This is a genomic window from Caballeronia sp. LZ024 (genome assembly GCF_031451455.1).
GTDB classification, from domain to species: domain Bacteria; phylum Pseudomonadota; class Gammaproteobacteria; order Burkholderiales; family Burkholderiaceae; genus Caballeronia; species Caballeronia telluris.
On sequence record NZ_JARUXL010000004.1, the window covers coordinates 1 to 54900 of the forward strand.

The following is a 54900-nucleotide window of genomic DNA, read 5'->3' on the forward strand; positions in this document are numbered from 1 at the left end:
CGCGCAGCGCTCGTCGGCGGCGGCGAAGGAAATCAAGGAACTGATCGACACGTCGGTGTCGCGCGTGCAGTCGGGCACGACGCTCGTCGACGAAGCAGGTCGCACGATGAACGAGATCATCGGCGCGGTGCAGCGCGTGACGGACATCATGGGCGAGATCGCGGCGGCATCGGAAGAACAGAGCAGCGGCATCGATCAGGTAGCGCGCGCCGTCACGCAGATGGACGAAGTGACGCAGCAGAACGCGGCGCTCGTCGAGGAAGCGGCAGCGGCGGCGCAATCGCTGGAAGATCAGGCGGGCAGTCTGCGAACGGCGGTTGCGACGTTCCAGTTGAACGACGAAGAGCCGGCACTTCGCTCGAGTCCCGTGGCAACGCCGAAGGCGAAGGCACGTGGACCGGTCGCCAAACGCATGGAACCGGCCACGCCGGCCACGACGAAGACGCCGGTGCGCAAGCCGGCCGATGCACCGAAGCTGGCCGCGACGGGCGGCGATTGGGAAACCTTCTGAACAGGCCGTGCGGCAGCGGAGTCGCGACCGAACGCGAGGGACCCGGCGTGAGCCGCATAACGGACGTGCCGTCGCCGCTGCACGGCACGATCCGGACTCAGGACTTCGTGCCCGGCTGCTGCTCCCGAAACGCCTTCTCGCCCGCGTCCGATACCTCGACCCACTTCTTGTCGGGCGGTGCATCCGCGACGTAGCGGTCGTGCCAGTTCCACCACTTGTAGGCCGGCGTCTGGGGATATCCCTCGGGCGAATCCTCCCAGACTTCCTGTCGGCCGAGCGGCGTGATGTCGAGGTAGTTCCAGGTGCCACCCATCTGTTCGTCGCCGCGATTGTTCACGAAGTACGTGCGGAACACGCGCTCGCCGTCACGGTAGAACACGTTCGTGCCGTGCCACTCGTCCACGCCGAAGTCTTTGTCGAAGCTGTCCGTGACGGTGAACCACGGCATCTCCCAGCCCATGTGCGCCTTCAGCCGCGCGATGTCCGCCTGAGGCGCGCGCGAGACGAAGACGAGCGTGGTGTCGCGGGCATTCAGGTGGGCGACGTGAGCGACCTGGTCTGCCACCATCGAGCAGCCGCGGCACGCATGATCGGGCCAGCCGAACACGCCCGGCTCGAAGAACGCGCGGTAGACGATCAACTGTCGACGGCCGTCGAACAGATCGAGCAGGGTGAGCTTGCCCGCCGGTCCGTCAAAGGAATAGGTCGTGTCGACCGCCGTCCACGGCATGCGCCGGCGTTCGGCGGCGAGTGCATCGCGGGCGCGGGAGTGGGCCTTCTCCTTCACGAGCAATTGCTCGCGCGCCGCCTCCCATTCCTTCTGCGATATGACCGGCGGCGTCTGCATGGCGGGCTGTCCATCCGTTTGTCCCTTCATGGCTGATTCAGTCATGGCTTTCGACATCTCCTGATTGGGGCGATTCGCATGCCTCGTGTGGAAGCGCGATTCGACTCGTTGCTCATCGCTCGTGGTGGGCCGTGAGACAGTTTCGCACCGCGCCCCGCTTGCCGGGAGTAACAAGTGTGGCGGGTTTTCGATGGAGTCGCTGACGACAGCCGCGTCCCGCCGGCTCTGGGGCAGCCGCCTCTCACCGAAGATGAACGGAGAAAAGTGGCGGAGTCCGCCACCGACATGTTTCTCGCCCGCTACGCATGCGCGGTGCCGCTTCATGGCGGATCAGGCCCTGCATGCCCTAAAGCTTCAGCCGGATCGTCCGATAAGACGTTAAACAACGATCCGGAGATTGCCATGCAGCGCGGAACCATCGGCATTCTGTGTGTCTCGGCGGCAATTGGCCTTGGGACAGCGGTCGCGCCGCCCATCATCAATGACCGCGACTGCCACGCGCGGCTCGCAACCTGGGCGAGCGAGCACGGCGCGGGTCGCGAGCAGCTCGACGGGCAGTCCGGCGGCGCACCAACGCCGTTCATGAAAGGACCGCAGGACGCGCCGCAGTGGAAGCCCGTTTGCCGCAGAAGCGAGGACACGTTCAACTTCGGGATGCTCGGGCTTTCCCTGTTCTTGACGTTATTCACCGGAAGCTACGCCTGCTGGCTTTTGAGTCGAGTCTGCACGATGACGATGCGCCGCCTGACGGGTCGCTCGACGCGAGTCGACGTGCCGGACGATCGCGCTGTGATCGTATGGAGCGTGCGCGATGCCGACATGCTTCGCATCTACAGCGCGCGTGATCGCCGCTGAAGCTTCCTCTTCCATGCCGCAAGGGTATGGAGCGAGACTCGATCGGTATTGGACGGCGTGCATGGGGTTCCCCTATTCTGGCCCGGCAATGAACTGCCAGACCCACCAGAACAGAGTGCCAATCGCACGGAGACACCATGAGCACGCCACTCGACGTTTCGTCGCTGATCGACCGGGAGCCCATTCGCCCCTTCCAATGGATGATTTTCATTCTGTGCTTCGCGACCGCGCTATTCGACGGTTTCGATACGCAGGCGATCGCCTATACCGGGCCCGCGATCATCGCAGCGTTCGGCCTGCGCCCCGGCGATCTCGCGCCGATTCTCATCGCAGGCACGCTCGGCATGACGATAGGCGCGATGACGCTGGGCCTCTTCGGTGACCGGGCGGGAAGGCGTCCGGCGCTGCTCGGCGGCGTCGCGATCTTCAGCGCGGCGTCCCTGCTGACGGCGTTCGCCGGCAACACCGGCCAGATCCTGGCCCTTCGTTTTATCGCGGGCTTAGGGATGGGCGGCTGCACGCCCGTGCTGCTCGCGCTCGCCGCCGAATTCGGTCCCGCGCGGCATCGTGGCGCGATCATGACGGGCGTGCTGCTCGGTCTTCCCGCCGGCGCGATGCTCGGCGGGTTGCTTGCGGCGCGCATGATGCCCGTCATCGGCTGGCAGGGCGTGTTCGTCGTCGGCGGGGCGGTGCCGCTGGTGTTGCTCGCCGTGCTTTATTTCCTGCTGCCCGAGTCGCTCAACTACCCGATCAGCCGGTCGCGCGGCAACGCCAGCGAGTCCGTGCGCAAGACGCTTGGCCGCATCGTCCCGGCCGCGCTTCCCGCCGACGTCGTGTTCAAGACACCCGAGACGGCCGCTCGCGCAAGCGTCGCCGCATTGTTCGCCGACGGCAACGCGCGCAACACCATCGCCATCTGGGGCGTGTATCTGTTCAACTGGATCGCCTGGTTCATGCTGCTCTCGTGGTTGCCGACCGTGCTCAAGACAGCTGGGCTGCCCGCGACGCAGGCGCCGATGGGCACGGTCGTCGTCAACGCGGTCTTCATCGTCTGCGCGATACCGCTTTCCATCCTGCTTCCCAAAGTGAACACGCGGCGCCTTCTGATCGCTCTGCTCGCGCTCGGCATTGCGATCGCGGTCGGACTCGCTTACGCGGGCACGTCGTGGGGACTCGTGTTCGTGCTGGCGGGCGCGGCGGGACTCGGCATCGGCGGCCAGCAGATCGCGCTCAACTATCTCGTCGTCGGTGCCTATCCGACGACCCTGCGCGCCACCGCGACCGGATGGGCCATCGGCATGGGCCGCGTCGGCGCGATCGCGGGTTCGGCGGTCGGCGGCAGCGTGCTGTCCATGAGCGGTCCGTCCGGCTTTTACATGGCTTTGGCATTGCCGCTGGCTGCCGCATTGCTCGCGGTCACCGCGATCCGCACGAAGCATCGTGCCGTCGATGCCGGGCTTGCCGCCGCGCACTGACATCACAAGCAGACCGGGCGCGCGCGACATCGAAAGCCCGGCGACTATAAAAAGAAACGGCTCGCGCCGTCCACCGACCGCGCAGTAAAGAAGCCGGACCTACCTACCTCGACAGCACCTCTTTTGCGATCGGACGCGAGCATCGATGCTCGCGGTCCGTCGCATCGTCGCGTGCATGGGGCTTGCGCCCAAGGGCGCATCAGAACGACAGCGAAGGAGATATCGCATGCGTCAAATCGATGTTCATCAACTGGCCGACGACGCCCGCTTCGGAGGCTTTCACGCACTCGTGCTGTTCTGGTGCGCGCTCATCATCATTTTCGACGGCTACGATCTTGCCGTGGCCGGCATCGCGTTGCCATCGATCATGAAGGACATGAACGTCAATCCGACGAGCGCGGGCTTCATGGTCAGCTCGGCGCTCTTCGGCATGATGTTCGGTGCCGTGTTCCTTGGAACGATAGCGGACCGCATCGGCCGCCGGCGCGCCATCGCCATCTGCATCGTGCTCTTTAGCGTGTTCACCGCCGCAGCGGGCCTAACGCGCGATCCGGTGATGTTCGGCATCACGCGGTTCCTCGCGGGCCTTGGCATCGGCGGGGTCATGCCGAACGTCGTGGCGCAGATGACCGAATATTCGCCGCGCAGAATGCGCAGCACGATGGTGACGCTGATGTTCAGCGGCTACTCGGTCGGCGGGATGCTGGCGGCCCTGCTCGGCAAGGGCTTGATCGAACGCTTCGGATGGCAGTCGGTGTTCGTCGCCGCAGGCTTGCCGATCCTGCTCGTGCCCGCCATCCTCAAGTGGATGCCCGAGTCGATGCCCTATCTCATCAGGACGGGCCGCATCCCGGCGCTCAAGCAGATCGTTGCGCGCATCGAACCGGGCTATGTGCCCGAGGAAAGCGACCGGTTCGCGCTGCCCGGCGAGGACGTCGCGCACGCGCCGCCCATCGGCAAGCTGTTCACGGATGGCCGCGGCTTCAGCACGGCGATGCTGTGGATCGCGTTCTTCATGTGCCTCTTCATGGTGTATGCGTTGAGTTCGTGGCTGACGAAGCTGATGGCAAGCGCAGGTCACAGCCTCGGCTCGGCGCTGACCTTCGTGCTCGTGCTCAACTTCGGCGCGATGATCGGCGCGATAGGCGGCGGATGGCTGGCCGATCGCTTCAACATCAAGTACGTGCTGATCGCGATGTACGCACTCGCCGCGGTCTCGATCAGTCTGCTCGGGTTCAAGGTGCCTGCGTGGACGCTATTCGTGCTCGTCGGACTGGCGGGCGCATCGACCATCGGGACGCAGATCGTGACGTATGCGTTCGCCGGTCAGTTCTATCCGATGGCGGTTCGCGCGACGGGCATCGGCTGGGCGTCGGGCGTCGGGCGCAGCGGGGCGATCCTCGCGCCGATCGTGATCGGCGTATTGGTCAGCATGACGTTGCCGCTTCAGCAGAATTTCATGGCGATCGCGGTGCCGGGCGTGATCGCGGTGCTTGCCGTGTCGCTCATCAACCAGCGCCGCTCGGATGCCGCCGTCGGATGCGCTAGCGCAGACCGCGCGCTGGCCGAGACCGTCTGAATCGACGCTGCGCGCGCGGGTCGATGCGCGCCGACGGAAACTATGGCAATCTCGTCGGGCTTTTGCATTGCCAGATTGTCGAATGTCCGTCGCATCAGATCCAATGGGAGGAATCATGCAAGGAACGCGAATCACAGTGGTCGCAATGGCTGCCGCTCTTGGTGTTGCCCTCAGCTTCGCGCCGGTTGCGATGGCGCAGACGGCCGACGCCGCCGCATCGGGTACGGGCCAGGCGGCCAAGGCCGAGAAGAAGGCGCAGAAACACGCCTCTCATCAGGCGACTAAAGCAAAACGAACGGCCGATCTAAAGGAAGCCGAGAAGAGCGGCTACAAGCCGACCGGCGAAGAAGCGAATTATCCGCAGAACGTTCAGGGCAAACCGGGGCAGAAAGCGCCCTAAGACGTGCTTACAGGCGCGTGCGCCTGAGCCTGTCGCCGTCGCGTTCACCAGGACACGCGACGGCGAACGATCGTTTTACCATCGTCGTCACCTTTTTCGTTTGCGGACCTTGCCCGCTTCCTTGGCTTTAGGCGTAGAAAACATCGGCATGCGTTCCTGAATCCACTTGAGCAATTCAAGCGGACCGGCGGCGAGCGGCCTGTCGATCTTGACCAGCACTCTTGCCTGCGCGCCTTCGAACAGAGGATGTGCAATGGGGATCGTCGTCAGCTCGCCGGACGCGAGTTCCTTATAAGCGGCGAATTCTCCGATCAGCGTCACGAAGTTCTCCGCCGACACGAAGCGCTTGAGCGCGCGTAGCGAGTTGGTCGTCAGCGTCGGGCGAATCGTCGTGTTCTCGGCAAGCTCCAGCATCTTCACGACATGACCGATCCCGAACGTCGGCGGCATCAGCGCGAGCGGATACGCGCGCAGATCGTCGATGCTCGCGGGTCCTTTTCGCCGCGCGAGCGGATGATCGCTGCGCAATAACAGCACGACGGGCTGAGGCGAACTCGCAAGATATTCGATGCGCGGATGCGGCGGCGGATTGTACGCAAGGCCGATATGCGCCCGGCTTTCGGCGACTTCGTCGAGTATCGCGTCGACTGCGAGCGTCTCCATGCCGATCTCCAGATTCGGATACTGCGCGCAGAACGGCGCGAGCACGTCGTCGACGAGCATGTCCACGTAACCCTCGCTGACGGCGAGCCGGATATGCCCTCGCTGAAGGCCTTTCAACGCCTGAAGCTGGTCTTCGAGCTTTTCCTGCTGCGAACGATAGCCCTGCCAGAACTCAAGTAAGTGCGCCGCCGCTTCCGTGGGCCGGACGCCACGCGCCTGTCGTTCGAACAGCGTCGCGCCGAGTTCGTCTTCGAGCAGCCTGATCTGCCGCGTGATGACGGAGGGCGACGTGTTGATGTTGTCGGCGGCGCCGCGAATGGAGCCGTGCGTGAGCACCTCGTGGAAATATCGAAGGCGCTGCTGATTGATCTCTCGCATTTCGTGGCTCCAGGACAGATAAGTGTTGCTCGCAAGGCAACGATACGTGAACTTAGTTGCTCTTGCTACCCCGGTGTGGCGCTGCCACCATGCACTCAACCCCAGCGACGGGCCGAGTGAAGGAAACCGGGAGACACCCATGTCAGCAATCCATCCATCGAAGGCCGGCGATGCCGCCTCGACGCTCTATAGCAAGCTCAACTGGCGGCTCTTGCCGTTTCTGGTCGTCTGCTACATGTTCGCGTATCTGGACCGCGTGAACGTCGGCTTCGCGAAACTCCAGATGCAACACGATCTCGGCTTCTCCGATGCGGCCTACGGCGTCGGTGCCGGCATCTTCTTTCTCGGCTATGTGTTGTTCGAATTGCCGAGCAACCTGATGTTGCCGAAGATCGGCGCACGCCGGACGTTCAGCCGCATTCTCGTGCTATGGGGCATCACATCAGCTTGCATGCTGTTCGTGCGCAACGTGCCGGCCTTCTATGCGATGCGATTCCTGCTCGGCGTCTTCGAAGCGGGATTCGCGCCGGGGATGATCTATTACCTGTCGTGCTGGTACGGGCCGGCGCGTATGGCACGCGCCATTGCACTCGTATTCGTTGCCGGGCCGCTGGGTGGCATCGTCGGCGGACCGGTGTCGGCGTGGCTCATTACGACGCTGTCCGGCGTCGGCGGCCTGAGCGGCTGGCAATGGATGTTCCTCGTCGAAGGGCTGCCATGCATCGCGCTCGGTCTGCTCACGCTGCGTGTCCTGTCCGATCGTCCCGCCGATGCTCGCTGGCTGAACGACGACGAGAAGCGCCTGCTCGATCGCGAGACGGCACCCAGCCTGCATCGCGCGGATTCGTTCAAAGAGGTGCTGAAAAGCCCGAGAGTCTATGTGCTCGCGATCGCCTACTTCAGCATCATCTTCCCGATCTATGCACTCAGCTTCTGGCTGCCGACCTTGCTGAAGGATCAGGGCGTAAACGACACGATCCGCCTTGGCTGGTACGCGGCGATTCCTTATGTGGCAGCCGCGATCGGCATGTACCTCGCGGGACGACGCTCCGACCGGCTGGGCGAAAGACGCTATCACTGCGCGATTCCGGCGCTTGCCGGGGCGGCCTGCCTGATTGCCACCATCTTCGCCGACGGGCATCTCACGCTGACACTCGTCGCCCTGACGTGTGCAACCGCCGGTCTCTGGATGGCTTACACGGTGTTCTGGGCGATCCCATCGGAGCTTGTCGAGGGCAGCGCGGCGGCGGGCGGCATCGCGCTCATCAATACGGTCGGATTGTCGGGCGGATTCTGGGGCCCCGCTGTGTTCGGCTGGACCAAGACCTGGACGGGGAGCGTGCACGCGGGACTGCTCGTCATGGCTTGCGTAGCGGCGGCCGCGGCGATCCTGATCCTGACGGCCAGGTTCACGCTCAGAAAAGACTGCACCTTCGAACCCGTTGCCACCAGCAATTCCGTCGTCTGATCGAAACCAATCGCTTTGGAGCGTAAAAACATGAACATCCTGATCGCCGGTTTTCAGCATGAAACCAACACGTTCGCGCCGACTAAGGCCTCCTATACGAGCTTCATTCAAGGCGAAGGCTTTCCGCCGATGGTACGCGGCGCCGATGTGCTCGCGCTTCGCAACGTCAACGTTCCGATCGGTGGATTCATCAAGGCCGCTGAGGCTTACAGTCACGACCTGACGCCGGTGATCTGGGCCGGGGCGAGCGCTTCGGCGCACGTCACGACCGATGCGTTCGAGCGGATCTGCGGCGAGATCGTCGCGGCCGTCAGCGAAGGCGGATTCGATGCGGTCTATCTCGACCTGCACGGCGCGATGGTGACCGAGCAGATCGACGACGGCGAAGGCGAGATCCTGAAGCGCGTGCGGCGGATCGTCGGCGATCGCATGCCGGTGGTGGTCTCGCTGGACCTTCATGCGAACGTGACCGAGCGAATGATCCGGCACGCGAGCGCGCTGGTGGCATACAGGACCTATCCTCACGTCGATATGGCGGAGACCGGCGAGCGCGCCGCGCGGATTCTCGAACGCCTCGTGTCCGAGCAACGGCCGTTGCACTGCGCGTTTCGTCGCGTTCCGTTCCTCATCCCGGTGAATGGCATGTGCACGCTCGTCGCGCCGGCGAACGACATGTACCGTCTGGTGTCTGCACTGGAAGACGAGTCCGTGGTATCGGTGTCGTTCGCGCCGGGTTTTCCTGCCGCCGATTTCGCCGAGTGCGGACCCACGATCTGGGCCTCTTCATTCAGCAAGGAAGCGGCGGAACGCGCGGCGGATGCGCTGTATGCGAAGCTCGTCGATGAAGAGTCTCGCTGGGACGTGCCTTTCCTCACGCCCGATGAAGCTGCGCTCGAAGCGATCAGCTTGAGCCGCGCGGCGAGCAAGCCCGTCATCATCGCGGATACGCAGGATAACCCGGGCGTCGGAGGCGATTCGAACACGATGGGCATGGTGCGGGCGTTGCTGCGACACGGCGCGAACGATGCGGCCGTCGGCGTGATCTGGGACGCAGATGCCGCGGCCGCCGCGCATCGGGCGGGCGTGGGCGCGCGCATCCGGATCGCGCTGGGAGGCCGCTCGGGCGTGCAAGGCGATGCGCCGCTCGAAGCCGTGTTCGAAGTCGAGCATCTTTCAGATGGACGCTTCCGTTTCGATGGCCCGATGCTCAACGGAATGCGCGGGGAACTGGGACCGGTTGCGTGCTTGCGGATCGAAGGCGTGAGGATCGCGGTGAGCTCGGTGAAGATGCAGGTCTTCGATCGCAACCTGTTCCGCGTTGCAGGCATCGAACCCGAGCGAATGAAGATTCTCGTGAACAAGAGTTCGGTGCATTTCCGGGCGGACTTCGAGGCGATTGCCGAAGCGATCCTCGTCGCGAAGGCGCCCGGACCGATGGCCGCCGACCCGGCTGATTTGCCGTGGAAACATCTCGACGCGGACATGCGCGTGCGGCCGATGGGTCAGCCGTTCCGTTCAATGTGCCCCGTCACTGCCTGAGCCAACCTACCGTTACCGACACATCGAAAAGGAGAAGAACCATGCCGGATCAAGTCAACGCTCGGCGTCGTCGCTTGCTGCAGACGACCGTCGCGGGTATCAGCATGATGGAACTGGGGTTGAGCGGTCTCGTTCAGGCGCAATCGAAGGAGGGCACGAGCGGCACGAAGTCGGGCACGCCTCGCGCCGGGTTTGCCGCGATCCGCCAGGTCAAGGCCGGCACGCTCGATATCGGCTACGCGCAAGCGGGTCCCTCGAATGGCCCGGTCGTGATCCTGTTGCACGGATGGCCCTACGACATCTATAGCTTCGCCGAAGTCACGCCGTTGCTCGCGGCCGCTGGATATCGCGTCATCGTGCCGTACTTGCGGGGCTACGGATCGACGCGCTTTCTCTCCGCCGATACGCCTCGCAACGGACAGCAGGCGGTCGTCGCCGTCGACAGCATCGCGCTGATGGATGCGCTGAAGATCGACCAGGCCGTGCTCGGCGCCTTCGACTGGGGCGCGCGCACGGCGAACATCATGGCCGCGCTGTGGCCGGAACGATGCAAGGCGATGGTGTCGGTGAGCGGGTATCTGATCGGCAGTCAGCAGGGCAACAAGGCGCCGCTGCCGCCGCAGGCCGAGCTCGCGTGGTGGTATCAGTTCTATTTCGCCACCGAGCGCGGCCGTGCGGGTTATGAGGCCAATCGCCACGACTTCAACAAGCTGATCTGGCGTCTCGCCTCGCCGAAATGGAACTTCGATGACGCGACTTACGACCGCTCGGCTGAATCGTTCAACAATCCGGACCACGTAGCGGTCGTGATCCACAACTATCGCTGGCGGCTGGGGCTCGTCGAGGGCGAGGCGCAATACGACGCGCTGGAACAGCGTCTGGCGATGGCACCCACCATCTCCGTTCCGACCATCACGATGGAAGGCGATGCCAACGGCGCGCCGCATCCCGATCCTGCGGTGTACGCAAAAAAGTTTACGGGCAAGTATCTGCATCGGACCATCGGCGGCGGTATTGGGCACAACCTGCCGCAGGAGGCGCCGAAAGCCTTCGCCGATGCGGTGGTCGACGCTTCGCGCCTTGCGTGACCGATAGCGTCGCGAGCCGCGCATTCGTCAGAGGGAAAAGCCTTCGGCGAACGCCTGGCGCAGATAGGCGACGAAGACCGCGACGGCACGCGGCACGTGCGGCGCATAGGGCCGCACCACATAGAGCTGGTCCGCGAATCCGCCGACCGGGCGCCATTCCGGCAGCAGCGCGATCAGCCGGCCCGAGCGTATCGCGGTCTGCGCTGTGAAATCGGGCAGCAGCGCGATGCCCAGGTCGTCGAGTGCGGCATCCCTCAGTACCTCGCTGTTGTTGGCCGAGAACGGGCCGTTCACCGTCACCGTGACGGGACCCGTGCTCGGCTTGCGGCCCGCCTTGCGCTCGAACGACCAGATGCCCGCGTTCATGCCGCGCGGATAGAACAGGCAGTCGTGCGCGGCGAGATCGGCGGGGGTCTGTGGCATGCCGCGCCGCCTGATGTACGCGCGCGTTGCCGCGATCACCGAACGTGTTTCGCACAGCTTCCACGCGACGTGCGTCTCGGGCACCTGCGCGCTATGCCGAAGCGCCAGATCGAAGCCTTCGGTCGCGATGGAACTGAGGCGGTCCGATGCTTCCAACTGCACGCTGACTTCCGGATTCGCGCGCAGGAATTCGGCCATTCTCGGGATGAGTTGCTGCCGCGCGAACGCCACCGGAGCCGTGACGCGCACGAGGCCGCGCGCGACGCCCGCCAACTCGCGGACGGTCGCGAAGCTCGTCGCGATCTGGTCGTACTGCGGCCGCGTGTTCTCGACGAGACGCTGGCCCGCCTCGGTGAAGCGCACACTGCGCGTGGTGCGCTGAACCAGTTGAACGCCCGCGACACGCTCCAGTTCCGCGATGCGCTGGCTCATCGCCGCCTTGCTGACGCCCAGACGCGCGGCGGCGGCGGTATACGTGCCTTGCTCGGCGAGCACCGTCAGCCAATGGAGATGCGTCCACAGTCCCTCGATATTTTGCGTATCCATGTTCGATTGTTCGCTATGGAAAACAATGATTTCAATCATAGCGTCTTTGCAGGAAGCGGGGAGCTTCCTACACTTGCGTCACGCCAATCATACGTAGAGGAGTCGACATGCAAGCCTTCAGCGACAACGCCGACGTCACCCATTTCATCCACGGGGAACCTGTCCGCGGATCGGGGACGCGCACGCAGCCGGTATTCAACCCGGCGACGGGCCAGCGCGCGCGCCAGCTTCTGCTGGGCGAGGCGGCCGACGTGGATGCGGCGGTTGCGAGCGCAAAGGCTGCGTTTCCCCAGTGGAGCGACACGCCTCCCATTCGCCGTGCGCGCGTCATGCTGCGCTTCCTCGAACTGATGAACCGCCATCGCGATGAACTCGCCGCCATCATCACGGCCGAGCACGGCAAGGTCTTTTCCGACGCGCAGGGCGAAGTCTCGCGCGGCATCGACATCATCGAATTCGCTTGCGGCATTCCGCAGTTGCTCAAGGGCGACTACACGGAGCAGGTCTCGACCGGCATGGACAACTGGACGGTGCGGCAGGCGCTCGGCGTCGTGGCCGGCATCACGCCGTTCAACTTCCCGTGCATGGTGCCGTGCTGGATGTTCCCGATCGCGATCGCGGCGGGCAACACGTTCATTCTCAAGCCGAGCGAGCGCGATCCGTCGGCGTCGCTCTTCATGGCGCGCCTGCTGAAGGAAGCCGGGCTGCCCGACGGCGTGTTCAACGTGGTTCAGGGCGACAAGACGGTCGTCGACGCAATCCTCACGCATCCGGTCATCAAGGCGGTGAGCTTCGTGGGCTCGACGCCGATCGCCAACTACATCTATGAAACCGGCGCCAAGCACGGCAAGCGCGTGCAGGCGCTCGGCGGCGCAAAGAACCACATGGTCGTGATGCCGGATGCGGACCTCGATCAGGCCATCGACGCGCTGATCGGCGCGGGCTACGGCTCGGCGGGCGAGCGTTGCATGGCGATCTCGGTGGCCGTGCTGGTCGGCGATGTCGCGGACAAGATCGTGCCTCGCCTCGCCGAACGCGCGCGCAGCCTGGTCGTCGGCAACGGCATGGAAGACACGGCGGAGATGGGGCCGATCGTCACGCGGCAGGCGCTGGAGCGCATCGAAGGCTACATCGCGATGGGTGTCGACGAAGGGGCGTCGCTGGTCGTGGACGGTCGCGGGTTGAAGGTGGCGGGTCACGAAGACGGCTTCTTCACGGGCGGCACGCTGTTCGATCATGTCACGCCGGAGATGCGCATCTACAAGGAAGAGATCTTCGGGCCGGTGCTGGCGTGCGTGCGCGTGAAGGACTTCACGGAAGCGGTCGATCTCGTGAATGCGCATGAATTCGGCAACGGCGTAGCGTGCTATACGCGCGACGGCCACGTGGCGCGCGAATTCGGACGCCGCATCGAAGTAGGGATGGTCGGCATCAACGTGCCCATTCCGGTCCCGATGGCGTGGCACGGATTCGGCGGCTGGAAGCGCAGCCTGTTCGGCGATACGCACGCCTATGGCGAGGAAGGCGTGCGCTTCTACACGAAGCAAAAGTCGATCATGCAGCGCTGGCCGGAGAGCACGGAGAAGGGCGCGGAGTTCGCAATGCCGACGTCGAAATAACGCTGCTGCGGTTTGAGTCGATGAAGGGCGTCGGGCGAGGAATCGCGTGGCGCCCTTTTTGCATTTGCCGCGCCCGCCGTTCAAATTGCCTATCCTTCGGTGTATCAGTCTCGAGTGAGAAGGGAACACCTAAGCATGCAGCGACAATTCGACGATCTGGTCCTCGGTAGCATCGAACTGTTTTGCCTTGCAGCCGAACTAGGCAGCTTTACGCTTGCCGCAACCTCGGCAAGCGTGACGCCCGCGGCCGTGAGCCGCGCGGTTGCGCGCCTCGAGGAGCGGCTTGGCGTGAGGCTCTTCGTGCGAACGACGCGCCAGATACGCTTGACCGACGCCGGACGCAGCTACTTCGAGCATTGCCGCCAGGCACTGGCCCAGCTCGTGGACGCCGAGCGGGAAGCGACGGGCCAGCAGACGACACCGGCCGGCGTCCTGCGCATCAGCATGCCCACACCCTACGGCCACGGTCGCGTGCTGCCGCTGATCGCCGAATACCGCACACGATACCCGGACGTGACCGTCCAAGTGCATCTAAGCAACCGGAATATCGATTTCGCCGAGGAAGGTTTCGATCTCGCGATTCGCGGGCGCGCGCCCAGGGACTCGGGCCTGATCGCGCGCAAGCTGGAAGACGCCGAACTCGTCGTCGTCGCGTCGCCGGCGTATCTGAAGCGAGCCGGCACGCCCGCAACGCCCGGCGATCTCGCGAGGCACGATTGCATCCAATACGAATTGCCGAGTAACGGCCGGAACATCGCGTGGTCGTTCATGATGGACGGCGAGAGCGTCGAGGTGATGACGGGCGGCGGCTATGGCTCGTCGGGCGACGTGCTCGCGGGCGTAACGCTGGCTCGCCACGGCGCCGGGCTGTTTCAGACCTACCGCTTCACCGCCGCGCAGGATCTGGACAATGGCACGCTGGTGGAAGTCCTTGGCGAGTTCGGTGGCTGCACGCGGCCGTTCATCCTGCTGTATCCGCATGCGCGACACGTGTCGTCGAGAGTGAGAACGTTTGTGGATTTCCTCATAGAAGAGCTGCATGCATGAACGCAACGCGCGATTCACGCATGTTCGATCAACCCCAATGAAGAGACGTGACATGAACAGTCGTACTGAACACAACCCGCTGTTGCAACTGCTCGGCATCGCCAAGCCGATCATTCAGGCGCCAATGGCGGGCGTGAGCACGCCGGCGCTTGCCGCAGCGGTTTCTAACGCGGGTGGACTGGGCTCGCTCGGCGTGGGCGCGATGAACGCCGAAGGCGCGCGCAAGGTGATTCGCGAGACGCGTGCGCTTACGGACAAGCCCTTCAACATTAATGTCTTCTGCCACGAACCGGCGGTCCTCGATGAGACGACCGAGCGCGAATGGCTCAACTGGCTCAAGCCGCATTTCGACCGCTTCGGCGTTGCCCCGCCCGCTACGCTCGGCGAGATCTATACGAGCTTCAAACGCGACGAGGCGATGGTGAATGTGTTTCTCGAAGAGAAGCCGCCCATCGTCAGCTTTCACTTCGGGCTGCCTTCGCCGCAAGTGATTTCGTCGCTGAAGGCTGCGGGAATCAAGTTGCTTGCGTCCGCGACGAACGTTGCTGAAGCCACTCAGGTGGCCGATGCCGGAGTCGATGCGATCGTCGCGCAAGGCATCGAAGCGGGCGGCCATCGCGGCATGTTCGATCTTCAGGCATTCGATGACGGCTTGGGCACGTTCGCCTTGACGCGTTTGCTCGCGCGCAGCGTCGATCTGCCGGTGATCGCCGCCGGCGGCATCATGGATGGTGCGGGCATCGCGGCGGCGCTCGCGCTCGGTGCGCAGGCGGCGCAACTCGGGACCGCGTTCGTCGCGTGTCCGGAGACGTCGATAGACGATGGATACCGGCGCGCGATTCTGAGCGATGCCGCGCGTCATACCATCCTGACGTCGGCCATCTCGGGCCGGCCTGCACGCAGCATGGTGAACCGTTTCACCGACCTGGGGCATTCGGAGGGAGCCCCGAAAGCGCCGGACTATCCCGTGACCTACGATGCGGGAAAAGCGCTGCACGCTGCCGCCAAGGCGCAGGGTGAATTCGGCTATGGCGCGCAATGGGCGGGGCAGGCTGCCTCGCTTGCGCGCCACTTGCCAGCCGTCGAATTGATGGCGCAACTCGAAGCGGAGTTCGACGAGTGCGTGAAGGGACTGCAACGCTTCGGCGCGTGATGTCTTTCGGGTGACATTGCTAAAGGAGCGAATTATTTGCTCCCGGCAATGTGTCACCTGAAACGAGCCAAAGGCAAATTCTCCGGCATTTCCTGCCATTGGCGGGAATGAACGACCGCACGAATACGCCGTAATTCTTATTCGTCTGACTTAATTCCGGAATGGCGCTCTGAAATTCCGGAAACGGCGTTTCGCGAACGACGCAAACGATTTTATGCCGAAATTATTTCCGATGGAATATATATTTAATAAAAAATAGCTATTTTTACCGAGTAATTTATGCCGTTTCAGGTCTGATCAGTAATATGATTAGGAATATCTGCCAAAGATTTAGCGCATAGTTAGGAGTATTTTCCGTCATACGATATTAGTTAAAGCTGTTCTTTTCTTTCTTCTAAGAGTTACATTGTGTTACGTCTCGGGTAGTTATTGCCAAATATACTCATGCCTTCTGAGTACTAACGCACATACTACCGATGCGACCTGCCATTTCTCCTGCCGCCAAAGTCGAAACTGCCGAATCGAACCGCTTTCAACTCAATAAGTCTTCCGTATCACGTCGAAATTTCCTGTCCATGCTGATGGCCGGTGCGGGAAGCGCAGCGCTCGCCGCTTGCGGCGGAGGAGGCGATATTGCCGATTCCGGTGCGGATGTAGCGGGTGTTGCCAAGGCTGCGACCACGGCATCGCCGGATGGAACGGTCATTCCGTCGGCGACGTCGATCATCGATTCGTCCGGCAATAAGTGGACGCTCGTCAGCAGCCGCGTAACGAAGAACGGTGCGGGCGTGGCGACGGGTTCGCCCGCCGCGTTGACCACGATTCTCTGGTACGGCGGCGTGATCTACGCCAAGAACTCGGCGGGCACATGGTACAAGAACGGCAGTTCGTGGACCTCCATCGGAACGGTCGACCCGCGCACGAAGACGACAACGGCGGCGGCCGCAGCAGCACCGCTCTTCTACGGCATCAACGGCCACATGGCCTACGGCACCGGCATCTACAAGACGCTGGGTCCGGCTGCCCAGCTCGCGATGCTTAAGGACCTCGGCGTCACCAACTATCGTGCGGACGTCGCAAGCGACGGCATGGCGCAAGTGATCGCCGACGCGCTGCGCGGACCGTTCGCGAACAGCGGCGTGTCGATCCTGCCTGTGCTCAATCCGCTCTCGTGCGGCTGGAGTCCCAATGCCTCAGAATCGGCGTCCTATACGCTCGGCTACAACCTGGCTGTCGGTTGCACGAAGGTGCTGAAGGGGCTCGTCAAGTTCATCGAGTGCGGTAACGAACTCGACGTCGCGCTCAAGATCAGCGGTAACGGCAGCAACTTCAACAACTGGAGTCCGACGATGTGGCCGTCGTTCCGTGGCGTGATCCGCGGCATGATCGACGGCGTGAAGGCGATCGACCCCACCATCAATTGCGGCGTGAACGTCGGCATCCCGATGGCGTATGGCGCGTTGCAGATGCTCTGGCGAGGCATCACGCCGAATGGCACGACGGCAGGTCTCGCGAACGCGGCCGCCGTTCGCTGGGACTTCACGACCTATCACTGGTATCACAGCTCGGGCGACATCCTGTGCGGCTGGAACAACAACGCGTGCCAGGACGTTCTGCAGGTGCTCAAGGACTCGTTTGGCAAGCCGATCTGGCTGACGGAATGGGGCTGGACCGGCGGCGTCGATTCCGGCCAGGCGGCCGCGGATTACGTCACGAAGACGCTCACCGAATATCGCTCGATCAAGGACAAGTACAACATCCAGTCCGTGATGATGTACTGCCTCGTCGATGCGAACTATGGATTGATCCAGGCGAACGGCACGACCAAGAACCCGGCTTACGCCGCGTTCAAGAACTTCGTCGCTGCAAACCCGGTGTCGTGATCGACCGCATCACGTAACACCCACACGTAACACCCTCACGCAACACAATCACGCACCGTCCGCCGTGCTGGTGACGCCGCGCCTCTCATCGCAGGCGGGCGTACCGCACGGATCGGTTTTCGACTTCCCATCGCATGCGCGATGGGGTGCTCTTCACAGACCGAGCAACCATCGAAGGACCGGTTCGCCATAACCCGGCGGCAAGGCCCAGGTGCCGGTCGCGCTGAAGTCCCATCGCGATCCGTAGCTTGCCGGGTCGCTCATTTGCGCGGTCGTCATCCGGCTCGAAGCCGGGGCAGCCGTGCCGGCTCCGGCGCCGACGAGCGCGCCGGATGTATCGGCGTTCCAGTAGACATCGCCGGCGATCGTGCCGGTGTTGTTGCCGGCAATGCCGCCCGGCCGCTGCGTTCCCGCACCGGCAGGCGTCACCGATGACGTGGTGAACGACTGCCCGATCGTGCCGCCGTTGTTGCCCACCAGCCCGCCACGATAGTTGCCTCCGTCGACGGAGCCGCTCGAATAGGACTGTGTGATCGTGCCGCGATTGGCGCCCGCCAGTCCGCCGACCTGGCTGCGCGCGTCGCCGCTCGCGTTGCCGAGCGAATACGACTGCACGATGGTCCCGTCGTTCTCGCCGACGAGGCCGCCCGTCGCGCCCTGCCCGGACGTCGCCCCACCGCTCCAGCCGCGTTCGATCGAGCCGCGGTTCACGCCGACGAGCCCGCCGGCCGCCGAGCCCGTTGCGGCGCTCGTCGAGACGGAGCCCGTGGCGCCGACGTTGACCACCCGCCCGTCGTTCACTCCCGCGAGTAGGCCAACCGGTCCTTGCGAGGACGATGCGGTGCTGCCGGCGATCACGAAATTACGCACGACCCCCGTCTTGCCGATGTCTGCGAACAGTCCCGTGCCTTGTGACGACGTGCCGGACACGTTCATGCTGCTGAGCAGATGTCCCATGCCGTCGAACTGTCCGGTGAAAGGCTTCGCCGCACTGCCGATTGCGTGCACTGCGTTCGGCGCGTAGCCGAGATCGAAACTCGTGCCGAGCGCATAGTTGCCGCCCAGGTTGTTGTTGACCGCGTTCAGATCGGCCGCCGAGTTGACGAGCCGGTAGCCTGTGACCTGCGTGACGAGCCCGCTGAAGGGCGCCGGACTCCATGACGGGTTCGTGATGACGGTGCCCGGCTTGTAGCTGCCGTTCATGTCGTAAAGCGCTGTCACGATACCGGTGCTGCGCGACCAGTCGAACGTGCCGTTGTTGGTTACGCTGCCGTGGTTGTCGATCGAGTTGCTGTCGGCACGAAGGGTCAGGCTGCCTGCGCCCGCGTTGGCGATCGTCGTGCCCGGCGCGACGCTCACCGAGCGAGTGGCATCGAGCGTGAGCGACGATGCGCCTTGCCATCGAATATCCGATCCCACGCCAATATCGCCGCTCGCCTCATTGGCGCCGGTCGCGTTGAGCACAACCGACGTCCCGCCCGAGAGGCTATCGGCGAGCGTGTTCGCAGTCGGCTTGTCGATCGTGAACTCGGGCGACGTCAGGTTCCATTGCGCCGCGCGGACCTTCGCGCCGGCCACCTTCAACGTATCGGCGTTCATGTCGACCGCGCCGCCGCTGCCGTCTGCATTGCGCGCAGCGATGTTCGCACCGCGCGCATCGACGGTGCCGCCATCGGCGACGAGCCACACGTGACCTTCGCGCGTCTCGGTGCCCGTCGCGCGCAACGCACTGTTCTTTCCCGCGAGCGCGTAGACGTTGCCGTCGGCGGCCTGCAGGTTGATCTGCGCGGCTTGCACCGTGCCGGAGTTGATAGCCCGGCCGTGGCTCGGCATCTCCACCGTCACTTGCGGCCCATAGGCATAGTCGGACAGCAAGACCTTGCTGCCGGCGACGAGTTCGGCGGAGCCCTTGGGCGCATCGATGGTGCCCGCGTTCACGACATCGCGACGCGCGATGAGGAACACATCGCCGCCGCTCGAACTGATCTTGCCGAGGTTGACCACTGCGCTGTTGGACGTGCCCTCTAGCGACAGCGAGTCGAAGCCGTTCATGAAGGCGTTGTTGTCCGCGTCGAGCGTCGACGCGACGAAGCGTCCGCCGGTTGTGATCACGCCGCTTTTACCGACGACCACGCCATGCGGGTTGATGAGATAGACGCTGCCGGTGGCTTTAAGCGTGCCGTCGATCGTCGACATCGCGTTGCCGGTGACGCGATTGAGCGTCGCGCCCGATCCATTGTTGATCGAGACCGTGCTTCCCGCGCCGATCGAAAAACTGTTCCAGTTGATGATGCCGCGCGCGCCCGACTGCGTGATGTCGAGGTTGGCGCCATTGCGCGCGATCGTGCCCGTGCCGCCGACGAACTGGCCGTTCTGCGGCAAGGGCGGCGCGGCAAACACATCGGCGACGTCGATGCCGAAACCCATGCTTAAGGCGACGAGCGCCGCTAAGGGTCGAAGCCTTAAGGGCCGCGTGCGACCCGCGGCAAAGCCGAGCGGCTTGGCGCTCTCAGGACGGTAATTGGAATGCCGCATGTGCTCCTCCAGTGCGCGGATGTCCCCGTTTGATAATTTTTTCAAATTGTTATCCATCACCGTCCAAGGCAGTGTAACAGAGCGAATTTGAATTTCTAGAGGGGAAAAGGAGGGTGCGAACCACGCGTGCTTAGCGTGCTTGGGCCGGCGCCGCTTAAGGGCAAGCGCTGGCTTGACTGGCCTCAGGCGTCCATTCACGTTTGCCCTGTCTTTAGCGCTTTTTGCGCTCGATAAGCATCGACGGGCAATCCGGCCCAACCCCAATTTTCTTTCTCGACTTCCTGTATCACGACGAAGGTGGCTTCGAGTGGCTTATTCAGTACATCGCGCAGCAATTCGCTGACGCCCCTGATGAGCTGCGCTTTTTCATCGGCGGTGACGGCATCGGTGCCGGGCGTGTTCCCTTCGCGAGTCACCTGGATTGTGACGATAGGCATGTTGCACTCCTTCGAAAGAGGGCGCCCGCAAGCGCCCCGACTGAGTTTTAGTGGCCGGCGCTTTGACCGCCGTCGACGTGCAGGATTTCGCCGGTGACGAACGGCGCGGCGTCGAGATAAAGCACCGCGTTCACGATGTCGCTCATCTCGCCCATGTGTCCTACGGGATGGAGCGCGCCCAGCGCTTCGTGCGTATCGGGCGCATGCATCGGCGATTTGATGATGCCTGGCGATACCGCGTTAGCCCGAATGCCGGCCTTGGCATATTCGATCGCGATCGACTTGGTTGCCGAGTTGAGGCCGCCCTTGGTGAGCGACGCGAGCGCCGAGGGAACGCCGCTGACCGCGTGGTCGACGAGGCTCGTCGTGATCTGGACTACATGCCCGCTGGCCCGCTTTTCCATCTCGGCGATTGCCAGTTGCGTGACATGGAAGAACCCATTGACGTTGACGTTGAGAACGGCGGCATAGTCTTCCTGCGTGTACTGAGTGAAAGGCTTCGCGATGAAAATACCGGCGTTGTTGACAAGCGTGTCGATGCGGCCGAAGCGTTCGATCGCTTCGTCGATGACACATTGCGCGACCTTGCGATCGCCGATGTCGCCGGCAATCGCAAGGACATTCGGGTCTTCGGACGGCTTGATCGAACGCGCAGTCGCGACCACGCGATAGTCGCGTTCGCGGAAAGCCTTGACCAGTTCGGCGCCGATACCTTGCGATGCGCCCGTGACGACGACCACTTTCTGTGAGTTGCTCATGATGCGTAACCTCGAATCAGTAGATTGGCTGTGTGCCGATCGGGCCAACGGCGCCGATGGATACCAATCTAGGCTTATCGAGGCGTGTTGCGTACACCCGCCACGGACAAACAGTTTTGAGTCGCGAGAACAAATGGATTCTCGCGCCCGGCTTATTGCGTTGCGTGCCTTGCTGCATCCTCGATCACGGCGGCAACCTGCTGCGGGCGCGACTCGTACACCGAATGACTTGCGCCGGGAATGACCGTCGTGTGGCTGTGCGCGCGTGCGTAGTACCAGCGTTCAAGATCCGGGCTGATGATCTTGTCGTCGGCCGCGACGATGCCCCAGCTCGGCTTCGTGGTCCAGGCCGCCTCGGTCAACGGCGCCGAGAAGACTTTGGCGGCGGTCAGCATCTGCGAACGCGATTCGAACCGGGCTTGCTTGAGCGGCAGGTCGGCGGCGAAGTCCTTTGGAAAGACGGCGGGATTCAGGTAGGTGTAGCCGTCATCGGTCTTTTCGACTGCGCCCGTCTGCTTCGATGTATAGCTCGGCTTGCCCTTGCCGAGCGCGGCCTCGTCTTCGCCGACATTCGGCGCGTGAGCGGCGACATAAACCAGACCGACGACGTTCGAATGAACCCCGGCTTCGGTGATGACGGAGCCGCCATAGCTGTGGCCGACAAGGATCGTCGGACCGGCTTGCAGGTCGAGGACGCGCTTTGTCGCCGCGACGTCGTCTTCGAGCGACGTCAGCGGTTCCTGCACCACGCTGACATGGAAGCCGTCGCGCGTCAGGATGTCATAGACCGGCTTCCAGCCGGAACCGTCGACCCACGCGCCGTGGACCAGAACGATATTCTTGACCGTCTTGGGATGGTGCGGGGCGTCCTGCGCCATCGCACCGGCCGATGAAAAGATGGAAAGGGACAGGGCGAGGACCGAAGCCGCGCGCGACAAAGTATTCATTCGAAACTCCATAGGGGTAAAGCAAATGCAGGATGGCCGCCTCTGGAACGTCGAGATGTCATGCGCGCGGCCATCGGCACGACATCCCGCACACGTGCTTAGCTGCCGAAGTAGAGCTTGCAGAAGCTTGCCGGGCCGACGCACGCCGAATTCATTGCGGTGTGCGACGCCTTGCCGGAACCTGACGTGCCGTTTTGCGCGACGCCGCCATAGCCAAGCTTCGCCTGGGTTTGATCCTGTTGAGCAGCGACCTTTGCTTCAGCGGCCTGGATGTCCGCGGGATAGTCGGGGTCGCTGGCGCGCGCCGGGTTGTATCCGGCCTTTTCAACTTGAACGAGATCGGCGCGAACTTCGGCGCGCGTCACCGGGCCATTGGATTGAGCGAAACTCAGAGCGGGAGCAGCGAATGCGCCAGCAACAAAGGCGAGACTAACGAGAAGCTTTTTCATGACGTGATACTCCTTGAAGAGAGGTGAGTGAAACATTTGGGTAATGCATGAAAACGGTCATGCGGGTTTAAATAACGGTTAGGCATCCATAGGGATAAAACATCGGATATGAGTTATTTTTCGCTGGCTGTTCGTTGGATCGCTTGCAGGTTCAGCCATGAACGTAATGTAGTCGCGGTTGCGGCTTGAACCTAGACCTACGAACGGCGGTCGGGAGACAACGATCGTCGTATGCGCGGATACATCCGGATGAGTCGCGCGAGCCTGGTATGTTCGTTCGCGTGAAGAACTGAGCCTTCGGGATAAACGCGCGAGTCACGCGTATTAACGGGTCATACGCAGGTATGAGGGCGGGTCGAATCGGGCCGCGAGCGCTTCGGTTTTTCGCCCGTCTAAAGAAATCACCTACCTAAGACGCGCCGTGGCCCGTACTCGGGTATTCATGCTTTGCAGTTCGATCTCGTCTGGTTATGATTCAATTTTGAGATGACGCATCGCGGGGCGCGAAGTGCCTTGCGGAAAGCGCGCCGTTCGCCACGAATCCCTGCATTGCCGAGTCGCCGATGACTTCATCACCTTCGACCCCCTCCCTCGTCTATATCGTCGACGACGATGCGGGCATGCGCACGTCCCTGTCGTGGCTGCTGGATTCGGTCGGAATCAAGTCGCTTTGTTTCGCGAGCGCGGCCGAGTTTCTCGCTGCGTTCGATCCCACGATTTCAGCATGCCTCGTACTCGACGTGCGCATGCCGCAGGCGAGCGGCTTCGACGTACAGGGCGCGCTGAACGAACAGGGCGCGACCTTGCCGATCATCTTCGTGAGCGGTCACGGCGACATACCGATGTCGGTGCGCGCGTTGCAGAACGGCGCGATCGATTTCGTCGAGAAGCCCTACAACTCGCAGCAGATGCTCGACCGCGTGCAGCGGGCGTTGAAGCTCGCAGCGCAGCGTCATGCAGCGGACCAGAAGCGGCGTGAATTGATGAAGCGGATTGCATCGCTGACGGCACGCGAGCGGGAGGTGCTGCGCGGTGTCGTCGATGGAAAGGGCAGCAAGCTCATTGCCGCCGATCTCTCGATCAGCGTGAAGACCGTGGACGTCCATCGCGCGAGCATCAAGGAGAAGCTCGGCGCGTCGTCGATCGCCGCGCTGGTGCGCGACGTGATGGCCGTCTGGGACGAGAACGCGCAATCGGAAGCGCCGCCGCGCTGAGCGGCGCGCGCTTCCAGACGCCGGCGCTTTTACTTTGCGGCTTGCGTCGACTTGCGCAACTTCGCCACGTCCTCAACCGACACCGCCGCCGCGCCGTTGTTCCAGCCGCCGCGGATGAACGTGAGCACATCGGCGATCTGTTTGTCAGAGAGCGTCGGTGCGTATTTCGGCATCGGATACGCGGACGGCAACCCTTGAATCACCAGATCCTGCGTGCCATTGAGCGTCACGTTGATGAGCGACGACGCATCTTTCTCCATCACGTTCGGATTGCCCGCAAGCGGCGCGAGCATCGGCGCAAAACCCATCCCGTCGACACCGTGGCAATGCATGCAGTACGCGGTATAAACCTTGGCGCCGGCATCGACCGCGGGATGCGCGAGCGACACCTTCGTCACGTTCGGATCGTATGCATAGCGCGGCGCATTCGTGCCGCCGGACGCGGGCAGTGACTTCAGGTACTGCGACATCGCCGTGATGTCCTCGTCGGTCAGGCCCTGCGTGCTGTGGTTGATGACGTCCGTCATCGAGCCGAATGCGGAAGCGTGCTTGTTCGCACCGGTCTTCAGGAACTGCGAGACATCGCTTTCCGACCAGCGCCCGAGCCCGACGTTGTACTCGCCGGTCAGGTTCGACGCAAACCAGCCATCGAGCAGGCCGCCCGTCAGGAACGCGCTGCCGCTCTCGTCGAGTGCCTTCTCCTGGAACGCGATGCCGCGCGCCGTATGGCACGAGCCGCAATGTCCGAGTCCCTGAATGAGGTACGCGCCGCGATTCCACGCGACGTCCTTGCCGCTCTTGTCCTGATACACGGCCTTGTCGAGGAAGACGATGTTCCAGAGCTTGAGCGGCCAGCGCATGTTGAGCGGGAACGGAATGTCGGACGCGCGGTTCGCCTGCCTGACGGGCGCCACGCCTTTCATGAAGTACGCGTAGAGCGCCTTCACGTGGTCGTCGCGGACCTTTGCATAGGACGGGTAAGGCATCGCCGGATAGAGATTGTGACCGTCCTTCGCGACGCCGCGTCGCAATGCGCCGTCGAAGTCCTGCTCGCTCCAGTTGCCGATGCCCGTCTCCGGATCGGGCGTGATGTTGGTCGTGTAGATGCGGCCCATTGGCGTGTTCATCGGCAGGCCGCCGGCGAACGGCTTGCCGCGCGGCGCCGAGTGGCACGCGATGCAATCGCCGGCCTTTGCGAGATACGCGCCGCGCGCGACGAGCGCATCGTCGGCGGTGGCGGCGCCCGCGCTCGACGAAGCCGCAAACGACAGCGCAAGGCCGATGCCTGCAAGGATTTTTCTTGGCATGTCGGTTCCCCTCACGCGGTGTGCAGTTGACGGCCGACCGGCAACTGCTTCAGGCGCTTGCCTGTCGCGGCGTAGATCGCGTTGGTGAGCGCGGGCGCGAGCGCCGCCGTGCCCGGTTCGCCGATGCCGCCGGGCGCCTCCGTGCTCTTCACGATATGCACGTCGATAGGCGGCGTCTGCGAGAGGCGCAGCATGCGGTAATCGGTGAAGTTGCTCTGCTCGACGCGGCCGTCCTTGATCGTGACCTCGCCGTAAAGCGCTGCCGTGATCGCAAAAATGATGCCGCCCTGGATCTGCGCCTCGACCGTGTTCGGATTCACGACCATGCCGCAGTCGACCGCGCACACGATGCGGTTCACCGCGACCTCGCCGTTGTCGACGCTCACGTCCGCGACGATCGAAAAGAAGCTGCCGAACGCGTGCATCACCGAGATGCCGCGCCCTTGTCCTTGCGGCGGCGCGCTGCCCCAGTTGGCCGCTTTCGTCGCGACGTCGAGCACGTTGAGCGCGCGCGGCGTCTTGCCGAGCAGGTTGCGCCGGTACGTCGCGGGATCGATCTTCGCCTGCACCGCGAGTTCGTCGATGAAGCTCTCCACGACGAAGGTGCCGCGCGTCGGTCCGACGCCGCGCCAGAACGCGGTCGGAATGTCGCGCGGCTCCTGCCGCACATAATCGACCAGTTGATTCGGCAGGTCGTAGGGCAGGTCGGATGCGACTTCGACGGCATCGGGATCGAGCCCGTTCTTGAACGCGGGCGGCGCGAAGCGCGCCATCACCGACGACCCGACGATGCGATGCTTCCACGCCACGGGCTTGCCGTTCGCATCGAGCCCGGCCGAGATCGTGTCGTAGTAGTACGGCCGGTACATGTCGTGCTGGATGTCTTCCTCGCGTGAATATGTGACCTTTACCGGCGCATCGACCTGCTTGCCGATCAAGAGCGCGTTCGCGATGAAGTCGGTCTCCAGCCGCCGCCCGAAGCCGCCGCCGAGCAGGTGATTGTGGATCGTGATCTTCTCGGCGGGCAGGCCGGTGACGCGCTTTGCGGCATCGACGGCGCGTGTCGGTACTTGCGTGCCGACCCAGACGTCGCACGCATCGGCGCGCACGTGGACCGTGCAGTTGACCGGCTCCATCGTCGCGTGCGCGAGGAACGGCTGCTGGTAGACCGAATCGACGCGCGTCTTGGCGTCCTTGAATGCGCGGTCGATGTCGCCTTCCTTGCGTGCCACCGCGCCATCGCGCTTCGCGGCGTTCGCGAGGTCGTCGATCAGATGCTGCATCTGCAGGTCCGCGCCCTTGCCCTCGTTCCACGTGAGGACGAGCGCGGACGCGCCGCGCTTCGCGGCCCACGTGTGGTCGCCGATCACGGCCACGGCGTTGTCGAGCTTCACCACCTGCGTGACGCCCGGGACCTTCTTCGCGACCGTGTCATCGACGCTCGCGAGTGTGCCGCCGAACACCGGGCAGTTCACGATGGCTGCGTACTTCATGCCGGGCAGGCGCACGTCGAGCCCGAATACGGCGGTGCCGTCGACTTTCTCAGGCGAGTCGATGCGTTTCGCCTGCGTGCCGACGAGCTTGAAATCCTTCGGATCTTTGAGCGGCACGTTCTGCGGCGCCGGCAGCTTCGCGGCGGCCTCGACGAGCTCGCCGTAAGCGATCGAGCGGCTGCTCGCGGCATGCTTCACCTGGCCGCTTTCGGCGTGACAGGTGGCCGGATCGACCTGCCATTGCTGCGCCGCCGCCGTGACCAGCAGCACGCGCGCGGTCGCGCCGGCGCGGCGCATCGGTTCCCACGCATAGCGGATCGACGTCGATCCGCCCGTCAGCTGGCCGCCGAGCAGCGGGTCCGTGAAGAGCTTCTCGTTCGGCGGCGCGTGCGCGACCGTCACGCTGTCGAGCGGCACTTCGAGTTCCTCGGCGATCAGCATCGGGATCGACGTATAGACGCCTTGTCCCATCTCGACCTTCGGGATCACGAGCGTGACCTTGCCCGCACGGTCGATCTGCACGAACGCGTTCGGCTGGAACACGCCTTCTTGCGGCGCTTCGTTGCCGTCGCCGCTCACGACCGATTTGGCGCCGGGCGCGGGCTGGCCCGCGGCGGAGAAGCTGAAGCCGAGCAGCAGGCCGCCGCCCGCCGCGGCGCCCACCGAGACGCCGAACTTCAGGAACGTGCGGCGCGTCAGGCCGGAATGGGGCGCCTCGGGTGCGCGGCCGTTTTGCGCATCGATCAGTCCTTGCGACATGTCACGCCCCCTTTGCGGCGTGCTTGATCGCCGCGCGGATGCGGTTGTACGTGCCGCAGCGGCAGACGTTGCCGTCCATCGCGGCGTCGATGTCCGCGTCGCTCGGATTCGGGTTCGCCGCGATCAGCGCCGCCGCCGACATCACCTGCCCGGACTGGCAGTAGCCGCACTGAACGACGTCGAGTTCCTTCCAGGCGTCCTGCACTTTCTTGCCGGCGGGCGTGCCGCCGACGGCTTCGATCGTCGTGATCTTGCGCCCGCCCACGGCCGCGACGGGCAGCACGCACGAGCGCACGGCGGCGCCGTCGAGATGCACCGTGCATGCGCCGCACTGCGCGATGCCGCAGCCGAACTTCGTGCCGGTCAGCCCGACCAGATCGCGGATCGCCCATAGCAGAGGCATGTCGGGAGGGGCGTCGACGTCGTGATTCTCGCCATTGACGTTCAGCGTGATTGCCATAATCAGCTCCGGTGTGGGGTTGTTTTTGTGTGCATGGCAGATCCTTGCGGGCGAGGGCGGCCTGGCAGCGCGCGACGCCGTTTTCGGTCATGCTCTAGACGAATGGAGCCTTTGTACCAGAAGCCCGTTATTTGCGCTTCGACGGCCGGGAGCGCCGCGCCTGGCGCGGTTCCCAGAGGGAGAGACACGATGGACGACCGATGGCAGTTTCAACTGCGACTCGACGCGTCGGCGGAACTGGGCGTCGCGTTGCGCGAGGGTGCCGCACGCCCGGAGGACAAAGCGCTCTTCGACGTGCTGCGCCGGCACGGCGCCACGCTCAAATGCCAGTTCGACGCCTTCAACGAGTACGTCGACGAAGCAGAGGCCCGGGGCGCGGACGGCTATCCGCTCTACGCATGGACGCGGGCGACTATCGAGGATCCCGCGAAGAAGGCGAAGTATCTGCGCGTGTTTACCGTGTATGTCGACGGCAACGAGGTCTACGGAAAGGGCGTTACCGACGCGCTGGAGAGCGACTTGTTCGCCTTGGGAAAAGGCGCAGGGATCGAGCGCATCGCGAGCTTCGACACCAATCCCGCGAACAACCCGCAGCCGCCCGCGACGCCATGAGGTGCGGAACGTCCCTTGCTCATATGCCATAGCAAGTCACATTCGGACTCACACGACCAGGCACGACAAGGAGCATCACATGGAAAAGGGCGGTTCGAAGCATTCCGGCGCCGAGGCGATCACGCTGATCGACGAGCAACTTCGCGTGCTGACGATCGCGCTCGGCGGCGCGGGTGCGTTGTTGCCGGCCGGCGGGGTCGAACTGGCGCGCAAGCACGCACAGCCGCTCATGCTCGGGGCGCAACCGCCGGCCGGCGCCGACACCGAGCCGCCTTCGCGCGCCAAAGTGCAGCGCGTGCTCGTGACGAATGCGCTGCTCGCGGTGGGCGGCTTCCTCGACGATCACGACATCGCCAACTCGCGCGCGCCCGAGATCCAGTTCCTGAGCCGCGTCCGCGACGCGATCAGGAACGGCAACGTGCTGACGCTACGCCCGGGCGAATCGGTGCCGGAGACCCATCTGGGCGATCTGACGATTCGCGCATCCGACACCGGCCGGCCGCTCTTTTGCGAGGACGACGAAGCCAACGGCTTGATGCGGATCGGCGATGCGGTCGCGCTGTTGCAGCGTGTCGCCGACCATCTGCGTGGCATGCGGCATCTGTACAGCGCGGGCGACGCCGGCTGATCAGCCCTGCGCTTCGAGCTTCGCCTTCGGGCGCGCGGGCTTGGTCGCTGCGGCGGGCGCGGCCTTCGGCGCGGCCGTCTTGCGCGGCTTGACGGCTTTTGCCGAAACGCTCGCGCCGGCCGGTTGTTCCGCAGCCTTGGTGCGCCGCTTGACGGTCTTCGTCGGCGCGCTCATCTCGGCTTGCGCGAGGCGCCAGAACTCTTCCGCGCGTCCGTCGGGGCGGCCGTCGGCTTCCCAGAGGTGATACGCGCGCACGCGGATTTGCGCTTCGAGGCTTTGCGATTCGATGTCGTTCATTGCAATGTCGGAGGGAGTAAAAGAGGGCGTGCGGATCACGCCAAGACGCCTTGCGCATCGACGTCCGCGGTGCCGAGCCGGCAGAAGATATCGCAGACTTCGGACATCTCGGCGTCGTCCGCGATATTCACGATCACGCGCAGGCATTGAAGGTCGTCGGCGATTTCAGCTTCGAAGCGCGACGTCGCCGGGTCGGCGTAGTCGTTGTCGAACAGGTTGTCGTGCCAGTCGATCACGCCGAGATGTTCGCCGTGTCCGGCATATTCGGCGTTCATCCAGTGCGTCGCGAGGATCGCGTCCCGGGTCGCGGCCGCGCATGGGTCGACGGCGAAACGCGCGGCGCCGTCCACCCGGATACGGTCGCCGCCGATGCCGAGCGCGCGTAAATCGTCGAGTGCTTCGGCGAGCTTGCGGGTGCCGCGAAACGCGCCGGTTACTTCACGCATCATGCTTGTCTCCATGCAGCGCCGGGCGATGGCGCGCGAATCAGCGCGATGCCGGGGCACGAGTCGGGACGACGGCCGGTCGACGGTCGTGACGTGATTCCTTGCGGGAAGAAACGGCGACCATCGCGACGGCGGGCAGGTGAGCCGCTCTGCGGTGGCACGCGGGTCCGCGCCAATTCCGGAGCAAAAAGAATGGCGGGTGCGACAAATCCGAAGCAGATCAGGGGCTGACCGCAACGTTCCACTTCATGCGGTACTTGAACTCTAATGCTCAACAATAAGATTTTCAACGAAATATTTCGCGGAAAATCGCCTGATGAATGACGAATGCGAGCGACGCCCGCGAGCGACGGACGCGCCGCGGACGCGCCGACGCGCGCGCTACAATGCCGCGGCACCATTTCCCACCCATCCTCATTTGACTTCAGCCATGACCGTCCCAGCCGGGCATTTCCTTCTCGGCCCGCTATTGAAGAGCGTCTCGCGCTCGTTCTATCTGACGCTGCGTATCCTGCCTGCCGGAATGCGCGATCCGGTCGGGCTTGCCTATCTGCTCGCGCGTGCCGCCGACACGATCGCCGATACCTCGCTGATTCCGCCCGGCCGGCGCCTCGAACTGCTGCTCGGGCTGCGCGCCCAGGTCAACGGCGAGCCGGGCGGCGGCGCGCTCGATGCCGCGATGATCGATGCCGCGAGTCAGCAGACCCAGCCGGACGAAAAGGTGCTGCTCGAATCGGTGCCGGCGGCGCTCGCGCTGCTGTCCCGTTTCGACGATGCCGACCGGCGCGCCGTGCGCGGCATCGTGACGACGCTCACCGAGGGCATGGAATTCGATCTGCGCACATTTCCGGACGAAACCTCCGGACAGGTTGCCGCATTGACGGAATGGGACGAACTGGATCGTTACACGTATCTGGTAGCGGGTTGCGTCGGCGAATTCTGGACCGCGATGACGTTCGCACACCTGCCGGGTGTGTTGAAGGCGAGCCCGGAGACAATGACGGCACGCGGCATCCGCTTCGGCAAGGCGCTGCAGATGACGAACATCCTGCGCGATTGCGGCAAGGACTTGCGTATGGGGCGCTGCTATCTGCCGGCGGCGCTGCTCAGACGCGAAGGATTGCGCGCGGAAGAACTGCTCGCGCCCGACGCATCGCAGCGGGCCGCCCCGGTCTTGCTCGAACTCACGCGCGCGACGCTCGACTACTTTCGCGATGCGATCGACTACACGCTAGCCATTCCGACGCTATCGCTGCGGCTGCGGCTCGCGTGCCTGTGGCCGATCATGATCGGACTGGAGACGATGGCGCTGCTCGTCTCCAACGACCGATGGCTCGATCCCGCGAGCGTGTCGAAGGTTCGTCGCGGCGATGTGTATCGCATCATCGCGCGCTCGTTGCCGATGGCGTTGTCGAACGCGATGTTGCGCGCGTGGTGCGAGCGCATGTTCAAACGTATCGAGGCGCGGCTCGTCGCGCGTGCTGCCTGAAGCAGCGATAAACGGCAAAGCGCCTAAAGCGGCATTTTCTGCGGGTAACAATTACCCAGCTCGTTAAGCGGCTTTATTCATACCCGTACATTATTCCGCTGCCTCGAACCGCAAACGTTTTGCGTCTGCGATTTGATTTCCCGGTTTCCTCAACCGCTATATCATGTTGCCGGTTTAGCAAACCAAAGAACATAACTGGATTGGAGAAGCACTTGAGCGAACCGCACGGTTTGGCCGACATTATCGGCAAGCAGGAATCGAATATCTTGACGGGTTGGATCAACGAACAACTCGCAACCGCGCGCCAAGGCGTCATCTCCGAAGTCGAGCTCAAGGAAGCCTCGCGCGCGTTTCTCACGCATTTCTCCCGCGCGGTGTCGAGCGACTATACGGGGCAGCTCGAAGGTCCGGACTGGGACAGCGTGCGCGTGCATCTCGATGCGCTTTCGCGCGCGCGCGTCATCCAGGGCTTCTCCGCGTCGGAAACGGCGAGCTTCATCTTCTCGCTGAAAAAGCCGCTTCTTGACGCCTTGCAGAACACCGCCGGCGTCGATCCGGAGAGCCTGTGCGCGGAATTCTTGAAGCTGAGCCAGGTGCTCGACCGGCTCGGCCTCGTGACCGTCGATGCGTATCAGCGCGAACGCCAGCAGGTGATCGAACGGCAGCAGCAGGAACTGCTCGACCTCACCACGCCCGTCGTGAAGCTGTGGGATTCGATCGTGGCGCTGCCGCTCATCGGCACGCTCGACAGTGAGCGCACGCAAGTCGTGATGGAAGGGCTTCTGAACGCGATCGTCGAGAACGAAGCGGCCATCGCGATCATCGACATCACGGGCGTGCCGACCGTCGATACGCTCGTCGCGCAACATTTGCTCAAGACCGTCGCGGCCGCGCGCCTGATGGGCGCGGAGTGCATCATCAGCGGCATCCGCCCGCAGATTGCGCAGACCATCGTTCATCTCGGCGTCGATCTCGGCGACGTGGTGACGAAGGCGACGCTCGCCGAGGCGCTCAAGATTGCACTGCGCCGTGTCAATCTCACCGTCAGCAAGTTGGGCGCCGTCAGAGCAGGTGATTGAAGATGGAGCAGATTCCGGTTCTCAAGCTTGGCGAATTCCTGCTGGTATCGATTCAGGTCGAACTGCATGACGAGCTCGTGCTTTCGCTGCAGGAAGACCTGACCTCGCGCATCGAACAGACCCGGGCCCGCGGCGTGCTGATCGACATTTCGGCGCTGGAAATCGTCGACTCGTTCATCGGCCGCACGCTCGGCCACATCGCGGCGATGGCGCGGGTGCTGGACGCAGAGACCGTGCTGGTCGGCATGCGGCCCGCTGTTGCGATCACGCTTGTGGAGCTTGGCATGACGCTCAAGGGAATTCGAACTGCTCTCGATGTCGACAAGGGTATGGCGATGCTGCAGTCCTCGGCCGGCTCGGGAGAATCTTCATCGTTACGTTAAATCAGGTCGTCCTGGAGATTCGCACGCCAGGCGAGGTGAACCTTGCCCGCAAAGCCGTGCAAGACTGGGCAACGCGCCTTTCCTTCGGCACGCTCGAACGTACCAAGTTCGTCACGGCGGCGAGCGAACTCGCCCGCAATACGCTCGTGCACGGACAAGGCGGCACGGTCACGCTGGTCGAAGTGGAAAAGGACGGGCGTCAGGGCATTCAACTGATTTTCGAGGACAAAGGTCCCGGCATTCCCAACATCGAGAAGGCGCTGGAAGACGGCTATAGCACGGCGAAAAGCATGGGCCTCGGGCTCGGCGGCGCGCGGCGGCTCGTCAACGAGTTCGAGATCGCCTCGACGGTCGGAAGCGGGACACGCGTGAGCATCGTGCAATGGAAGCGACGGTAATTCTTTCGGACCAGAGCGGCGTCGCGCACGCCCGCCGGTCCGCTGTCGCGCTCGCGCAGTCGCTCGGCTTTTCCGAGCGCGTGCAGGCCGATGCCGCGCTCGTCGTGAGCGAGGCGGCCACCAACATCCTCAAGTACGCGCGGAGCGGCGAGATCCATCTCGCGCCCTACGCGAATCACGCGGACCCGACGGCGAGCGGCATCGAGATCGTCGCGGTGGACCGTGGGCCGGGCATCGTCAACGTCGAGGCCGCCAGAAAGGACGGTTTCTCGACAGGCGGCAGTCTCGGCGCGGGGCTCGGCACGATGGAGCGGCATTCCGCGCTATTCGACTTCTATTCGCTCGCCGGCAGCGGGACGGTGCTGCTCGCGCGGGTCGCGAGCAAGGCTGCAGGCGACGCGGGCAAGCGCCCGTGGACGGTCGGCGCGCGATCGACGCCGAAGCTCGGCCAGCAGATCTGCGGCGACGCGTGGAGCATGTCGGAGACGGGCGACGCGCTCTGGATCACGTTGCTCGACGGCCTCGGCCACGGTCCGCTCGCGTCCGAGGCGTCGCACCGCGCGCTCGGCGTCTTCCGCGAGCGCGCTGGCGGCGACGATTCGCCCGGCGACGTCCTGCGCGCGGCGCACGCGGGACTGCGCTCGACGCGCGGCGCGGTGATGGCGGTAGCGAAGTTCGAGCCCGCGAAGAAGTCGATGACCTATGCGGGTGTCGGCAATATCGTCGCGATCGTGAACACGGGCGAGGTCAACCAGCATCTCGTGTCGACCGACGGAACCGTCGGCTACAACATGCGGCTCGTGCGCGAGAGCCACGCGGACTGGAACGCGCGCAGCGTGTTCATCGCGACGACGGACGGGCTGTCCACGCGCTGGAACCTGAGCCGCCATCCCGACCTGCTTGCGCATCATCCGGTCGTGATCGCTCACGTGCTCCATCGCGACTTCGCTCGCGACAACGACGACGCGTCGATCGTCGTCGTCAAGGCGGCCTGAGATGCAGCACCGAATCCTTTCCACGTCGATCGCGAGCAATCTGAGCCTCGTCGCGATCCGTGACCGCGCGCGGCAGATCGGAGAGCTATTCGGACTCGACGACCTTCAGCGCACGCGCTTCGTCACGGCGGTATCGGAAATCGCGCGCAATGCGGTGCAGTTCGCGGGCGGCGGCACGCTGACGTTTTTGGTCGGCGATTCGAGCGAGGCGGCCGGCGTGCAGTGCATCGTCGCGCAGATCGCCGACAAGGGGCCGGGCATCGCGAAGCTGGACCAGATCCTGAGCGGCGTGCATCCCGAGGGCCGGCCCGGCATCGGCCTGACCGGCAGCCGGCGCATGGCGGACGGCTTTTCCGTCAGCACCGGCGCCGGCCGCGGCACGACCGTGACGCTGGAAATGTTCCTGCCGCGCGACAAGCCGCGCCTGACACTCGACAAGCTGAGCGTGCTCGTCGACCAGTTGACGCGGCGCAAGGCGCAGACGCCCGTCGAGGAACTCGAACAGCAGAACCGCGAGATGCTGATCACGCTCGGCGAACTGCGTCGCAAGCAGACTGAGCTGGAAGAAGCCGATGTGCGGAAAAACGAATTCCTCGCGATGCTCGCGCACGAGCTGAGAAATCCGCTCGCGGCGGTGAGCCTCGCGCTGGAACTGGCCGAGCGCGGCGGCGCGGCGCACAGCGAGTTCGGCGAGACGCTCGCGCTGATTGGGCGGCAGACCGCGCAGTTGTCGCGCATGGTGAACGATCTGCTCGACGTGTCGCGGCTCACGCGCGGCAAGGTGGACCTGCACACCGAAGTGGCGCGCATCGACGAGCTGATCGTCGGCGCGCTCGAAATGACCACGGCCGAACTCGAACGGCGCGGCCATCGCGTGACCACGGTCTATCCGCGCGACGTCGTGCTCGTGCGGGGCGATGTCGCGCGCCTGAAGCAGGTGTTCAGCAATATCCTGCACAACGCGGCGCGCTACACGTCCGAGCCCGACGAGATCGTCGTGACGGTCGGCGCCACGGACACGGAAGTGACGATCGAAGTGTGCGATCGCGGCATCGGCATCGAGCCCGCGATGCTGCCGCGCGTCTTCGACTTGTTCGCGCAGGCGTCGACTGCGATCGGGCGGCAGGACGCGGGGCTCGGCATCGGGCTCACGGTCGTGAAGCGTCTCGTGCAGGATCATGGCGGCTCGGTGCGCGTGGAGAGCGCGGGCATCGGCTGCGGAACGACGTTCGTCGTCAGGCTGCCGCGCGTCTACGAACCGCTGCCCGACGAAGTGAATCAGCTCGCTGCCATGCCGCAGCAGCGCGCGCAGCGCATCCTGATCGTCGACGACAACCGCGACGCCGCCGAGGCGCTCGAAGCGCTGCTCACGATGGGCGGACACCAGTGCGAGGTGGCGTTCGACGGCGCGTCGGCGTTCGAATTGGCCGAATCCTTCACGCCCTCGGTGGCGGTGATCGACATCGGTCTCCCCGACATGACGGGCTTCGAGGTCGCGCGCGGACTGCGGGAGAAGGCGCGGGGCCGGCCGCTCTGTCTCGTGGCGCTGAGCGGCTATACGACGCCCGACTTCCGGCAGAGCGCCGACGAAGCGGGATTCGATCACTACTTCGCGAAGCCGATGCCGATCGACGATCTGTACGCGCGGCTGGCTGGGCTCAACTAGAGCCCGGCGCACGCGATCCGGCTGTCATGGACGCGCCGCTTCGAGCCCAGGCGAACCTTCCCACAGCGTGCGCCCGAAAAACGTCAGCGTCCGGTCCCACGCCATCTGCGACCAGACCGGATCGAACTGCGTGCGCGCGATGCGGCCCGGCCCGGCGGCCGTTTCGTTCGCGAACGCATGATGGGCGAGATAGCGGTGGAACTCGAAATCGACGTCGGCCTCGCGCAGCTTCGCTTCGAGCGCGTCGACCGTCGCAGCCGGAAAAAATTCGTCCTGCGCGGCCCAGTGGCCTTGCACGGGCACCTTGATCGCGGATGCATCGATGTAGTCGAGCGGCGGGAAGCCGTACCATACGACGCCCGCGGCCACGTCCGGAACCTGGCACAGCGCAAGCAGCGTGAGCGCGCCGCCCATGCAGTAGCCCGTCACGCCGACGCGCCCCGATCCTTCCTTCAGGTACTGGACGGCGCCGCGAATGTCCTGCGAGGTGGCGTCGCCGAAATCGAGCGCGCCGAGCAGATGGCTCGCCTCTTCCTCTTCGACCGTCGATTTGCCGTGGAACAGGTCGGGCACGAGCGCCCGGTAGCCGCATCGCGCGAAACGGTCCGCGACGCCGCGGATCTGGTCGTTCAGCCCCCACCATTCCTGGATCACGACGATGGCGGGCGCGCCTTCGGCCTTGTCCGGCTGCGCGAGATAGCCCGCTACGTCCTGTCCGTCGGGGCGGCGAAAAGTCACCATGGATCCTGCGGTCTTTGGCATGAGACGGTCTCCGTGATCGGCTGGAAGTGGCGCGGGGCCTGGCCTCGCGAGAAGCGCAGCCTATGTTACGCCGAAGCCGTGCCGCGAGCAGTCATGCCATCGGTCAGTCGAATGCCGCTATCGCCGTCGATGCAGCGCCGCACCGCAAGCGCACGATGAGTGCCGCCGTTTCCAGCGTCGCGAGCGTACCGGCGCGCGCTCGTGCTTCCGGCGCCGCTGTTTGCGGGCGCATTGGTCGGAGAACGGCGTCGCGGTCCTGCCGGGCGATGGCATCGACGAGCGTGGCGACGGCGTCGTCTTCCGCACGCGCGCGTCCGGTCGACCGCGCGTTGTCATCGAGGATGCGCGCCTTCGCGCGATGCACCATCTGACGGCAATGCGCGGGCGTGCGCCCGAGCGCCGCCGCGATGCTCGCGTAGTCCGCATCGAACGCTTCGTGCAGCAAAAGCGCCGCGCGTTCTTCGGGACCGAGCCGTTCGAACAGCAGGCGCACGCCATGCGCGACCTGCGACGCCTGCTCGATCCGGTCTTCCGCCGACGGAACCGATGCCTCGTCGGCCGGCGCGGGCAATGCTTCGTCGAGTTTCTCGCGCTCGCGACGCGCGCGGCGGACGTGATCGATCGCAAGGCGCGTCGCGACCGTCGTGAACCATGCGGCGGGCACGCGCACGTCGTCGGCGGACGACGTGTACCACCGGACGAACGTGTCCTGGACGATGTCCTCGGCGTCCGCCCGGTTGCCGACGATGCGCTGCGCGATCGAATGAATGCGCGCCCGCAGTGTTTCGAAGACCGCGGTCCGCGAGGCGGTGGCGTCGTCCGGGTCGGTTGTCATGCGCATGGTTCCTCTGCTCGATGTGATGGCGCTTCAAGGCATGACGCGCGGCGCCACGCGAATGTGACAGCGCGGCGGTATTTTTTTGCGCGCGTCACGGCGGGCACCGGCCGGTCGTCAAGGGGAGGAGAGCGCAACGGCGCGATCCAGCCACTTCATACGAAACGGAGCCGCGATGAACCTGCACAAGCGCAACCCGACGAGCCTCAATCTCGTGCCGACCGTCATCGAGCAATCGGGACGCGGCGAGCGTGCCTACGACGTCTATTCGCGCCTCTTGCGCGAGCGCATCGTGTTTCTCGTCGGACCGGTCAACGACCAGACGGCGAGCCTCGTCGTCGCGCAATTGCTGTTTCTGGAAGCGGAGAATCCCGACAAGGATATCGCCCTTTACATCAACTCGCCGGGCGGCTCCGTCTACGACGGGATGGCGATCTACGACACGATGCAGTTCGTGCGCCCCGACGTCTCGACGCTCTGCACCGGCTTCGCGGCGAGCATGGGCACGTTCCTGCTGAACGCGGGAACGAAGGGCAAGCGCTTCGCGCTGCCCAACGCGCGCATCATGATCCACCAGCCGTCGGGCGGCTCGCAGGGCACCGCCGCCGACGTCGCGATCCAGGCGCAGGAAGTCCTGTACCTGCGCGAGCGTCTGAACGCGATCACGGCGGAGCGCACCGGCAAGACGGTCGAAGAGATCGCGCGCGACACCGACCGCGACAACTTCATGTCGGCGGTCGAGGCGCGCGACTACGGACTGATCGACGAAGTGCTGGCCGGCCGCCGCGAGTGAACCTTCGTGCGTGTTACGAGCGCACCGGCGCGGGCCGGGATGTGCGTACGCCCGCGGGCTTGCGGCGGCCCGCGCCGTGCTGGATCGTCTCGGCGATCGACTCGGCCGTCGCCGCCGACAGCGTCCAGCCGAGATGCCCGTGCCCGGTGTTGTAGTACACGCCCGGAAGCTTGCCGGCGCCGACCCGCGGCAGCATGCTCGGCAACATCGGTCGCAGGCCGGCCCACGGAATCACGCGCGCGGTCGAGACCTGCGGGAAGAGACGCCGCGTCCAGTCGACGAGCGGCGCGACGCGGTCCGCGCGAATATCGCGATTGAAGCCGTTGATCTCGGCCGTGCCCGCGACGCGAAAGCGATCGGCACCGAGCCGGCTCGTGACGATCTTCGCGTTGTCGTCGAGAAGGCTGACCCAGGGGGCCGCGTTCTGGCTCTGTTCATCGTCGAGACAGACGGTGATCGAATAGCCCTTCACCGGATAGACGTTAACCTGGTCGCCCAGCATGCCGGCGAACGCGCGGCTTTGCACGCCCGCACACACGACGACCTGCTCGAACACGTCGGCGCGCCGTTCTCCATCGTGGCGGGCGTCGATCGAGATGCGCGCGTCGCCGCCCTGCCGGATCGACTCGATCTGCGTGTCGTAGCGGAATTCGACGCCGTAACGCGCGCAGGCATCGGCGAGACCGCGCGTGAACTTGTGGATGTCGCCGGTCGAATCCGACGGCGTGAAGAAGCCGCCATGAAACTCGCCCTGCAACGCGGGCTCGATGCGGCCGATCTCGCTCGCGCCGACCGCATGGCGGTCGAGGCCGCCTTCGCGCAGCAGCGCGTTGACCTTCGCGGCGGCGTCGTAGTCTCGGCGATCCTTGTAGATATGAAGGATGCCGCGCCGTTCCAGGTCGAACGCGATGCCTTCGCGCTCGGCGATCGAAAAGAGATGCTCGCGCGCGGCAAGCGCGAGGCGCACGGTCTCGATGGTGTTCGCGCGGTAGTTCGGAATCTGGCGCAGGAATTCGCCCATCCACGAATACTTGTGCCACGAGGGCGACGGATTCATGAGCAGCGGGGCGTCGCGCGTGAGCATCCAGCGCAGGCCCTTCAGCACGGTGGCCGTGCGGTTCCAGACTTCGGCGTTGCTGACGGAGAGCTGGCCGCCGTTCGCGAACGACGTTTCCATCGCCGCATAGCGATGACGTTCGTAGACGGTAACCTGGAAGCCGCGGCGGGCGAGGGCGTAAGCGGTGGTGACGCCGGTAATCCCGGCGCCGATGATGGCGATTCGTGACATGACATGGTCCAGATCGAATTGAGCATCGCCGGATGCCTTCGACCGCGCTCATTGCGCGAGTCGGCTTCCGGCGCCGATGCCCCATCTGTCCATGTACCTGAGAGTTTCTCTTACGCCAGTGAAACGCTGAAGCGGTGATGCGGCGGAAGATCCCCTTCGGTGGGCGCGTCGCGCCTCTCTCCAGATCGTTCCTGCGGCGCGGTCCTTGGGCCTGAGAGTTTCCGGGGCGGTTGCTCCGTCGGCGTCGTCATCAGTTGCCTTGACGATCTCTCCCGCGCTGCATGTCGAGAACAGGTGCAAGGTAACGTCCGCGATTATTGTTGGCAAGTCTTTTCGGCTTCACGACAAAGCCGCGTGCGCGCAAGCGCTTGCGCGGCATCGCGACGCAGACGGCGCCGCACGACCGTCCTCAAGTTTGTTCTGCATGCGCCGAAAACTGGTCAATGGAACAAGACGAAGACCTCCCGCTCGGCCGCATGCATCCGCTCCGTGGCGAAGCATTTGCTCTCGCGCTGAGCATCGAGACGATTCGGCGCGCGCGCGGCCGGAGCAATCCCCGCGATTTCGCACTCGGCTCGCCGCAGTGGGAAAAGGTCAGCCTCGATTTCGCACGCGACATCCGCTGGGCGCTCGGGATGAACGACGAGGACGACGACGAGTCGCAACAGTAAGCCGGTTTGTTACATGTAGACCAACCGGACCGCGCCGGCTGGCTGGGCGCGCAATGGTTTGCGCAATAGTTACCTGGAAATTCTTTCCATCCGAAAAAAACGTCTGAAAACCCATTGCTAATCGTTTGCGGCGACTTTAGACTCCGATCCATCCTGTTACGAAATGTAACGAATGTTACGGGAAGCGGTCCAGAACGACCGTTCGCCCAGCCAGACCGGAGACGCCATGCAAACCGCCGAGACTTCAGAAGCGATTCGCGAGATCAACCTTTCGTACATCATGCTGGCCCAGCGCCTGTTGCGTGAAGACCGCGCGATCGGCATGTTCCGCCTCGGGCTGTCGCGGGAGATCGCCGACATCCTGGCGAACCTGACGCTCGCGCAGGTGGTCAAGCTGGCTGCGTCGGACCAGTTGCTGTGCTTCTTCCGCTTCAACGACCAGGCGATGCTCACGGCGCTCACGCAGGCGCCGAAGAACTCGACCGTCGCGCCGACACACGCCGCGATCATCATGGCCGGCCTGCCGGCAGCCCAGTTCGCCTGAGACTACGCGGGTCCGCATTTCATGAACCAGGGCGTGCTATTTCCCTTTTGCGTCGACCAAGCGCTTTTCGACGACGCGCGCCTCGTCGCCGCGCGCGTGTGCGCCATGCGCCGCGCGCAAGGGCAGGCCGTCCCGAGCGACTTCGCGGAGGGCACGCCCGAAGCGGACGCCCTCGCACTCGACTTTCTGCGCGACATCGAACGCGCGCTCGACCACACCAGCAAGTCGCTGACCGGCGGCCATTAGGCCCGCCGGTCCTCCTTCTCCTGCCTTAAACCACCCCTCCGCTTACTGTGCCTCGCTCGCCCATACGTAGACCGGCAGCGTGCTGACCGGCGTGCCGATCTGCAGCGTGATCGCGCGATGCGAGGTCAGTTCGATCGCGCGCAAGTCGCCCGTATAGCGACGCACGTCGCCGTTGTCGTTGATATAGGCGACTACGGTGCCAGTGATGCCCGCGACGTTCGTCGCCGAGAGCGGCTGTCCCCAGATATCGAAGAACTTGCCGAGCGTGAACGACTTGAGGTTCGGCGTTTCGATGTGGATGATGCCGGTCTGGTCGTGCGTGTGCATCTCGTAGTTGCACGGTCCCGGAAGGCCGATGTTCATCGGCACCGCGAGCGATTGCCCGTCCTTGAAGATCGCGAGGTGCGTGTGCACGTGATAAAGCTCGCTCATGCCGGCCGCGCAGACGATGTCGTCGACCGCGGCGCCCTGGCCGCCCGTCGCGGTGTCGCCGTTCGCCCAGAACGCGCTGCCGACCACGCCGCCGTAGGTGAGCGTGATAGGCGAGGTGGCGAACGGCGGCGGATCGGTCCACGCATAGGTCGGGATCTGCGTGAGCGGCGTGCCGATCACGATCGTCACTTCGCCATGCGCGGGCAGCACGAGGCTCGCGAGATCGCCGGTGTATTGCGTGAGCACGCCGCCGTTCGTGACATAGGCCGTGATGGGCGTGCCCGTCAAGCCGGCGATGTTCGTCGACGAGAGCGGTTCACCCCAGATCGAGAAGAACTGACCGAGCGTGTAAGACCCGTTCGTGCTGGCATCCATGCGGATTTTTCCGGACGAATCGACCGTGTGAACGGGATAGACGCAGCCGGTTTGCGCGGTCATCGTCGGCGCGACCGTGCCGATGTTCGCCGGCAGCGCGAGAAGCTGTCCGTTCTGGTAGATCGACAGGTGCGAGTACGTGTATGAGTTGCTCGGGGCGGCGCAGTTGAGGCCGCCGACGGCTTGGCCGATTCCGCCCGTCGCCGTCGAACCCGCGTTCCATGTCGAGGTGCCGAGCGCGGTACCGTCGATTACCGGGGTGGCCGCGGCCAGCGTCGGCGCGGTCACGGCGGGCTCGCTTGCGGTGGTCGGCGGCTGCGCGGTCGTCTCGCTTGCGCCGCTTGCCGGAGTCGCGCCTGATGTCGATCCGCCTCCCGTGGAGGTCGCCGGACTTCCGCCGCCGCCTCCGCAACTAGCCAGCCAAACAAGACTGCCGATGATACAAGACCGCACAAGCAAGTCACGCGACATGTCTGTACTCCACAAGATCGATTGAATGAGAATGAGTCGAGCTAAAGAATGTCTTGTCTTGCGTCAGAGCGCAATCGCTGGCGTTACCTAAAAACATCGTGAAGCGACGCATCGGGTAAATGCGTCAGCAATGCGTGCGTGAAGCGGGAAAAGTTGCCGCGCTGCGAGCGCTCTGGCTGCGCTTGCGTATCCCATGTGGTGGCGGAAATCGTCTCGTATGATTAGTTCGTTCGCTTAACGATATAGAGTGTCCAGCATTGCCATACGGACATTGCCTTTTGCACGAAGTCCCACATATGCGGCCTGGCGCACAATCATGCGCGCGTAACTAAGGTTGACCGGGGAGCAGTATCTCGACGCGTCCATCGATCAGATGTTGCGCGAGCAGCACGGCATTCGGTGTGAGCGCTGCGAAGTTGCGCGCGCACAGATGAAGCCGCCGTGCGGACCACGGCTCCGAAAGCGGCACGATCGCGAGACCCGGGCGGCGCAGCGTCGCCGTCGATGCCTCTGACAATATCGCCACACCGATACCCGCTTCGACCAGCATGCCGACATGCCAGATGCTGCGCATCTGGATGCGGTAGTTGAGCTGGCGCCCGAGTCGCGAGGCACGCTCGGCGAGATGCGTTTCGAGCGCGGCATCGGCGAGTCCGACGAACGGGTCGTCGACGATGTCCGCGAACGACACCGACGCGCCCAAGCCTGCACGATGCGACCGGCTGGCGACCACGACGAGCTGATCGCGCGCGATGAGATGCGTCTGCAGCATCGCGAGATCGGCGATATCGGCAACGACGCCGAGTTCAGCGCGCCCTTCCGCGAGTGCCTGCACGATATCCGCGCTCGGCCGCTCTTCGAGATCGATGGAGAGATCCGGATACGTCGACAGAAAGCGTTCGAGGCGCGGCGGCAGGAAGGCGGCCAGCGCCGCCGTGTTGGAGAGCAGGCGAATGCGTCCCTTGAGACCTGTCGCGTAGGTTCGCAACTCGCCGCGCATCTGTTCGACCTGACCCAGGATCGAGCGCGCATGGCGCACGAGCGCGGCGCCCGCCGCGGTCACGCGCACGCCGCGCCGATTGCGTTCGAGCAACGGCGCGCCGAGCGCGGCCTCCATCCCGGCGATGCGCTCGCTCACGGAAGCGAGCGCGAGATGCATCGCTTCGGCGCCTCGCGTCAGGCTGCCGCGCTCAACGACGGTCAGGAAGAGCCGCATGTCGGTGAGATCGAAACGCATTGGGTTTCCTTCGGTTTTGCCGAAGTCTAGCATTGGAAAAGCCAGATTGCCGCATGGGCGTCGCGCCGCTAGGATGCCTCGTATGCACTCTCTTTTTCTTGTCTTCGGCGCGGGATTGTTGGCCGGCGCGATGAACGCGCTGGCGGGCGGCGGCTCGTTCGTCAGCCTGCCCGCGCTAATCGCTGCGGGTGTGCCACCGGTTCAGGCGAACTCTTCGAGCACGGTCGCGCTGTTCCCCGGCGGCGTCGCGAGCGCGTGGGCGTATCGCGACGGACTCGGCCCGGTCGGCTCGGCGACGATGCGCTCGCTGCTCGTCGCCACCTTGATCGGCGGGTTCGCGGGCGCGATTCTCCTGCTGCGGACATCGTCGGCGGCGTTTTCCTTCGTGCTGCCGTGGCTGCTCTTGATCGCAAGCCTCGCGCTCGCATTCGGGCGACGTGTCGGCGACGCGCTGCGGGCGCGCTATCGCATTCGCGGGTCGGCGGTGCTCGCGATTCAGTTCGGGCTCGGCGTGTACGGCGGCTACTTCGGCGGCGCGGTCGGCATCATGATGATCGCGATGTGGGGCCTGCTCGACACGCGCGACATCAAGAGCCTGAACGCGCCGCGCACGCTGCTCGTCAGCGCGGCGAACGCGGTGGCCGTGCTCACGTTCGTGATCGCGAAGGCGGTCCACTGGCCGGAGACGCTCGCGATGCTGGTCGCGGCGGTCATCGGCGGCTATGGCGGCGCGCAGATCGGGCGGCGCGCGTCGCCCGCGATCGTGCGGGCGTGCACGCTCGTGCTGACGTTCTGCATCACGCTCGCGTTCTTCGTCCGAACCTACGCACCGGCCTTGCCGGGCCGATGACGCGTCGGTTCATCAATGAAGGAGAGCAGCCATGATGTCAGCATTGCTCCAGACGATCGGCTCGCTCGCCATTCTGGCGAGCATTGCCGCGCGCCTGAAACTGCGCAGTGACGCTGAACAACGCCGTTGACAAGAAGTCGAGACTTGCTTCATATCGTCGAATGCGTAATGCAGCGACGCATCGGCGATCGTCATGCGCTTCCACGGGGCCCGCACGACGATGTCCGCGATCTGCGCACCCATTCGGAGAACATGGCGCGAAGTCATGTCCGTGCTGGACCGCACGCGCGCGACGGCGGGCCGAGGCAGCGCGGTAATCGATGCTCGGGCCCCGAACGTCTCAAACAAAGTTCCGGCGCGCCGTGCATGGCCGCCGGGAACATCAGGGAGCGAACCATCATGCGATACACCCTCTTCGAGAACCGCAAGGACGAGCTGATCCTGATCGCCCGCATCCTGCTGATGGTCCTCTTCCTGATCTTCGGCTGGAGCAAGCTGACGGCCTACTCGGCCACGGTCGCCTACATGGCGAAGGAGGGCGCGCCGATCCCCGCGCTGTCGGCGGCCATCGCGATCGTGGTGGAATTCTTTGTCGGCATCGCGATCGTGCTCGGGTTCTACACGCGGCCGCTCGCGCTGATCTTCGCGCTGTACACGCTCGGCACGGCGCTCATCGGCCATCCATTCTGGACGATGGCGGACGGCGAGCGCATGGCGAACATGATCAACTTCTACAAGAACGTGAGCATCATGGGCGGCCTGCTGCTGCTGTGCGTCACGGGCGCGGGCCGGTATTCGCTCGACCGGCGGTGAACGTCGCCGCGCGATGCCACGCACAGCGCGCGGAGAACGATCCCGTCGCCGCGCAAATTCTGGCGGTTTTCAGCCGGGTCGCTTCGTCGCTTGCGTCCGGGCGATGCCGTGCGACGCGCCTTCGTCCGCTTCCTCGACGCGGTTCCGGCCGAGCGCCTTCGCGCGATAGAGCGCGGCGTCCGCGAGCGCGACGAGGGCGGCCGGTCCCGCCGGCGTGCGCGCAGTCGAAGACGCGCAGCCGATCGAAATGGTGACGAGCGACGCTTCGTCGAGCGGCCCGCGCAGCTTCATCGCGACGACGGCGCGGCGCATCGACTCGGCGATCGCGCGTCCCGCCGGGCGGTCGCAGCCCGGCAGCACGGCGACGAATTCCTCGCCGCCGTAGCGCGCGACGAAGTCGCCCTGACGCCGCAGCGTGACGGCGAGCTCGCGCGCGACGCGCCGCAGGCAGTCGTCGCCTGCCTGATGGCCGAAGGTGTCGTTGTAGCGCTTGAAGTGATCGACGTCGATCAGGAGCAGCGTGAGCGGCTGACCCGAGGCGGCGGTCATCGCGAGTTCGCGCGGATAGCGTTCGTCGAAACAGGCGCGGTTGAAGAGCGACGTGAGGCCGTCGCGCGCCGCCGACTCCTTGAGCGCCCGGTGCGCTTCGCTCAGGTTGCGGTAGAGGCCGCTCGTCTCGTACACCAGCATGCCGAGCACGGCGCTCGCCGAGCCCATCGACGCGACCCGCGCCGCATACCAGCCGACGCTGTATCGTGCGCCGGCGTTAAGCGTCAGCACGACGTCGACGAGTCCGGCGAGCAGAGCGATCGCGAGCCACAGGTCCATCAGCGTGCGCAGACGCGTCGTGGAAACGTGCAGGCCGAGGGCGGCGAAACACAACGCCTCGACGAGCATCGCGACGGGGTTGCCCGACAACTGCGCGTAAGACGCGCCCGAGATGAGGTTCGGCAGCAAGCCGCCGTCATAGACCGATGCCGCGCACACCACGGCGCTCAGCGCGAGCGCGCCGGCGATGACGAGCGCACCGCGCGCGTGCCGTTCGTCCGGATCTTCGACGGCGGCGTGCAGGCGCGCGCGCACCGCGAGCGCGACGATGACGAGCGCCGGGAAGCCGCCGTGCCAGAAGACCCAGATCCAGATTGCGCTTTGCGGCCCCGCGCCGAAGAGGCCGGCGGGCGTGAAAACACCGGGAAAGACGAAGAGCTGGATCGCGGCGGTCAGGCTGACGAAGGCGTAGGCGCCGGCGAGCGCCGCGAGAAAGAGGCGGCCCGAGATGCGGTACTGCGTCCAGAGGAGAAAGGCGGTGAGACCCTCGGTCAGCGTCACCCAGGTGGCGAAGATCGGCAGGAACGGCACGACGACGGCGGCCTGCGTCCTCGCGTGCGGCCACACGAGGACGGCGGCCAGCAGCACCGCGGCCGCCGTGCAGGCTGCGGACAATCGATGACGCTTCGTCGAAAGAACGTTGAGGAGAGTCGCTTCCATGAAACCGGGCGATTACGCGGCGGGCGTTGTGCGGAACTCGTTCGTGCCGGACGTGAACGACGGAGACGGAATGGAGATTGTACCGGCGCAAGGCACGCACGGTTCGTATCGCGGAAATGGCGCGCCGATTGGCAAACTTTAATCGCGTAAAATCAAATGTATTAAGATCGCAGTCGACGGTCGCCTGCTTTTTCAGCACGCGCAGCCCCGAATCGAGCCAGTTCGCCTTTCTCCGGCAAGCCCGTCGCCCCGACGTCATCGTTATCCGCCCGCGCGAACAGTCGCGGGGGCTTCGACTCAAATTCGAAAACTTCGAACATCGTCCACTCCTTCGAAATCCAATGGCATATACCAGTCCGCAAGTCTCCGAGTTGCTCGCGCAACGCAACGCACTCGAGCAGCAGTTGTCAGAAGCACGCGAAAAAGAAGCACGGCTCGCCCTGATCGAAATCGTTCAGAAAATGCGCGAGTACGGAATCAGCCTGCACGACCTGATCGGCCGGAAGCCGGCGCCCGAGCCCGCGCAGCCGCCGGAAGGCGCGGCGAAATATCGCGACCCGCTCACCGGCGCGACGTGGAGCGGCCGGGGACGCGCGCCGCACTGGATCGCCGGGAAGGACCGCGAGGCGTATCGGATATCCGAGCGTGCCGATGCCGAGGCGACGGCGGGCGCGCAAGCGTCGCTTTTCCCCGACGCCGGCTGAACGCGCCACCGGGCGACTGCCACCGCCTCCCGAGCGATCAGCACATGGAAAAGTGCCGATACTGCGCCAGAATCCGCGACGAATGGGATTGTCACGGCGACGCGTGCCGGAGCGCCATCGCCCGTGCGTTGCGACGCGAGCGCGCGGGTCTGCCGATGGTGCCCGAAAAGATCCGCAACGAAGTCCCGGCGGGCGCGACGACCAACGAGGTCATCACGGTCCTGTCGCGGCAACGTCTGCGCGCGCGGCGTGCGAACGAAGACCGCCGCAAGCTCAAGCAAATGAACGACGAGGACGTCGGGTAAATTTCCAGCACGCGCTCGCCGCCGGGAACCGCCGCCGGCCGGGCCGACGCGGATTTTCGCCGTTTGTTCAGGCAAACCGCGTCTCGAAAACCGGCGGCCCGCCCTCCGCGACCGTGTAAACTGCTGACTTTTTTGACATTGGTGGCACGGTGCAAGCCTCCCAGCGCACGGTTCATGGCGGTCCGGCCCTCATCCGCTTGCTTGCGCGTCTGACGGACGTCGATGTTCCCGATTCCGGACAATCGCTTTCGGACCGGCTGAGCCAGTGGCTCGGCTGGACGGACGCGATCGCGCTGTCGACGGCGTTAAACGGCGATTTGCCCGCCGGCGCGCCCGGCGCGCGGACGGACGGCAGCGCCGAAGAGCACGAATGCGCGCGTTTGCGCGCGTCGCTGGCGAAGTCGATCGCGGGCGACAGCGCCTTCGCGACGAGCCGCCGGCGCGAAGAAGCACCCACGGACTACGCGGTTTTCCGTCAACGCTATCTCTCCCTGCAACAGACGATGGAGACGGGCATCGGCAGCCTGCGCGGCCGTCTGCGCGCGAAGCTGGCAGCCGGGACGCCCGGGATGACGCGGCTCGCGATGGTCGATGCCGTGATGGAGCAGGCGCTGGGCGCGCGTGAGCACAACGTGCTGGCGACCGTGCCGTCATGGCTCGGCAAGCATTTCGAGCGTCTGCGCGAGGCCGGGCAGGCGGCGCTCGCGGACGCCGAGGCCCTCGCAACCGTCGATAACGCGCCCGTCGCGTGGCTCGACGTGTTCCGCAAGGATATGCAGAGCGTTTTGCTCGCCGAACTGGATGTTCGTATACAACCGGTCGAAGGGCTGCTTGCCGCCCTTCGTACCCGCTGACTGAGACGCCATGTCCAGAAATCTGATCAATCTCGTTGTTTTTGTCGTCGGTCTGGTCGCCGTGTGCTGGATCGGTGCCGGTTACGTCGGTTCGAACCTGCTTGCGCTGGCCGTCACGATGCTGGTCGGCGCCTGCTATCTCGCGGGCGCGCTCGAATTGCAGCGCTACCAGCAGGCCACCGCGACCCTCACGCGCGCGGTCGCGAGCCTGAGCGCGCCGCCGCCGAGGCTCGGCGTCTGGCTCGACACCTTGCATCCCGGCTTGCGCAATGCGGTCCGTCTGCGTATCGAGGGCGAGCGCGTGGCGTTGCCCGGCCCGTCGCTGACGCCGTATCTGGTCGGTCTGCTCGTGCTGCTCGGCATGCTCGGCACGCTGCTCGGCATGGTGGCGACGCTCCGGGGCACCGGGCTCGCGCTGCAAAGCGCCACCGATCTCCAGGCGATCCGCGAATCGCTCGCTGCGCCGGTCAAGGGACTCGGCTTCGCATTCGGCACTTCGATCGCGGGCGTTGCGACATCCGCGATGCTCGGGCTGCTTTCGGCGTTGTGCCGCCGCGAGCGGATCGAGGCGGCGCATCTGCTCGACGCGAAAATCGCGACGACCTTGCGCGTCTACTCGCAAAGCCATCAGCGCGAGGAAAGTTTCAGGCTCCTGCAGCGGCAGGCCGATCTGATGCCGACGCTCGTCGACCGGCTGCAAACGATGATGGGCGCCATCGAGCAGCAAAGCCTCGCGTTGAACGAACGTCAGCTCGCGAGCCAGGAGGCCTTCCACGGCAGGACCGAAACGGTGTACGGACGACTCGCTTCGTCGGTGGAGCAGTCGTTGAGGCGGAGCGTCGCGGACAGCGCGCGAGCGGCCGGTGCCGCGCTGCAACCGGTGATGGAAGCCACGATGGCCGGTCTCGCGCGCGAGACGGCCTCGCTGCACGCGAGCGTCTCCGAGGCCGTGCAGAAGCATCTCGATGGCATGTCCACCGGCTTCGAGTCGGCGACCGCGACCGTCGCGGATCTCTGGAAAGAAGCGCTGGCGGGGCATCGGCAATCCAGCGAGACGCTCGCCGGCGATTTGCGTGCTTCGCTGGATCGATACACGCAGACGTTCGAACAACGCTCCGCAGCGCTCCTCAACGGCGTCTCGACGCGCCTGGAAGCGTCGACGCAAAGCGTGTCGGACGCGTGGAATCAGGCGGTGTCGCGGCAGGAACGCGCCAGCGAGAAGCTCGCGGGCGAGAACCAGCAGGCCTTGGCGGCCGCCGCCGCGACCTTCGAGCGACATTCGGCGTCGCTGCTGCACGGCGTGGGGCAGTCGCATGCGGCGTTGCAGGGCGAACTCGCCTCGCGCGACGAGGCGCGCCTCGCCGTCTGGGCCGGGACGCTCGGCGCGATGGCCGCGAAACTGAGCGACGATTGGCAGCAGGCAAGCGGCGAAACCGCGAACCGCCAGCAGCAGATCTGCGACGCGCTCGCGCAAACCGCGCGCGACATCTCGACCCAGACGCGCGCGCACGCGGACGAAACGATCGCGGAAATCGACCGGCTGGTGCAGGCGGCGGCGCAGGCGCCCAAGGCCGCGGCGGACCTTCAGGCGCAACTCGCGGCGCGGGATCAGGAGCGGCTGACGGCGTGGACCGAGGCGCTCGCCGCAATGGCCGCGAAGCTGAGTCAAGAGTTCCAGCAGACCAGCGCGTCCGCGGCGAGCCGGCAACAGGAAATCTGCGACGCGCTCGCGCAAACCGCGCGCGACGTATCCGACGAGACGCGCTCGCACGCCAGCGACACGATCGCCGAGATCGGGCGGCTCGTGCAGGCGGCGTCGGAAGCGCCGAAGGCGGCGGCGGAAGTCGTCGCGGAACTGCGCCAGAAGCTCTCCGACAGCATGGTCCGCGACACCGCCATGCTGGAAGAACGCAGCCGCCTGCTGGCGACGCTGGAAACGCTCCTCGACGCCGTGAACCACGCCTCGACCGAGCAACGCTCGGCCGTCGATGCGCTGGTTTCGACGTCGGCGGATCTGCTGGATCGCGTCGGCACGCGCTTCGCCGACAAGATCGAAGCCGAGACGGACAGGATGGCCGCGGTGGCCGCGCAGGTCACCGGCAGCGCGGTCGAAGTGGCGAGCCTCGGCGAGGCGTTCGGCGCGGCGGTGCAGGCGTTCGGCGAATCGAACGACAAGCTCGTGACGCACCTCGAGCGCATCGAAGGCGCGCTCGACAAGTCGCTCGCCCGCAGTGACGAACAGCTTGCCTATTACGTGGCGCAGGCGCGGGAGGTCATCGACCTGAGCATGCTGTCGCAGAAACAGATCGTCGAAGATTTGCAGCAGCTTGCCGGCCGGCGGGCGTCGGCGGGAGCCAAGGCAGCATGAACGAGGAGATCGACGGCGGCGTCGCGCCCACGACACCGATCTGGGCCGCTTTCGGCGACCTGATGTCGGTGCTGATCGGCGCTTTCGTGCTGATTCTGGTCGGTGTGATCGGCGTGCAACTGGAGCTTTCGACCCGGCTGGAGCATGAGGTCAAGCAGCGCCAGATGGAAACCCAGCGCCGCAAGACGCTGGAACAGGCGCTCGCCGGGCCGCTGGCGGCGGGGCGCGTGACGCTCGTCAACGGGCGCATCGGCATCAGCGGCAGCGTGCTGTTCGCGCTGAATTCCGATCAGTTGCGGCCCGAGGGCAGGGAAATCCTGAAAAGTCTCGCCGGGCCGCTCTCCGTCTATCTGCGGTCGCACGACGAGATTCTGATGGTCAGCGGCTTCACCGACGACCGGCAGGTCCGCGACGGCAACAAGCGTTTCGCCGACAACTGGGAGCTGTCCGCCGAACGCGCGCTGACGGTGACGCGGGCGCTGATCGCGGAGGGCATGCCGTCGTCGTCGGTCTTCGCGGCGGCGTTCGGTTCCGAGCAGCCGGTCAGTTCGAACGCCGACGACGGCGGACGCGCGAAGAACCGCCGCGTCGAAATCGCGCCGATCCCGCGCCCGTCGAATGCAGCGGTGAAAGCCCGTGACTAACGCCGAAACCCGCGCCCGGACGATGCTCGACGCGTGGCGCGAGCGCGGCGCCGATGGGCTGGATTCCGTGCGCTTTCGATTCATCGAGGCGCTGGAGCGGCGGGCGGCCGCGCAGAACGGCGAGGCGCGGCGCGTGCTCGACGAGCGGCTCGCCGGGCTGCTGGAAGCGTACGCGGCGGAGGTGGAAAAAGCAGACGCAAACGCCAATGCAAACGCTGGCGCGAAACCGTCACGCGGACCGCTCGGCGACTTGCTGGATCACATCGAAAACGAGGCGCCGGCCGGCGGCCGGGCCTCGTATCCGGAACTGGAACTGCTCGAATACTTCCGGCAAACCTGGTCGAGTGTCAGCGCCGACAAACAAGTGCGGCAATCGCTGGAGCAGGTGCCCGGCAATGCGGGACCGCTCAACTCCAGCAGCCTCGTGCACCGGTCGCTCTCGCTGATGCGCGAGCTTTCGCCGGGCTATCTCCAGCATTTCCTCTCTTACGTCGACGCGCTGTCGTGGATGGAGCAGTTGAACGGCGCGGGCGCCCCGGCGACGAAAGACGCGCCGCGCGCCGCGAACGCCCGCAAGAACGCCCGGGCAAGACCGCGCTGAACGCGGTCGCGCAACCGCTCAGCCGGCGAACGGCGAGTTCTTCCTGAGCGCCGTCGCCATCGCCTGGAGGGCGACGAGATAACCGTCGACGCCCAGTCCGCAGATCACCGCCATCGCCGCCTTCGACACCAGCGAGTGCCGGTACGTCTCGTCGCGCTTGTGGATATTGGTGATGTGCAGTTCGATCAGCGGTTTCTGCACGAGCTTGACGGCATCGAGCACCGGCACCGACGCGAACGAAAATCCCGCCGGATTGATGATCACGCCGGCGTCGCGTTCGAACGCTTCCTGAAGCCAGTCGACCATCGTCGCTTCGCTGTTGGTCTGCCGGAATTCGCACGCGAGTTCCAGCCGCCCCGCGAGCGCCTCGACTTCCTGCTGCACGCGCGCGAGCGTCGTGGTGCCGTACAGATGCGGTTCGCGCTTGCCCAGCATGTTCAGGTTCGAGCCGTTCAGGACATAGACGAGTTCATTCATTGCAATACTCACTTTAAATAATCGGTGCGGGCTCAGTGGCTGTTGCTCATGCTCGCCGGCGCGTAGTCGTCGTCGCCGACGATCTGCGCCGCCGAATCCGTGCGGTTCATGTCGATGCCGAGCGTTTCGGGCGCGGTCAGGATCGCGATCAGCGAGATCACGTTGAACGCGACGCACACGGCGACGACGCCCCACGGCGATCCGTTGCACAGCGCGAAGAGCCACACGGCGAGCACCGGCATCGGGCCGCCCGCGACGAGATTCGCGCCGGTGTAGGCGAGCGCCGAGCCGGAGTAGCGCACGTTGGTGGGAAAGGCTTCCGCGAACGCAACCGGTTGAATGCCGCTCTGGAACTGCGTGAAGCCGAGGAAGAAGCCCATTGCGGCGAGCATCGGCAGGAAGCTCTTCGTATCGAGAATCTGGAAGTAGAAGAAGAGCATGACGAGCGTCGCGGTCGAACCGATCGCGAGCGCCTTGCGGCGGCCGATCCTGTCGCTCAGCATGCCGCCCGCCAGCGCGCCGACGATCGCGCAAACATTCGCGCCCATCAGCAGCAGGAAGCCGGTCTGCTTCGGCACGGCGAGCGTCTTCGTGATGTAGCTGAGCGAAAACACCACGATCAGGTAGAAGATCGCGGCCGGTCCGCAGAAGAACAGCATCCAGCGCAGCACGGTGCGCCAGTGCAGGCGCAGCGCGTCGCGCAGCGGGCTCGCGACCTGCACGACCTGCGTCTTGCGAAGCTCGACGAACGCGGGCGTCTCGCTGACCTTCAGCCGGATATACACGCCGACCACGATCAGCACGAAGCTCAACACGAAAGGAATGCGCCAGCCGTAGGCATCGAACGCGTCGGCCGACATCAGCGACGACAGCAACAGCAGCGCGCCGTTCGCCATGATCTGGCTGAGCGGCGAGCACAGTCCGAGCAGGCCCGAATACTTGCCGCGCCGGTCGGGGCTCGCGTGTTCGATTGCCATCAACTGCGCGCCCGTCGATTCGCCGCCGAGCGCGAAGCCCTGAAGGATGCGCAGGATCACGAGCAGCACTGGCGCCCACAAGCCGATGCTCGCGTAGGTCGGAAGAATGCCCATCAGCATCGACGAAAGTCCCATCACCGAGACCGTGCCGAGCATCAGGTTGCGTCGGCCGAGCTTGTCGCCGAGGTGCCCGCAGATGATCGCGCCGAGTGGCCGCGCCGCCAGTCCGACGCCGAACGTCGCGAGCGATGCCAGAAGCGCGGTCGTCGGGTCCATCGCGGGGAAGAAAAGCTTTGGCAAAACCGTGGCGGCCAGTGCGCCGTAAAGCGTGAAATCGAACCATTCGAGCGCCGTGCCGACCGCCGCGGCGGTGACGGCGCGCGTACGCATCGCGGCGTGGGCGTCTGCTGTGTCGTGAACCATGTTGTCTCCTCTCTTTAGCCATGTCGTCGGTGCGCATGTGTTTTTCGCACCGTGCGGCAAGACTATCACCGGTGCCTGGGATGGCGTTCCAGGGTGGAATTTCATCTCATAATGTGCAAGGATTGGCGGATAAAACCACGGAGACAGACATGCCCGGCGTTACCGAGCGCACGCTCGCCGTTCTCGAATATCTCGCGACGCAGATGGAAGGCACGCCGCTCGCGCTCATTTCCGCTGAACTCGATATTCCGCGCAGCGCGTGTCACCGGCTGCTCGTCGATCTCAAGCAGTGCGGCTACGTCCGGCAGTTGCGCGAGCATGGCGACTACGTGCTCACGACCAAGCTCGTCGGCCTGGGACTCGGCTTTCTGGCGACGTCCGGCATCGTCGATATTGCGCAGACGATGCTCGACCGGCTCGCGGAAAAATCGGGCGAACTGGTGCGGCTCGCGATCGTCGATGGCGACCGCATCACGTGGGTCGCGAAGGCGCAGGGTGCGCTGAAAGGACTGCGCTACGACCCCGACATGGGCATGGACACGATCCTTTCGTGCAGCGCGACGGGTCACGCGTGGATGATGACGATGTCCGACGAACGCGCGCTCGAACTCGTGTCGCGACAGGGTTTCGGGCAGCCGAAGCAATACGGGCCGAAGGCGCCGACGACGGTGCAGGGCTTGCTCGAATTCATTCACGCGGCGAGAAAGCGCGGCTATGCGACCATCGACCAGGTTTTTGCGCCGGGGATGACCGCGATGGCGGCGCCCGTGCAGCGGCGAGGCTATCCGGCGATCGGCGTGATCAGCATCGCGGGGCCGCTCGTGCGGCTCGACGAAAAGCGCATGGAAAACCTTGGACCGACGCTGCTCGCGGCGGCATCGGAGCTAGCGGCGGCGAGCCTTGCGTCGCCGCTATT

56 protein-coding genes, 1 pseudogene and 2 riboswitches (2 of these 59 cut by a window edge) are annotated in these 54900 nt (G+C 64.9%); of the genes and pseudogenes, 35 read left to right on the forward strand and 22 right to left on the reverse strand.

What is annotated here, in order from left to right; all coding sequences use genetic code 11:
* The coding region (locus QCE48_RS22160) for a methyl-accepting chemotaxis protein (RefSeq protein ID WP_309794320.1) at nucleotides 1–511 on the forward strand (511 nt) is incomplete at its 5' end.
* Nucleotides 512–608: 97 nt separating this feature from the next.
* Here the strand turns inward: QCE48_RS22160 and QCE48_RS22165 are convergent.
* Nucleotides 609–1403, reverse strand: coding sequence for a DUF899 domain-containing protein (locus QCE48_RS22165; protein WP_309782126.1), 795 nt, complete (start codon nucleotides 1401–1403; stop codon nucleotides 609–611).
* Between the two features lie 180 nt (nucleotides 1404–1583).
* Between QCE48_RS22165 and QCE48_RS22170 the strand changes: the two are divergent.
* The 5 genes and pseudogenes from QCE48_RS22170 to QCE48_RS22190 all read left to right on the forward strand — a co-directional run.
* Nucleotides 1584–1664, forward strand: a pseudogene (locus tag QCE48_RS22170) (TetR/AcrR family transcriptional regulator C-terminal domain-containing protein); the annotation flags it as partial.
* Entirely contained in the window at nucleotides 1644–2213 is a 570-nt protein-coding gene (locus QCE48_RS22175; RefSeq protein ID WP_309794375.1) for a hypothetical protein, read from the forward strand. The pseudogene QCE48_RS22170 and the gene QCE48_RS22175, both read left to right, overlap by 21 nt.
* 137 nt (nucleotides 2214–2350) lie before the next feature.
* Nucleotides 2351–3688 carry an MFS transporter gene (locus tag QCE48_RS22180; RefSeq protein WP_309782127.1) on the forward strand — a complete coding sequence of 446 codons (1338 nt, stop codon included), beginning with the start codon at nucleotides 2351–2353 and terminating at the stop codon, nucleotides 3686–3688.
* 226 nt (nucleotides 3689–3914) lie between these two features.
* The gene (locus tag QCE48_RS22185) at nucleotides 3915–5267 is read left to right on the forward strand and encodes an MFS transporter (protein ID WP_309782128.1); all 1353 of its coding nucleotides are present in this window, start codon (nucleotides 3915–3917) and stop codon (nucleotides 5265–5267) included.
* A 115-nt stretch (nucleotides 5268–5382) separates the two neighbouring features.
* Entirely contained in the window at nucleotides 5383–5667 is a 285-nt protein-coding gene (locus QCE48_RS22190) for a hypothetical protein (RefSeq protein WP_309782129.1), read from the forward strand.
* A gap of 87 nt (nucleotides 5668–5754) precedes the next feature.
* On the opposite strand, the gene QCE48_RS22195 is transcribed toward QCE48_RS22190, so the two are convergent.
* Nucleotides 5755–6708, reverse strand: a complete 954-nt coding sequence (locus QCE48_RS22195; protein ID WP_309782130.1) for a LysR family transcriptional regulator — start codon at nucleotides 6706–6708, stop codon at nucleotides 5755–5757.
* 139 nt (nucleotides 6709–6847) lie between these two features.
* Between QCE48_RS22195 and QCE48_RS22200 the strand changes: the two genes are divergently transcribed.
* From QCE48_RS22200 to QCE48_RS22210, 3 genes are read left to right on the forward strand one after another with little or no spacing between them, the layout of a single operon-like run.
* Nucleotides 6848–8176, forward strand: a complete 1329-nt coding sequence (locus tag QCE48_RS22200) for an MFS transporter (RefSeq protein WP_309782132.1) — start codon at nucleotides 6848–6850, stop codon at nucleotides 8174–8176.
* Nucleotides 8177–8206: 30 nt separating this feature from the next.
* Nucleotides 8207–9715, forward strand: a complete 1509-nt coding sequence (locus QCE48_RS22205) for a M81 family metallopeptidase (protein ID WP_309782133.1) — start codon at nucleotides 8207–8209, stop codon at nucleotides 9713–9715.
* Nucleotides 9716–9756: 41 nt separating this feature from the next.
* On the forward strand, nucleotides 9757–10803 hold the full coding sequence (locus tag QCE48_RS22210; RefSeq protein WP_309782135.1) for an alpha/beta hydrolase: 1047 nt from the start codon (nucleotides 9757–9759) through the stop codon (nucleotides 10801–10803).
* Between the two features lie 27 nt (nucleotides 10804–10830).
* Here QCE48_RS22210 and QCE48_RS22215 read toward each other — a convergent pair whose 3' ends face one another.
* Complete coding sequence (locus tag QCE48_RS22215; protein WP_309782137.1) at nucleotides 10831–11772, reverse strand: LysR family transcriptional regulator; 942 nt, start codon at nucleotides 11770–11772, stop codon at nucleotides 10831–10833.
* Between the two features lie 107 nt (nucleotides 11773–11879).
* Here QCE48_RS22215 and QCE48_RS22220 point away from each other — a divergent pair, with 107 nt between their 5' ends.
* From QCE48_RS22220 to QCE48_RS22235, 4 genes are all read left to right on the forward strand, one after another.
* Nucleotides 11880–13391, forward strand: a complete 1512-nt coding sequence (locus tag QCE48_RS22220; protein WP_087632079.1) for a CoA-acylating methylmalonate-semialdehyde dehydrogenase — start codon at nucleotides 11880–11882, stop codon at nucleotides 13389–13391.
* A gap of 135 nt (nucleotides 13392–13526) precedes the next feature.
* Nucleotides 13527–14438: a LysR family transcriptional regulator gene (locus QCE48_RS22225; RefSeq protein ID WP_309782138.1), complete on the forward strand. Its 912-nt coding sequence runs from the start codon at nucleotides 13527–13529 to the stop codon at nucleotides 14436–14438.
* A 52-nt stretch (nucleotides 14439–14490) separates the two neighbouring features.
* On the forward strand, nucleotides 14491–15591 hold the full coding sequence (locus QCE48_RS22230) for a nitronate monooxygenase (protein ID WP_309782139.1): 1101 nt from the start codon (nucleotides 14491–14493) through the stop codon (nucleotides 15589–15591).
* Nucleotides 15592–16166: 575 nt separating this feature from the next.
* The gene (locus QCE48_RS22235; protein WP_309782141.1) at nucleotides 16167–17474 is read left to right on the forward strand and encodes a glycosyl hydrolase; all 1308 of its coding nucleotides are present in this window, start codon (nucleotides 16167–16169) and stop codon (nucleotides 17472–17474) included.
* Between the two features lie 153 nt (nucleotides 17475–17627).
* Here QCE48_RS22235 and QCE48_RS22240 read toward each other — a convergent pair whose 3' ends face one another.
* The 5 genes from QCE48_RS22240 to QCE48_RS22260 all read right to left on the reverse strand — a co-directional run bounded on the left by QCE48_RS22240 (nucleotide 17628) and on the right by QCE48_RS22260 (nucleotide 22600).
* Nucleotides 17628–19901: a filamentous hemagglutinin N-terminal domain-containing protein gene (locus QCE48_RS22240; RefSeq protein WP_309794322.1), complete on the reverse strand. Its 2274-nt coding sequence runs from the start codon at nucleotides 19899–19901 to the stop codon at nucleotides 17628–17630.
* 302 nt (nucleotides 19902–20203) lie between these two features.
* Nucleotides 20204–20446, reverse strand: coding sequence for a 4-oxalocrotonate tautomerase family protein (locus QCE48_RS22245; protein WP_309782145.1), 243 nt, complete (start codon nucleotides 20444–20446; stop codon nucleotides 20204–20206).
* Between the two features lie 47 nt (nucleotides 20447–20493).
* Nucleotides 20494–21204: an SDR family NAD(P)-dependent oxidoreductase gene (locus QCE48_RS22250; RefSeq protein ID WP_309782147.1), complete on the reverse strand. Its 711-nt coding sequence runs from the start codon at nucleotides 21202–21204 to the stop codon at nucleotides 20494–20496.
* A 152-nt stretch (nucleotides 21205–21356) separates the two neighbouring features.
* Nucleotides 21357–22151 carry an alpha/beta hydrolase gene (locus QCE48_RS22255; RefSeq protein ID WP_309782149.1) on the reverse strand — a complete coding sequence of 265 codons (795 nt, stop codon included), beginning with the start codon at nucleotides 22149–22151 and terminating at the stop codon, nucleotides 21357–21359.
* A gap of 98 nt (nucleotides 22152–22249) precedes the next feature.
* On the reverse strand, nucleotides 22250–22600 hold the full coding sequence (locus tag QCE48_RS22260) for a DUF4148 domain-containing protein (RefSeq protein ID WP_309782151.1): 351 nt from the start codon (nucleotides 22598–22600) through the stop codon (nucleotides 22250–22252).
* A 563-nt stretch (nucleotides 22601–23163) separates the two neighbouring features.
* On the opposite strand from QCE48_RS22260, the gene QCE48_RS22265 reads away from it, so the two are divergent.
* A complete protein-coding gene (locus tag QCE48_RS22265; RefSeq protein WP_309782152.1) occupies nucleotides 23164–23814 on the forward strand; it encodes a response regulator in 651 nt (216 codons plus the stop codon).
* Nucleotides 23815–23843: 29 nt separating this feature from the next.
* Here the strand turns inward: QCE48_RS22265 and QCE48_RS22270 are convergent, their stop codons facing one another.
* The 3 genes from QCE48_RS22270 to QCE48_RS22280 are packed head-to-tail and all read right to left on the reverse strand — an operon-like array spanning nucleotide 23844 to nucleotide 27833.
* Complete coding sequence (locus tag QCE48_RS22270; RefSeq protein ID WP_309782154.1) at nucleotides 23844–25121, reverse strand: cytochrome c; 1278 nt, start codon at nucleotides 25119–25121, stop codon at nucleotides 23844–23846.
* 11 nt (nucleotides 25122–25132) lie between these two features.
* Complete coding sequence (locus tag QCE48_RS22275) at nucleotides 25133–27373, reverse strand: xanthine dehydrogenase family protein molybdopterin-binding subunit (RefSeq protein WP_309782155.1); 2241 nt, start codon at nucleotides 27371–27373, stop codon at nucleotides 25133–25135.
* Between the two features lies 1 nt (nucleotide 27374).
* Entirely contained in the window at nucleotides 27375–27833 is a 459-nt protein-coding gene (locus QCE48_RS22280) for a (2Fe-2S)-binding protein (RefSeq protein WP_087632090.1), read from the reverse strand.
* Between the two features lie 189 nt (nucleotides 27834–28022).
* Between QCE48_RS22280 and QCE48_RS22285 the strand changes: the two genes are divergently transcribed.
* Together QCE48_RS22285 and QCE48_RS22290 are read left to right on the forward strand one after the other, a co-directional pair.
* Nucleotides 28023–28445: a hypothetical protein gene (locus QCE48_RS22285; RefSeq protein ID WP_309782158.1), complete on the forward strand. Its 423-nt coding sequence runs from the start codon at nucleotides 28023–28025 to the stop codon at nucleotides 28443–28445.
* Nucleotides 28446–28524: 79 nt separating this feature from the next.
* Nucleotides 28525–29073 (forward strand): hypothetical protein, encoded by a 549-nt coding sequence (locus tag QCE48_RS22290; RefSeq protein ID WP_309782160.1) that lies wholly within the window; start codon nucleotides 28525–28527, stop codon nucleotides 29071–29073.
* On the opposite strand, the gene QCE48_RS22295 is transcribed toward QCE48_RS22290, so the two are convergent.
* Entirely contained in the window at nucleotides 29074–29370 is a 297-nt protein-coding gene (locus QCE48_RS22295; RefSeq protein WP_309782162.1) for a DUF2934 domain-containing protein, read from the reverse strand.
* A 35-nt stretch (nucleotides 29371–29405) separates the two neighbouring features.
* On the reverse strand, nucleotides 29406–29819 hold the full coding sequence (locus QCE48_RS22300) for a hypothetical protein (RefSeq protein ID WP_309782164.1): 414 nt from the start codon (nucleotides 29817–29819) through the stop codon (nucleotides 29406–29408).
* Nucleotides 29820–30246: 427 nt separating this feature from the next.
* On the opposite strand from QCE48_RS22300, the gene QCE48_RS22305 reads away from it, so the two are divergent.
* From QCE48_RS22305 to QCE48_RS22330, 6 genes are all read left to right on the forward strand, one after another.
* Complete coding sequence (locus tag QCE48_RS22305) at nucleotides 30247–31305, forward strand: squalene/phytoene synthase family protein (protein ID WP_309782165.1); 1059 nt, start codon at nucleotides 30247–30249, stop codon at nucleotides 31303–31305.
* A gap of 212 nt (nucleotides 31306–31517) precedes the next feature.
* Entirely contained in the window at nucleotides 31518–32384 is an 867-nt protein-coding gene (locus tag QCE48_RS22310; RefSeq protein ID WP_309782167.1) for an STAS domain-containing protein, read from the forward strand.
* 2 nt (nucleotides 32385–32386) lie between these two features.
* Complete coding sequence (locus tag QCE48_RS22315) at nucleotides 32387–32767, forward strand: STAS domain-containing protein (protein ID WP_309782170.1); 381 nt, start codon at nucleotides 32387–32389, stop codon at nucleotides 32765–32767.
* Nucleotides 32768–32823: 56 nt separating this feature from the next.
* Complete coding sequence (locus tag QCE48_RS22320; RefSeq protein ID WP_309782173.1) at nucleotides 32824–33165, forward strand: anti-sigma regulatory factor; 342 nt, start codon at nucleotides 32824–32826, stop codon at nucleotides 33163–33165.
* Nucleotides 33150–34160: an ATP-binding protein/SpoIIE family protein phosphatase gene (locus QCE48_RS22325; RefSeq protein ID WP_309782175.1), complete on the forward strand. Its 1011-nt coding sequence runs from the start codon at nucleotides 33150–33152 to the stop codon at nucleotides 34158–34160. The genes QCE48_RS22320 and QCE48_RS22325 overlap by 16 nt, the downstream gene beginning before the upstream one ends.
* 1 nt (nucleotide 34161) lies before the next feature.
* Nucleotides 34162–35826 (forward strand): ATP-binding protein, encoded by a 1665-nt coding sequence (locus QCE48_RS22330; RefSeq protein WP_309782177.1) that lies wholly within the window; start codon nucleotides 34162–34164, stop codon nucleotides 35824–35826.
* A gap of 24 nt (nucleotides 35827–35850) precedes the next feature.
* Here the strand turns inward: QCE48_RS22330 and QCE48_RS22335 are convergent, their stop codons facing one another.
* Nucleotides 35851–36588 (reverse strand): dienelactone hydrolase family protein, encoded by a 738-nt coding sequence (locus QCE48_RS22335; protein ID WP_309782179.1) that lies wholly within the window; start codon nucleotides 36586–36588, stop codon nucleotides 35851–35853.
* A 103-nt stretch (nucleotides 36589–36691) separates the two neighbouring features.
* Nucleotides 36692–37423 (reverse strand): sigma-70 family RNA polymerase sigma factor, encoded by a 732-nt coding sequence (locus tag QCE48_RS22340; protein ID WP_309782181.1) that lies wholly within the window; start codon nucleotides 37421–37423, stop codon nucleotides 36692–36694.
* 175 nt (nucleotides 37424–37598) lie between these two features.
* Here QCE48_RS22340 and clpP point away from each other — a divergent pair, with 175 nt between their 5' ends.
* Nucleotides 37599–38216, forward strand: a complete 618-nt coding sequence (clpP, locus tag QCE48_RS22345) for an ATP-dependent Clp endopeptidase proteolytic subunit ClpP (RefSeq protein ID WP_309782183.1) — start codon at nucleotides 37599–37601, stop codon at nucleotides 38214–38216.
* 13 nt (nucleotides 38217–38229) lie between these two features.
* Here clpP and QCE48_RS22350 read toward each other — a convergent pair whose 3' ends face one another.
* Entirely contained in the window at nucleotides 38230–39504 is a 1275-nt protein-coding gene (locus QCE48_RS22350; RefSeq protein WP_309782185.1) for a D-amino acid dehydrogenase, read from the reverse strand.
* An 83-nt stretch (nucleotides 39505–39587) separates the two neighbouring features.
* Nucleotides 39588–39690: riboswitch (glycine riboswitch) on the reverse strand.
* 3 nt (nucleotides 39691–39693) lie between these two features.
* A riboswitch (glycine riboswitch) is annotated at nucleotides 39694–39789 on the reverse strand.
* Between the two features lie 83 nt (nucleotides 39790–39872).
* Here QCE48_RS22350 and QCE48_RS22355 point away from each other — a divergent pair.
* From QCE48_RS22355 to QCE48_RS22365, 3 genes are all read left to right on the forward strand, one after another.
* Nucleotides 39873–40175 (forward strand): hypothetical protein, encoded by a 303-nt coding sequence (locus tag QCE48_RS22355; protein WP_309782187.1) that lies wholly within the window; start codon nucleotides 39873–39875, stop codon nucleotides 40173–40175.
* A 226-nt stretch (nucleotides 40176–40401) separates the two neighbouring features.
* The gene (flhD, locus tag QCE48_RS22360; protein WP_062636508.1) at nucleotides 40402–40719 is read left to right on the forward strand and encodes a flagellar transcriptional regulator FlhD; all 318 of its coding nucleotides are present in this window, start codon (nucleotides 40402–40404) and stop codon (nucleotides 40717–40719) included.
* Between the two features lie 33 nt (nucleotides 40720–40752).
* The gene (locus QCE48_RS22365; RefSeq protein ID WP_309782190.1) at nucleotides 40753–40965 is read left to right on the forward strand and encodes a hypothetical protein; all 213 of its coding nucleotides are present in this window, start codon (nucleotides 40753–40755) and stop codon (nucleotides 40963–40965) included.
* Between the two features lie 42 nt (nucleotides 40966–41007).
* Here QCE48_RS22365 and QCE48_RS22370 read toward each other — a convergent pair whose 3' ends face one another.
* Nucleotides 41008–42243, reverse strand: coding sequence for a hypothetical protein (locus QCE48_RS22370; RefSeq protein ID WP_309782192.1), 1236 nt, complete (start codon nucleotides 42241–42243; stop codon nucleotides 41008–41010).
* Nucleotides 42244–42571: 328 nt separating this feature from the next.
* Complete coding sequence (locus QCE48_RS22375) at nucleotides 42572–43480, reverse strand: LysR substrate-binding domain-containing protein (RefSeq protein WP_309782194.1); 909 nt, start codon at nucleotides 43478–43480, stop codon at nucleotides 42572–42574.
* Nucleotides 43481–43562: 82 nt separating this feature from the next.
* Between QCE48_RS22375 and QCE48_RS22380 the strand changes: the two genes are divergently transcribed.
* Entirely contained in the window at nucleotides 43563–44330 is a 768-nt protein-coding gene (locus QCE48_RS22380; RefSeq protein WP_309782196.1) for a sulfite exporter TauE/SafE family protein, read from the forward strand.
* Between the two features lie 399 nt (nucleotides 44331–44729).
* Complete coding sequence (locus QCE48_RS22385; RefSeq protein WP_309782197.1) at nucleotides 44730–45143, forward strand: DoxX family protein; 414 nt, start codon at nucleotides 44730–44732, stop codon at nucleotides 45141–45143.
* A gap of 69 nt (nucleotides 45144–45212) precedes the next feature.
* Here the strand turns inward: QCE48_RS22385 and QCE48_RS22390 are convergent, their stop codons facing one another.
* Nucleotides 45213–46631 carry a GGDEF domain-containing protein gene (locus tag QCE48_RS22390; protein WP_309782200.1) on the reverse strand — a complete coding sequence of 473 codons (1419 nt, stop codon included), beginning with the start codon at nucleotides 46629–46631 and terminating at the stop codon, nucleotides 45213–45215.
* A gap of 77 nt (nucleotides 46632–46708) precedes the next feature.
* Here QCE48_RS22390 and QCE48_RS22395 point away from each other — a divergent pair, with 77 nt between their 5' ends.
* From QCE48_RS22395 to QCE48_RS22420, 6 genes are all read left to right on the forward strand, one after another.
* A complete protein-coding gene (locus QCE48_RS22395; RefSeq protein ID WP_309782202.1) occupies nucleotides 46709–47335 on the forward strand; it encodes an H-NS histone family protein in 627 nt (208 codons plus the stop codon).
* Between the two features lie 44 nt (nucleotides 47336–47379).
* Nucleotides 47380–47640 (forward strand): hypothetical protein, encoded by a 261-nt coding sequence (locus QCE48_RS22400; protein WP_309782204.1) that lies wholly within the window; start codon nucleotides 47380–47382, stop codon nucleotides 47638–47640.
* Nucleotides 47641–47789: 149 nt separating this feature from the next.
* Complete coding sequence (locus QCE48_RS22405; RefSeq protein ID WP_309782206.1) at nucleotides 47790–48494, forward strand: DUF3348 domain-containing protein; 705 nt, start codon at nucleotides 47790–47792, stop codon at nucleotides 48492–48494.
* 10 nt (nucleotides 48495–48504) lie between these two features.
* Nucleotides 48505–50862: a DUF802 domain-containing protein gene (locus QCE48_RS22410; RefSeq protein WP_309782209.1), complete on the forward strand. Its 2358-nt coding sequence runs from the start codon at nucleotides 48505–48507 to the stop codon at nucleotides 50860–50862.
* The gene (locus QCE48_RS22415; protein WP_309794324.1) at nucleotides 50859–51506 is read left to right on the forward strand and encodes an OmpA family protein; all 648 of its coding nucleotides are present in this window, start codon (nucleotides 50859–50861) and stop codon (nucleotides 51504–51506) included. Before QCE48_RS22410 ends, QCE48_RS22415 begins: the two co-directional genes overlap by 4 nt.
* Nucleotides 51499–52107, forward strand: a complete 609-nt coding sequence (locus QCE48_RS22420) for a DUF2894 domain-containing protein (RefSeq protein ID WP_309782212.1) — start codon at nucleotides 51499–51501, stop codon at nucleotides 52105–52107. The genes QCE48_RS22415 and QCE48_RS22420 overlap by 8 nt, the downstream gene beginning before the upstream one ends.
* Before the next feature lie 18 nt (nucleotides 52108–52125).
* On the opposite strand, the gene QCE48_RS22425 is transcribed toward QCE48_RS22420, so the two are convergent.
* Nucleotides 52126–52584 carry a type II 3-dehydroquinate dehydratase gene (locus QCE48_RS22425; protein WP_087632478.1) on the reverse strand — a complete coding sequence of 153 codons (459 nt, stop codon included), beginning with the start codon at nucleotides 52582–52584 and terminating at the stop codon, nucleotides 52126–52128.
* Nucleotides 52585–52616: 32 nt separating this feature from the next.
* Nucleotides 52617–53984 (reverse strand): MFS transporter, encoded by a 1368-nt coding sequence (locus QCE48_RS22430; RefSeq protein WP_309782215.1) that lies wholly within the window; start codon nucleotides 53982–53984, stop codon nucleotides 52617–52619.
* A gap of 149 nt (nucleotides 53985–54133) precedes the next feature.
* Here QCE48_RS22430 and QCE48_RS22435 point away from each other — a divergent pair, with 149 nt between their 5' ends.
* Nucleotides 54134–54900, forward strand: partial view of an IclR family transcriptional regulator gene (locus tag QCE48_RS22435; RefSeq protein WP_309782217.1) — the 5' portion only. It continues 16 nt past the right edge of the window; only the first 767 of its 783 coding nucleotides appear in the window; it begins with the start codon at nucleotides 54134–54136; the stop codon falls past the right edge of the window.
* Nucleotides 54896–54900, reverse strand: the end of a protein-coding gene (locus QCE48_RS22440) for a LysR family transcriptional regulator (protein WP_309782219.1). The gene runs 856 nt beyond the window's last position; 5 of the gene's 861 nt are visible here — the last part of the coding sequence; its start codon lies off the right edge, out of view; it ends in the stop codon at nucleotides 54896–54898. The two genes, QCE48_RS22435 and QCE48_RS22440, sit on opposite strands and share 21 nt — an antisense overlap.

Excerpts from the sequence above, each read along its gene's own strand:
- QCE48_RS22330 (WP_309782177.1), top strand. The coding sequence starts at position 34,162 with ATGCAGCACCGAATCCTTTCCACGTCGATCGCGAGCAATCTGAGCCTC.
- QCE48_RS22235 (WP_309782141.1), top strand. The coding sequence starts at position 16,167 with ATGCTGATGGCCGGTGCGGGAAGCGCAGCGCTCGCCGCTTGCGGCGGA.
- QCE48_RS22415 (WP_309794324.1), top strand. The coding sequence starts at position 50,859 with ATGAACGAGGAGATCGACGGCGGCGTCGCGCCCACGACACCGATCTGG.
- QCE48_RS22250 (WP_309782147.1), bottom strand. The coding sequence starts at position 21,204 with ATGAGCAACTCACAGAAAGTGGTCGTCGTCACGGGCGCATCGCAAGGT.
- QCE48_RS22270 (WP_309782154.1), bottom strand. The coding sequence starts at position 25,121 with ATGCCAAGAAAAATCCTTGCAGGCATCGGCCTTGCGCTGTCGTTTGCG.
- QCE48_RS22390 (WP_309782200.1), bottom strand. The coding sequence starts at position 46,631 with ATGGAAGCGACTCTCCTCAACGTTCTTTCGACGAAGCGTCATCGATTG.
- QCE48_RS22425 (WP_087632478.1), bottom strand. The coding sequence starts at position 52,584 with ATGAATGAACTCGTCTATGTCCTGAACGGCTCGAACCTGAACATGCTG.
- QCE48_RS22350 (WP_309782185.1), bottom strand. The coding sequence starts at position 39,504 with ATGTCACGAATCGCCATCATCGGCGCCGGGATTACCGGCGTCACCACC.
- QCE48_RS22180 (WP_309782127.1), top strand. The coding sequence starts at position 2,351 with ATGAGCACGCCACTCGACGTTTCGTCGCTGATCGACCGGGAGCCCATT.
- QCE48_RS22370 (WP_309782192.1), bottom strand. The coding sequence starts at position 42,243 with ATGTCGCGTGACTTGCTTGTGCGGTCTTGTATCATCGGCAGTCTTGTT.
- QCE48_RS22225 (WP_309782138.1), top strand. The coding sequence starts at position 13,527 with ATGCAGCGACAATTCGACGATCTGGTCCTCGGTAGCATCGAACTGTTT.
- QCE48_RS22375 (WP_309782194.1), bottom strand. The coding sequence starts at position 43,480 with ATGCGTTTCGATCTCACCGACATGCGGCTCTTCCTGACCGTCGTTGAG.
- QCE48_RS22300 (WP_309782164.1), bottom strand. The coding sequence starts at position 29,819 with ATGATGCGTGAAGTAACCGGCGCGTTTCGCGGCACCCGCAAGCTCGCC.
- flhD (WP_062636508.1), top strand. The coding sequence starts at position 40,402 with ATGCAAACCGCCGAGACTTCAGAAGCGATTCGCGAGATCAACCTTTCG.
- QCE48_RS22290 (WP_309782160.1), top strand. The coding sequence starts at position 28,525 with ATGGAAAAGGGCGGTTCGAAGCATTCCGGCGCCGAGGCGATCACGCTG.
- QCE48_RS22255 (WP_309782149.1), bottom strand. The coding sequence starts at position 22,151 with ATGAATACTTTGTCGCGCGCGGCTTCGGTCCTCGCCCTGTCCCTTTCC.
- QCE48_RS22230 (WP_309782139.1), top strand. The coding sequence starts at position 14,491 with ATGAACAGTCGTACTGAACACAACCCGCTGTTGCAACTGCTCGGCATC.
- QCE48_RS22240 (WP_309794322.1), bottom strand. The coding sequence starts at position 19,901 with ATGGGTTTCGGCATCGACGTCGCCGATGTGTTTGCCGCGCCGCCCTTG.
- QCE48_RS22185 (WP_309782128.1), top strand. The coding sequence starts at position 3,915 with ATGCGTCAAATCGATGTTCATCAACTGGCCGACGACGCCCGCTTCGGA.
- QCE48_RS22260 (WP_309782151.1), bottom strand. The coding sequence starts at position 22,600 with ATGAAAAAGCTTCTCGTTAGTCTCGCCTTTGTTGCTGGCGCATTCGCT.
- QCE48_RS22430 (WP_309782215.1), bottom strand. The coding sequence starts at position 53,984 with ATGGTTCACGACACAGCAGACGCCCACGCCGCGATGCGTACGCGCGCC.
- QCE48_RS22285 (WP_309782158.1), top strand. The coding sequence starts at position 28,023 with ATGGACGACCGATGGCAGTTTCAACTGCGACTCGACGCGTCGGCGGAA.
- QCE48_RS22210 (WP_309782135.1), top strand. The coding sequence starts at position 9,757 with ATGCCGGATCAAGTCAACGCTCGGCGTCGTCGCTTGCTGCAGACGACC.
- QCE48_RS22380 (WP_309782196.1), top strand. The coding sequence starts at position 43,563 with ATGCACTCTCTTTTTCTTGTCTTCGGCGCGGGATTGTTGGCCGGCGCG.
- QCE48_RS22385 (WP_309782197.1), top strand. The coding sequence starts at position 44,730 with ATGCGATACACCCTCTTCGAGAACCGCAAGGACGAGCTGATCCTGATC.
- QCE48_RS22275 (WP_309782155.1), bottom strand. The coding sequence starts at position 27,373 with ATGTCGCAAGGACTGATCGATGCGCAAAACGGCCGCGCACCCGAGGCG.
- QCE48_RS22200 (WP_309782132.1), top strand. The coding sequence starts at position 6,848 with ATGTCAGCAATCCATCCATCGAAGGCCGGCGATGCCGCCTCGACGCTC.
- QCE48_RS22325 (WP_309782175.1), top strand. The coding sequence starts at position 33,150 with ATGGAAGCGACGGTAATTCTTTCGGACCAGAGCGGCGTCGCGCACGCC.
- QCE48_RS22280 (WP_087632090.1), bottom strand. The coding sequence starts at position 27,833 with ATGGCAATCACGCTGAACGTCAATGGCGAGAATCACGACGTCGACGCC.
- QCE48_RS22305 (WP_309782165.1), top strand. The coding sequence starts at position 30,247 with ATGACCGTCCCAGCCGGGCATTTCCTTCTCGGCCCGCTATTGAAGAGC.
- QCE48_RS22245 (WP_309782145.1), bottom strand. The coding sequence starts at position 20,446 with ATGCCTATCGTCACAATCCAGGTGACTCGCGAAGGGAACACGCCCGGC.
- clpP (WP_309782183.1), top strand. The coding sequence starts at position 37,599 with ATGAACCTGCACAAGCGCAACCCGACGAGCCTCAATCTCGTGCCGACC.
- QCE48_RS22205 (WP_309782133.1), top strand. The coding sequence starts at position 8,207 with ATGAACATCCTGATCGCCGGTTTTCAGCATGAAACCAACACGTTCGCG.
- QCE48_RS22165 (WP_309782126.1), bottom strand. The coding sequence starts at position 1,403 with ATGACTGAATCAGCCATGAAGGGACAAACGGATGGACAGCCCGCCATG.
- QCE48_RS22265 (WP_309782152.1), top strand. The coding sequence starts at position 23,164 with ATGACTTCATCACCTTCGACCCCCTCCCTCGTCTATATCGTCGACGAC.
- QCE48_RS22340 (WP_309782181.1), bottom strand. The coding sequence starts at position 37,423 with ATGACAACCGACCCGGACGACGCCACCGCCTCGCGGACCGCGGTCTTC.
- QCE48_RS22215 (WP_309782137.1), bottom strand. The coding sequence starts at position 11,772 with ATGGATACGCAAAATATCGAGGGACTGTGGACGCATCTCCATTGGCTG.
- QCE48_RS22190 (WP_309782129.1), top strand. The coding sequence starts at position 5,383 with ATGCAAGGAACGCGAATCACAGTGGTCGCAATGGCTGCCGCTCTTGGT.
- QCE48_RS22295 (WP_309782162.1), bottom strand. The coding sequence starts at position 29,370 with ATGAACGACATCGAATCGCAAAGCCTCGAAGCGCAAATCCGCGTGCGC.
- QCE48_RS22220 (WP_087632079.1), top strand. The coding sequence starts at position 11,880 with ATGCAAGCCTTCAGCGACAACGCCGACGTCACCCATTTCATCCACGGG.
- QCE48_RS22315 (WP_309782170.1), top strand. The coding sequence starts at position 32,387 with ATGGAGCAGATTCCGGTTCTCAAGCTTGGCGAATTCCTGCTGGTATCG.
- QCE48_RS22410 (WP_309782209.1), top strand. The coding sequence starts at position 48,505 with ATGTCCAGAAATCTGATCAATCTCGTTGTTTTTGTCGTCGGTCTGGTC.
- QCE48_RS22400 (WP_309782204.1), top strand. The coding sequence starts at position 47,380 with ATGGAAAAGTGCCGATACTGCGCCAGAATCCGCGACGAATGGGATTGT.
- QCE48_RS22335 (WP_309782179.1), bottom strand. The coding sequence starts at position 36,588 with ATGCCAAAGACCGCAGGATCCATGGTGACTTTTCGCCGCCCCGACGGA.
- QCE48_RS22195 (WP_309782130.1), bottom strand. The coding sequence starts at position 6,708 with ATGCGAGAGATCAATCAGCAGCGCCTTCGATATTTCCACGAGGTGCTC.
- QCE48_RS22175 (WP_309794375.1), top strand. The coding sequence starts at position 1,644 with ATGTTTCTCGCCCGCTACGCATGCGCGGTGCCGCTTCATGGCGGATCA.